General features: G+C 72.6%; 49 protein-coding genes (1 of these 49 running past the window's edge). 22 read left to right on the top strand and 27 right to left on the bottom strand.

Going from position 1 to position 56211, the window contains the following annotated elements; translation table 11 throughout:
* Nucleotides 1-109 precede the first annotated feature (109 nt).
* On the top strand, nucleotides 110-970 hold the full coding sequence (locus AAH991_RS21605) for a phenylalanine 4-monooxygenase (RefSeq protein WP_346227683.1): 861 nt from the start codon (nucleotides 110-112) through the stop codon (nucleotides 968-970).
* Between the two features lie 6 nt (nucleotides 971-976).
* Here AAH991_RS21605 and AAH991_RS21600 read toward each other — a convergent pair whose 3' ends face one another.
* From AAH991_RS21600 to AAH991_RS21585, 4 genes are all read right to left on the bottom strand, one after another.
* Nucleotides 977-2446 carry a phosphodiester glycosidase family protein gene (locus AAH991_RS21600; protein WP_346227682.1) on the bottom strand — a complete coding sequence of 490 codons (1470 nt, stop codon included), beginning with the start codon at nucleotides 2444-2446 and terminating at the stop codon, nucleotides 977-979.
* A gap of 148 nt (nucleotides 2447-2594) precedes the next feature.
* Nucleotides 2595-2798: a hypothetical protein gene (locus AAH991_RS21595; protein WP_169953641.1), complete on the bottom strand. Its 204-nt coding sequence runs from the start codon at nucleotides 2796-2798 to the stop codon at nucleotides 2595-2597.
* A gap of 200 nt (nucleotides 2799-2998) precedes the next feature.
* The gene (locus AAH991_RS21590) at nucleotides 2999-4609 is read right to left on the bottom strand and encodes a PucR family transcriptional regulator (protein WP_346227681.1); all 1611 of its coding nucleotides are present in this window, start codon (nucleotides 4607-4609) and stop codon (nucleotides 2999-3001) included.
* Between the two features lie 67 nt (nucleotides 4610-4676).
* Nucleotides 4677-5387, bottom strand: a complete 711-nt coding sequence (locus AAH991_RS21585) for a TetR/AcrR family transcriptional regulator C-terminal domain-containing protein (RefSeq protein WP_346227680.1) — start codon at nucleotides 5385-5387, stop codon at nucleotides 4677-4679.
* Nucleotides 5388-5470: 83 nt separating this feature from the next.
* On the opposite strand from AAH991_RS21585, the gene AAH991_RS21580 reads away from it, so the two are divergent.
* The 4 genes from AAH991_RS21580 to AAH991_RS21565 all read left to right on the top strand — a co-directional run bounded on the left by AAH991_RS21580 (nucleotide 5471) and on the right by AAH991_RS21565 (nucleotide 11192).
* Complete coding sequence (locus AAH991_RS21580; protein ID WP_346227679.1) at nucleotides 5471-6940, top strand: MFS transporter; 1470 nt, start codon at nucleotides 5471-5473, stop codon at nucleotides 6938-6940.
* A 70-nt stretch (nucleotides 6941-7010) separates the two neighbouring features.
* Nucleotides 7011-8306: an aspartate aminotransferase family protein gene (locus AAH991_RS21575; protein WP_346227678.1), complete on the top strand. Its 1296-nt coding sequence runs from the start codon at nucleotides 7011-7013 to the stop codon at nucleotides 8304-8306.
* Entirely contained in the window at nucleotides 8293-9786 is a 1494-nt protein-coding gene (locus AAH991_RS21570; RefSeq protein WP_346227677.1) for a CoA-acylating methylmalonate-semialdehyde dehydrogenase, read from the top strand. Before AAH991_RS21575 ends, AAH991_RS21570 begins: the two co-directional genes overlap by 14 nt.
* A 212-nt stretch (nucleotides 9787-9998) precedes the next feature.
* Nucleotides 9999-11192, top strand: a complete 1194-nt coding sequence (locus AAH991_RS21565) for an extracellular solute-binding protein (RefSeq protein ID WP_346227676.1) — start codon at nucleotides 9999-10001, stop codon at nucleotides 11190-11192.
* Here the strand turns inward: AAH991_RS21565 and AAH991_RS21560 are convergent.
* Nucleotides 11187-11777 (bottom strand): hypothetical protein, encoded by a 591-nt coding sequence (locus AAH991_RS21560; protein ID WP_346227675.1) that lies wholly within the window; start codon nucleotides 11775-11777, stop codon nucleotides 11187-11189. The two genes, AAH991_RS21565 and AAH991_RS21560, sit on opposite strands and share 6 nt — an antisense overlap.
* A gap of 87 nt (nucleotides 11778-11864) precedes the next feature.
* Between AAH991_RS21560 and AAH991_RS21555 the strand changes: the two genes are divergently transcribed.
* Nucleotides 11865-12455, top strand: a complete 591-nt coding sequence (locus AAH991_RS21555) for a TetR/AcrR family transcriptional regulator (protein WP_346227674.1) — start codon at nucleotides 11865-11867, stop codon at nucleotides 12453-12455.
* 132 nt (nucleotides 12456-12587) lie between these two features.
* On the opposite strand, the gene AAH991_RS21550 is transcribed toward AAH991_RS21555, so the two are convergent.
* Both AAH991_RS21550 and gabT read right to left on the bottom strand, forming a co-directional pair.
* Nucleotides 12588-12836: a hypothetical protein gene (locus tag AAH991_RS21550; RefSeq protein WP_139576006.1), complete on the bottom strand. Its 249-nt coding sequence runs from the start codon at nucleotides 12834-12836 to the stop codon at nucleotides 12588-12590.
* Nucleotides 12837-13006: 170 nt separating this feature from the next.
* A complete protein-coding gene (gene gabT / locus AAH991_RS21545; protein ID WP_346227673.1) occupies nucleotides 13007-14356 on the bottom strand; it encodes a 4-aminobutyrate--2-oxoglutarate transaminase in 1350 nt (449 codons plus the stop codon).
* Nucleotides 14357-14464: 108 nt separating this feature from the next.
* Between gabT and AAH991_RS21540 the strand changes: the two genes are divergently transcribed.
* On the top strand, nucleotides 14465-16222 hold the full coding sequence (locus AAH991_RS21540; protein ID WP_346227672.1) for a PucR family transcriptional regulator: 1758 nt from the start codon (nucleotides 14465-14467) through the stop codon (nucleotides 16220-16222).
* Nucleotides 16223-16234: 12 nt separating this feature from the next.
* Here the strand turns inward: AAH991_RS21540 and AAH991_RS21535 are convergent, their stop codons facing one another.
* Nucleotides 16235-16867, bottom strand: coding sequence for a TetR/AcrR family transcriptional regulator (locus AAH991_RS21535; RefSeq protein WP_346227671.1), 633 nt, complete (start codon nucleotides 16865-16867; stop codon nucleotides 16235-16237).
* A 218-nt stretch (nucleotides 16868-17085) separates the two neighbouring features.
* On the opposite strand from AAH991_RS21535, the gene AAH991_RS21530 reads away from it, so the two are divergent.
* Nucleotides 17086-18531 carry an aldehyde dehydrogenase family protein gene (locus AAH991_RS21530; protein WP_346227670.1) on the top strand — a complete coding sequence of 482 codons (1446 nt, stop codon included), beginning with the start codon at nucleotides 17086-17088 and terminating at the stop codon, nucleotides 18529-18531.
* An 84-nt stretch (nucleotides 18532-18615) separates the two neighbouring features.
* On the opposite strand, the gene AAH991_RS21525 is transcribed toward AAH991_RS21530, so the two are convergent.
* From AAH991_RS21525 to AAH991_RS21515, 3 genes are all read right to left on the bottom strand, one after another.
* Complete coding sequence (locus AAH991_RS21525) at nucleotides 18616-19080, bottom strand: DUF8820 family protein (RefSeq protein ID WP_346227669.1); 465 nt, start codon at nucleotides 19078-19080, stop codon at nucleotides 18616-18618.
* Nucleotides 19081-19090: 10 nt separating this feature from the next.
* Entirely contained in the window at nucleotides 19091-20167 is a 1077-nt protein-coding gene (locus AAH991_RS21520; RefSeq protein ID WP_346227668.1) for a DUF6745 domain-containing protein, read from the bottom strand.
* A 75-nt stretch (nucleotides 20168-20242) separates the two neighbouring features.
* On the bottom strand, nucleotides 20243-21613 hold the full coding sequence (locus AAH991_RS21515; protein WP_346227667.1) for a S41 family peptidase: 1371 nt from the start codon (nucleotides 21611-21613) through the stop codon (nucleotides 20243-20245).
* A gap of 88 nt (nucleotides 21614-21701) precedes the next feature.
* On the opposite strand from AAH991_RS21515, the gene AAH991_RS21510 reads away from it, so the two are divergent.
* The 3 genes from AAH991_RS21510 (at nucleotide 21702) to ppk2 (ending at nucleotide 24436) form a co-directional block, all read left to right on the top strand.
* Nucleotides 21702-22355 (top strand): response regulator transcription factor, encoded by a 654-nt coding sequence (locus AAH991_RS21510; protein ID WP_346227666.1) that lies wholly within the window; start codon nucleotides 21702-21704, stop codon nucleotides 22353-22355.
* The gene (locus AAH991_RS21505; RefSeq protein ID WP_346227665.1) at nucleotides 22352-23428 is read left to right on the top strand and encodes a sensor histidine kinase; all 1077 of its coding nucleotides are present in this window, start codon (nucleotides 22352-22354) and stop codon (nucleotides 23426-23428) included. The genes AAH991_RS21510 and AAH991_RS21505 overlap by 4 nt, the downstream gene beginning before the upstream one ends.
* Nucleotides 23429-23491: 63 nt before the next feature.
* Complete coding sequence (gene ppk2, locus AAH991_RS21500) at nucleotides 23492-24436, top strand: polyphosphate kinase 2 (RefSeq protein ID WP_346227664.1); 945 nt, start codon at nucleotides 23492-23494, stop codon at nucleotides 24434-24436.
* 4 nt (nucleotides 24437-24440) lie between these two features.
* Here ppk2 and AAH991_RS21495 read toward each other — a convergent pair whose 3' ends face one another.
* Both AAH991_RS21495 and AAH991_RS21490 read right to left on the bottom strand, forming a co-directional pair.
* Nucleotides 24441-25463 (bottom strand): trypsin-like serine peptidase, encoded by a 1023-nt coding sequence (locus AAH991_RS21495; RefSeq protein WP_346227663.1) that lies wholly within the window; start codon nucleotides 25461-25463, stop codon nucleotides 24441-24443.
* 51 nt (nucleotides 25464-25514) lie between these two features.
* A complete protein-coding gene (locus AAH991_RS21490) occupies nucleotides 25515-26606 on the bottom strand; it encodes a trypsin-like serine peptidase (RefSeq protein WP_346227662.1) in 1092 nt (363 codons plus the stop codon).
* A 211-nt stretch (nucleotides 26607-26817) separates the two neighbouring features.
* Here AAH991_RS21490 and dxr point away from each other — a divergent pair, with 211 nt between their 5' ends.
* Nucleotides 26818-28005 (top strand): 1-deoxy-D-xylulose-5-phosphate reductoisomerase, encoded by a 1188-nt coding sequence (gene dxr / locus AAH991_RS21485; protein WP_346227661.1) that lies wholly within the window; start codon nucleotides 26818-26820, stop codon nucleotides 28003-28005.
* 48 nt (nucleotides 28006-28053) lie between these two features.
* Here dxr and AAH991_RS21480 read toward each other — a convergent pair whose 3' ends face one another.
* Complete coding sequence (locus AAH991_RS21480; protein ID WP_346227660.1) at nucleotides 28054-29190, bottom strand: lytic polysaccharide monooxygenase auxiliary activity family 9 protein; 1137 nt, start codon at nucleotides 29188-29190, stop codon at nucleotides 28054-28056.
* Nucleotides 29191-29524: 334 nt separating this feature from the next.
* Between AAH991_RS21480 and ispG the strand changes: the two genes are divergently transcribed.
* From ispG to AAH991_RS21465, 3 genes are all read left to right on the top strand, one after another.
* Entirely contained in the window at nucleotides 29525-30691 is a 1167-nt protein-coding gene (gene ispG / locus AAH991_RS21475) for a flavodoxin-dependent (E)-4-hydroxy-3-methylbut-2-enyl-diphosphate synthase (RefSeq protein WP_346227659.1), read from the top strand.
* Between the two features lie 127 nt (nucleotides 30692-30818).
* Complete coding sequence (locus tag AAH991_RS21470; RefSeq protein WP_346227658.1) at nucleotides 30819-32459, top strand: alpha/beta hydrolase; 1641 nt, start codon at nucleotides 30819-30821, stop codon at nucleotides 32457-32459.
* Between the two features lie 56 nt (nucleotides 32460-32515).
* On the top strand, nucleotides 32516-33358 hold the full coding sequence (locus tag AAH991_RS21465) for a GNAT family N-acetyltransferase (protein WP_193203799.1): 843 nt from the start codon (nucleotides 32516-32518) through the stop codon (nucleotides 33356-33358).
* On the opposite strand, the gene AAH991_RS21460 is transcribed toward AAH991_RS21465, so the two are convergent.
* The 4 genes from AAH991_RS21460 to AAH991_RS21445 all read right to left on the bottom strand — a co-directional run bounded on the left by AAH991_RS21460 (nucleotide 33339) and on the right by AAH991_RS21445 (nucleotide 36913).
* Nucleotides 33339-33755 (bottom strand): DUF3037 domain-containing protein, encoded by a 417-nt coding sequence (locus AAH991_RS21460; RefSeq protein WP_346227657.1) that lies wholly within the window; start codon nucleotides 33753-33755, stop codon nucleotides 33339-33341. The genes AAH991_RS21465 and AAH991_RS21460 overlap by 20 nt on opposite strands.
* The gene (locus tag AAH991_RS21455; RefSeq protein WP_346227656.1) at nucleotides 33752-34600 is read right to left on the bottom strand and encodes a HipA family kinase; all 849 of its coding nucleotides are present in this window, start codon (nucleotides 34598-34600) and stop codon (nucleotides 33752-33754) included. Before AAH991_RS21455 ends, AAH991_RS21460 begins: the two co-directional genes overlap by 4 nt.
* A 75-nt stretch (nucleotides 34601-34675) precedes the next feature.
* Entirely contained in the window at nucleotides 34676-35998 is a 1323-nt protein-coding gene (locus tag AAH991_RS21450) for an alkyl sulfatase dimerization domain-containing protein (RefSeq protein ID WP_346227655.1), read from the bottom strand.
* 48 nt (nucleotides 35999-36046) lie between these two features.
* The gene (locus AAH991_RS21445; RefSeq protein WP_346227654.1) at nucleotides 36047-36913 is read right to left on the bottom strand and encodes a helix-turn-helix transcriptional regulator; all 867 of its coding nucleotides are present in this window, start codon (nucleotides 36911-36913) and stop codon (nucleotides 36047-36049) included.
* A 182-nt stretch (nucleotides 36914-37095) separates the two neighbouring features.
* Between AAH991_RS21445 and AAH991_RS21440 the strand changes: the two genes are divergently transcribed.
* Entirely contained in the window at nucleotides 37096-37956 is an 861-nt protein-coding gene (locus tag AAH991_RS21440) for an SDR family NAD(P)-dependent oxidoreductase (RefSeq protein ID WP_346227653.1), read from the top strand.
* 24 nt (nucleotides 37957-37980) lie between these two features.
* On the opposite strand, the gene AAH991_RS21435 is transcribed toward AAH991_RS21440, so the two are convergent.
* Together AAH991_RS21435 and AAH991_RS21430 are read right to left on the bottom strand one after the other, a co-directional pair.
* Nucleotides 37981-40587 carry an ATP-binding protein gene (locus AAH991_RS21435; RefSeq protein ID WP_346227652.1) on the bottom strand — a complete coding sequence of 869 codons (2607 nt, stop codon included), beginning with the start codon at nucleotides 40585-40587 and terminating at the stop codon, nucleotides 37981-37983.
* A 119-nt stretch (nucleotides 40588-40706) separates the two neighbouring features.
* Nucleotides 40707-41246, bottom strand: a complete 540-nt coding sequence (locus AAH991_RS21430) for a TetR/AcrR family transcriptional regulator (protein WP_346227651.1) — start codon at nucleotides 41244-41246, stop codon at nucleotides 40707-40709.
* Nucleotides 41247-41354: 108 nt separating this feature from the next.
* On the opposite strand from AAH991_RS21430, the gene AAH991_RS21425 reads away from it, so the two are divergent.
* Nucleotides 41355-43610, top strand: a complete 2256-nt coding sequence (locus AAH991_RS21425; protein ID WP_346227650.1) for an MMPL family transporter — start codon at nucleotides 41355-41357, stop codon at nucleotides 43608-43610.
* A 31-nt stretch (nucleotides 43611-43641) separates the two neighbouring features.
* Here the strand turns inward: AAH991_RS21425 and AAH991_RS21420 are convergent, their stop codons facing one another.
* From AAH991_RS21420 to AAH991_RS21410, 3 genes are all read right to left on the bottom strand, one after another.
* Nucleotides 43642-44976 carry a cellulose binding domain-containing protein gene (locus AAH991_RS21420; RefSeq protein ID WP_346227649.1) on the bottom strand — a complete coding sequence of 445 codons (1335 nt, stop codon included), beginning with the start codon at nucleotides 44974-44976 and terminating at the stop codon, nucleotides 43642-43644.
* Nucleotides 44977-45226: 250 nt separating this feature from the next.
* Nucleotides 45227-47467, bottom strand: coding sequence for a protein kinase domain-containing protein (locus AAH991_RS21415; RefSeq protein ID WP_346227648.1), 2241 nt, complete (start codon nucleotides 47465-47467; stop codon nucleotides 45227-45229).
* A gap of 71 nt (nucleotides 47468-47538) precedes the next feature.
* Entirely contained in the window at nucleotides 47539-48822 is a 1284-nt protein-coding gene (locus tag AAH991_RS21410) for an amidohydrolase family protein (RefSeq protein WP_346227647.1), read from the bottom strand.
* A 74-nt stretch (nucleotides 48823-48896) separates the two neighbouring features.
* Here AAH991_RS21410 and AAH991_RS21405 point away from each other — a divergent pair, with 74 nt between their 5' ends.
* Nucleotides 48897-49409: a MarR family winged helix-turn-helix transcriptional regulator gene (locus tag AAH991_RS21405; protein ID WP_346227646.1), complete on the top strand. Its 513-nt coding sequence runs from the start codon at nucleotides 48897-48899 to the stop codon at nucleotides 49407-49409.
* A 10-nt stretch (nucleotides 49410-49419) separates the two neighbouring features.
* On the top strand, nucleotides 49420-50076 hold the full coding sequence (locus AAH991_RS21400; RefSeq protein WP_346227645.1) for a ThuA domain-containing protein: 657 nt from the start codon (nucleotides 49420-49422) through the stop codon (nucleotides 50074-50076).
* 3 nt (nucleotides 50077-50079) lie between these two features.
* Here AAH991_RS21400 and AAH991_RS21395 read toward each other — a convergent pair whose 3' ends face one another.
* Together AAH991_RS21395 and AAH991_RS21390 are read right to left on the bottom strand one after the other, a co-directional pair.
* Entirely contained in the window at nucleotides 50080-50760 is a 681-nt protein-coding gene (locus AAH991_RS21395) for a DNA alkylation repair protein (RefSeq protein ID WP_346227644.1), read from the bottom strand.
* A complete protein-coding gene (locus tag AAH991_RS21390; RefSeq protein ID WP_428834004.1) occupies nucleotides 50757-51437 on the bottom strand; it encodes a TetR/AcrR family transcriptional regulator in 681 nt (226 codons plus the stop codon). The genes AAH991_RS21395 and AAH991_RS21390 overlap by 4 nt, the downstream gene beginning before the upstream one ends.
* An 86-nt stretch (nucleotides 51438-51523) precedes the next feature.
* On the opposite strand from AAH991_RS21390, the gene AAH991_RS21385 reads away from it, so the two are divergent.
* The 3 genes from AAH991_RS21385 to AAH991_RS21375 all read left to right on the top strand — a co-directional run bounded on the left by AAH991_RS21385 (nucleotide 51524) and on the right by AAH991_RS21375 (nucleotide 55359).
* Nucleotides 51524-52900, top strand: a complete 1377-nt coding sequence (locus tag AAH991_RS21385; protein WP_346227642.1) for an alkaline phosphatase D family protein — start codon at nucleotides 51524-51526, stop codon at nucleotides 52898-52900.
* A gap of 88 nt (nucleotides 52901-52988) precedes the next feature.
* Nucleotides 52989-54476 carry a glycoside hydrolase family 3 protein gene (locus AAH991_RS21380; protein ID WP_346227641.1) on the top strand — a complete coding sequence of 496 codons (1488 nt, stop codon included), beginning with the start codon at nucleotides 52989-52991 and terminating at the stop codon, nucleotides 54474-54476.
* Between the two features lie 46 nt (nucleotides 54477-54522).
* Entirely contained in the window at nucleotides 54523-55359 is an 837-nt protein-coding gene (locus tag AAH991_RS21375; RefSeq protein ID WP_346227640.1) for an ATP-grasp domain-containing protein, read from the top strand.
* On the opposite strand, the gene AAH991_RS21370 is transcribed toward AAH991_RS21375, so the two are convergent.
* Nucleotides 55349-55840, bottom strand: a complete 492-nt coding sequence (locus AAH991_RS21370) for a TIGR00725 family protein (RefSeq protein ID WP_346227639.1) — start codon at nucleotides 55838-55840, stop codon at nucleotides 55349-55351. The genes AAH991_RS21375 and AAH991_RS21370 overlap by 11 nt on opposite strands.
* A 9-nt stretch (nucleotides 55841-55849) precedes the next feature.
* Nucleotides 55850-56211, bottom strand: the end of a protein-coding gene (locus AAH991_RS21365) for an SDR family oxidoreductase (protein WP_346227638.1). The gene runs 400 nt beyond the window's last position; only the last 362 of its 762 coding nucleotides appear in the window; the start codon falls outside the window, past its right edge; the stop codon is at nucleotides 55850-55852.

Raw genomic sequence — 56211 nt, 5'->3', positions numbered from 1 at the left:
ACACGCCGATTTGAGCGTTTCGCACACCTCAACTGGTCACTCTTGCCAGTTAAGCGGTTACTTGCTGTCATATCGGAGTATGTTTGAAGAAGCGCAGTATTTCGCTCCGGTGGCGACGAAGGATGACGGATCCGTCGTCGTCGAGCTGGCCACGAGCCACCCCGGTTTCGCGGACGCGGTCTACCGTCAGCGCCGCAACGCGATCGCGGCGCTGGCGCTCGTGCACAAGCCGGGTGACCCCATTCCGACGGCCGAGTACACCGACGAGGAGCACCACGTGTGGGCGCTCGTCACCAAGGAACTGGCGATCAAGCATCACAAGTACGCGGTGCGCGAGTTCCTCGACGCGGCGGCGCGGCTCGGTCTGCCGGAGGATCGCATCCCGCAGCTTCAGGAGGTCGGCGACCTTCTGGAGCCGCTGACCGGTTTCCGCTACCTGCCCGCGGCCGGGCTGGTCCCGCTCCGCGAGTTCTACGGCGTCCTGGCCGACGGCCTGTTCCACTCCACCCAGTACATCCGGCACCATTCCGTGCCGTTCTACACCCCTGAACCGGACGTCATCCACGAGGTGATCGGGCACGCCAACACGCTGGCGTCACCCCGGTTCGCCGCGCTGTACCGGGCCGCCGGCCGGGCGGCGCGCCGGGTGGAGACCGACGAGGCGCTGGAGTTCGTGTCCAAGGTCTTCTGGTTCACCCTGGAGTTCGGCGTCATGCGGGAGGACGGCGAACTCAGGGCGTACGGCGCGGGGATCCTCAGCTCGTACGGCGAGATCGAGGAGTTCCGCGGGATGGACATCCGCCCGCTCGACCTCGCCGCGATGGGGACCACTCACTACGACATCACGAAATATCAGGAGGTCCTCTTCGAGGCGGCCTCGTTCGACCACCTCGAAGACACGGTCGGGACGTTCTGGGACACCTGCGACGACGACACGATCGCCCGGCTCCTCGCGGCCTCCTGCGCCTGAGCGGGCTCAGCGCGGGCCGAGGATCAACAGGGCGTCGCCGACTCCCCGCTCGGCGCCGTCGGACGGATGGTTGACCACCTTCTTGCCGAGGACCATGGTGCTCGACCCGCCGCCGTCCAGGTTGACCGCGTCGCGCGCGCCGAGCCAGCGCATGAGGGCGGCCGCCTCGAAGAACGACGCGCCGATCGTGCCGCCGGGACGGCGGCCGTCGACGACCGCGATGACGAGCTTGCCGTCGCGGGTGACGCCGGCGAGCGTACGCGGGTGGCGCCGCAGGATCATGTTGGTGTTGGCCATGCCGTCCCGCGACGCGGTGATCGAGGTCCTGCCGTTCCGGACCAGGCCGATCGCGCCGCCGATGATGTTGGTCTCCGGGGTCAGCGGGATGGCCTTGTTCGTCCGCAGGTCGGTGACCCGGGTCGTGACCGTGATGGTCGTGCCCTCGCCCGCGCGCTGCGACAGCCAGTCGGCGGCGGCTCCGACGGCGTGCAGCACGCGGGTCCCGGGCGCCACGGGACCGCCGGACGCGCGGACGGCGGTCACCCTGCCGGACGCGTCGAGGACCACCTCGATCCCGTCGTCCTGCGGGGTGTCCCGCCCGAGCTCCTCGGTGTACATGACCAGCTCGTCCGGCCTCGGCACCCGGTTGATGCCGGTCACCTCGGCCGTGGTCCCGTCGGCCGCCCGGGCGACCACCCTGGACGACAACTCGGTGACGCGCGCCGTACGGCCCCGCAGGACCAGGCCCACGCGGCCGGCGACGGCCTCGCTGAGCAGCCTGCCGCGGACGACGGAGATGCCGGTGGGGTCGCCGCGGAAGGCGGGCAGCGTGTGGATGTCGAAGAAGCCGCCGTTCACGGCGGCGAGGGCCTTGGCGGCGGAGGCCATGGCCGAGACCCTCTCGCGCTTGGCGACGCTCGTGCCCAGCGACGCCTCGTAGGAGCCGCGGAACTTCCGCGGGTCGACGACGATGACCCGCATGTCCCAGGGGCCGGTGGTGACGAAGCCGTCGTCGCCCTGGAAGTCGACCTTCGCGCTCACCCCGGCGTCCTTGAGCTGCTTGACGACCTCGGCCGCCGCGGCCTTCTGGTCGAGCGGCCAGCTGCCCACCCGCACCATGAAGTAGTCGCCGGCGGGGTGGTCGGCGACGGCGGGCCTGGTGAACTTGACGATGACGGGCTCGAGGCCCGCCGCCTGCACGGCCGCGGCCTGGGCCTGCGCCTTGGCCTCGGACATGAAGTCCTTGCCCGCCATGACGACGCTGACCGTGTACCCGTCCTGCGGCTTGCCGTGCTTGAGGGTGAAGTAACTGACGCCGGGGGCCAGGCTTTTGGCCGCCGACTTCGGGATCCCGGGCTCACCGAGGGGAAAGCTCGTCGTCGGCAGTCCGGCGACGGGCTCGGCGGTGGCCGGTGCCGAAGAGATGGTCGTCGTCAGGGCCAGCGCTGCGGCCCCGACGATCAGGCGGCGTTTCATTCGATTGCTCCCGCTCGGTGATCCTTGCGGGACCATCGTGGCGACCATTGCGTACGGAAGCGACGGAAACGCGCTAAAGCGCATGAAATTCCCAGACGACTTCGGCAACTCTCGGCCGTCGAATCGGACATTGATGCATATAAGTGCATTAAGGGGTATTAGCGTCGATTTCCCGCGCCCGCTGCACGAACTCCTGCGCGGATCGGGCCTCGATGTGGACGAGCAGTCCGTCGCGCCGCCGGGACATGCCCCAGTAGTGCGTGGTGGCCTCGCCCCACCAGATGGTCCATTTGGGGAAGCGTGCGGACAGGGCCCGGACCACGACCGTCGGGCTGATTCTGGGTTCGCTCATCGTGGGCACGTTTCGAGGTAAGCACGATTCACCCCGTGAGCGCGAGCATACGAAAAGTAGTCAGGGGCGGTAGACCTTACACCCGGGACGACATACCTACTTTCCGGGTGTCAGCATGTCCGCGAGGAGCCGCCCAGCGCACGCCTTACCGGGTCAAATCGTCCGCCCTGGTCATCGACTGGGCCGTGCAGAGAGCTCGCTCAGGTGGGCTCTCGGCGGAAGGTCTCCAGCGCCAGCAGCGCGACGTGCAGCGACAGGCACGACTCGACGTCGTCGAGGTCGGTGTCGAGGACGCGTTCGAGCCGCCGCAGGCGGTCGTAGAAGGCGGGACGGGACAGATGGGCCTTCTGTGCGGCCACCGCCTTATTGCGTCCCGCGTCGAGGTAGATGCGCAGGATCCTGGTCAGGTCGCCGTGCCGCTGGGCGTCGTAGGCCAGCAGGGCCCCCAGCTCGCGCTCGGCGAAGGTCTGCAACCGGGCGTCGTCGCGCAGCAGGTGCAGCAGCCCGCGCAGTCGCAGGTCGGGCAGCCGGTAGAACGGCCGGCCGTCGGGCTGGCGCACGGCCACCTCCGCCACCTGCTCGGCCTCCAGGAAGCTCCGCCGTACGTCCTTGATGGACTCGACGACCGAGCCGGCCGCCAGCACGAACGGCGTGGCGAAGTTCGCCCGCAGACGCTCGGCCAGCGCGTCGAGCGCCGTCTCCGCGGCCATGCGGGGCGGCAGCGGCAGCAGCACTCCGACGCGGCTCTGGTCCAGCGCCCCGACCAGCGCGGGCAGCTTGGCCTCGCGGCAGGCGGCGGCGCCGGCCTCGGCGAGCTCGCCCAGCCGGGCCTGCTCGCCCAGCGCGGTGCCGGCGGGCGCGGTCAGCCGGATGACGGCGCTCACGAGCCTGCGGCCGGTGAGCGGGACGCCGACGGCGCGGGCGCGGGCGGCGGCCTCGTCGGGATCGGCGTACGCGTGGGTGAGGATGCCGGTCAGTATGGTCCCGTGCGCCTGCCGCTCCAGGGACTCCTGGTGCCGCTCCAGCAGGCGGCTGAGCGCGAGCGTCGTCGCCGCGCGTTCGGCCAGCACGATGTCGCGGGGGCTGGGCGGGCCGTCGCACAGCAGGATGAGCCGTCCCCAGTCCTGGCCGCGGGCGCCGACCATGGTCACCAGCCACCCGGCGGCGGCGTCGTAGGCGGTCCGCTCTGCCGGCATCACGGCACGCGACCTGGTCTCCCAGTTGGCCAGCACGGTTCCGGTGTCGCCCCCGGCGGCGTCGCACGCCAGGACCTGGTGGGCGAGGTTCTCCAGCAGCGCCGGGCGGCCGGAGAACCGCGCGACCTGGTTGAGCACCTCCGCCGGGGAGGCGCCCTCGACCGACAGCTCGGTGAACACCTCGTGGAGTTGCTCGGAGGCCCGCAGCTCCTGGAGCTGGATGTCGATGATGCGCGCGTGGACCGACTCGGTGATCTGCACGAAGGGCGTCTCGCGGGCCAGCGTGATCAGGGGCAGCCCGTGCTCCTCCGCGGCCTTCACCACCGCCCTCGGCAGCTCGCGGACGAACCTGCGGCCGAGCTCCACGATCAGGCCCGAGGCGCCGACCGCGGCCAGCTCGCAGATGTAGTCGGCCAGCTTGTCGGGTTCGCTCGGCAGCGCCACACCGGTCGTGAGGACCAGCTCGCCGCCGCGTAACAGGTGGGCGATATCGTGCACCTCGCCCACGTGGACCCACCGGACCCTGGTGTCGAGCCGGTCGCCGCCCGCCACCACCCGGGGGCTGCCACGCCGGACGGTGTCCAGCGCGAGCACGTCGGCGACCGTGGGGAGCATGCTCAGAGGCTACCTGATCATTATGTAAGGATGACCCCCCAGTAGCTGACACACTGAGAGCCGGCTCTCAGTGCAGGCGGGTGCCGAGACCGTCCAGAAGGGCCATCAGCCCGAAGTCGAAGCTGAGCCGCCGCGCGATCGCGGGATCGAAGCTCTTGCCCACGTATGTCTGGTACCGCTCGCGCAGTCGCGGGCGCTCGGACGCCAGCTTCTCCAGCACGGGCGCGATGGCCTGCTGCATTTCCACGTGGTCGGCGCCGGCCTCGGCGGCCGCCCTCGACCAGGCCACCTCGGGCACGGTGGCTCCGAGCGTGAAGGCGACGACCGCGGCCACCGCGTAGTCCAGGTCCATGTCGCCGAACCCCGCCTCGGCGAAGGCGGCCATCAGGTTGTCGGCCGCGGCGAGGGCGTTGGGCCCCAGCGCGGGCAGCGCGCCGATGAGGCTCGCGCTCCACGGATGCTCCAGGATCGCGCCGCGCAGGCCGTACGCGAAGGCGGTGGCCGCCTGCCGCCACCCCGCGTCGTCCGGCACGGTGACCATGCCGTAGACCTCGTCCATGACGAGTTCGAGCAGCTCGTCCTTGTTCGCCACGTGCCAGTAGAGGCTGGTCGCCCCCGCGCCGAGCCGGGCGCCGAGCTTGCGCATGCTGAGCGCGTCGAGGCCCTCGGCGTCGAGCAGCTCCACGGCCGCGCGGACGATCTGGTCACGGCTGAGGCCCTGCTCGCGCGCACCCTTGCGCTCACGGGTCCAGACCGAGGAGAACGGCTTCGCTGACACGGCCTCACAATATTCGCTCGCACAGTGTTCGATTGAGTCGTACAGTGTCCGACAGTACTCGCACACTGTTCGAGGTGACTCTCATGTCTCATCCCCGACGCTGGTGGATCCTCGGCGTCCTCTGTCTGAGCCTGCTGACCCTGGTGGTGGACAACACCGTCCTCAACCTGGCGATCCCGTCGCTCATGCGTGACCTGGGCGCCACGCCGTCCGACGTGCAGTGGATCATCGACGCGTACGTGCTGGTGTTCGCGGGCCTGCTGCTCACGGCGGGCAGCCTGTCCGACCGGTACGGCAGGCGGCGGATGCTCGTGATCGGCCTGGCGTTCTTCGGCGGGGCGTCCCTCGTGGCCACGCTCGCCACCGAGCCCTGGCAGCTCATCGCCGCCCGCGCGCTGATGGGCGTCGGCGGCTCCTGCGTGATGCCGTCGACCCTGTCGATCCTGATCGCGGTGTTCGACGAGAGCGAGCGGCGCAAGGCCATCGCCGCCTGGAGCTCGGTCGCCATGGTCGGCGTCATCGCCGGTCCGACCATCGGCGGCTTCCTGCTCCAGCACTACTACTGGGGGTCGGTCTTCCTGATCAACGTGCCGATCGCGGTGCTGGCGATCGTCGCGGCCTTCGCGCTCATGCCCGAGACGTACGGCGAGGCGCGGCGGGCCGACCCGTTCGGCGTGATCCTGTCGACGGCGGGGATGGGCGGGCTGGTCTGGGCCGTCATCTCGGCGCCCGGCGGGCACTTCAACCCCCTGACCGTGGCACTGTCGGCGGCGGCGCTGCTCGCGTTCGTGCTGTGGGAGCGCCGCACCGCCCACCCCATGCTGCCGCTCGGCCTGTTCCGCGACCGCTCGTTCAGCGGCGCGTGCTTCTCCATCGTGCTGCTGTCGTTCGGCGCGGGCGCGCTGATGCTGGCCATCACGCAGTATCTGCAGTTCGTCCTCGGCTACGACCCGCTGAAGGCCGGTTTCGCGCTGCTGCCGTACGTGGCGGCCGCGATGGTGTTCAACGGCCTGGGCGCGGCGCTCGGCAAGAAGGTGAGCAACCGGACGCTCATCGTCACCGGCCTGGTCGTCATGGCCGCCGGGTTCGTGCTGCTGTCCACGCTCACCGGTGGGTACGGCACGCTGATCGCCGGCCTGATGGTCATGGGAGTGGGCGGCGGCCTGGCCGGTCCCGCGTCGTACGCCACGCTGATGGGGGCGGTGCCGCCCGAGCGCGCCGGGGTGGGCTCCGCGCTCAACGACACGGTGCAGCAGGTCGGCATGGCGCTCAGCGTGGCCGTGCTCGGCAGCGTGCTCGCCGGTGCGTACACCGCGGCCATGCCGGAGTCGGCGCCGCCGGCGGCGCGCGAGTCGATCGGCGTCGCGGTGAACCTCGGGGACGCCGCCGTGGCGGCCGCCGGACGCGAGGCGTTCGTGTCGGCGATGTCCGTAGGCTCGTGGGTGGGCGCGGGCTGCTCGCTCGCGGCGGCCCTGGTCGCGCTGCTGGTCCTGCGCCGGAAGGCCGCGGGAACGGCTCCCGCGCCGGAGACCGCGACGCCCACCACTGTGTAAGGCAAACTCGCGGTATCCCAGACAGGCTGACGGGTGAGCCGGTCACCCGTCAGCCGGGATACTTCTGAGCATGTCGGACCTTCTCGCACGCCATCGCGCGGTCATGCCGAACTGGATGGCCCTGTACTACAACGAGCCCATCGAGATCGTCGGCGGCAAGGGGAACCGCGTCGTCGACGCGAACGGGAAGAGTTATCTCGACTTCTTCGCCGGAATCCTGACCAACATGATCGGGTACGACGTGGCCGAGGTGCGGGAGGCCGTCGAGCGCCAGCTCGCCACCGGCGTCGTCCACACCTCGACGCTGTACCTCATCCGCGGCCAGGTCGAGCTGGCCGAGAAGATCGCCCGCCTGTCCGGCATCCCGGACGCGAAGGTCTTCTTCACCAACTCCGGCACCGAGGCCAACGAGACCGCCCTGCTGCTGGCCACCTACGCCCGCGGGTCCGACCAGGTGCTCGCCATGCGGCAGAGCTATCACGGCCGGTCCTTCGGCGCGGTCAGCGTGACCTCCAACCGGTCCTGGAAGAACAACTCGCTGTCGCCGCTCAACGTGCACTTCCTGCACGGCGCCGACAAGCACCTGGCGCAGTTCCGCGGCATGTCGGACGCCGACTACATCGCCGCCTGCGTGGACGACCTGCGCCACGTGCTCGCCACGGCCGTCACCAAGGACGTCGCCGCCCTCATCGCCGAGCCGATCCAGGGCGTCGGCGGGTTCACGATGGCCCCCGACGGGTTGTTCGCGGCGTACAAGGAGGTCCTCGACGAGGAGGGCATCCTGTTCATCTCCGACGAGGTGCAGACCGGCTGGGGCCGTACGGGCTCGGCGTTCTTCGGGATCCAGAACCACGGCGTGACGCCGGACATGATGACCTTCGCCAAGGGGCTCGGCAACGGCTTCGCGGTCGGCGGCGTCGTGGCGCGCGGCGACCTCATGGACGGCCCGCACGCCGCCGGTGTGGCCACCTTCGGCGGCAACCCCATCTCGATGGCGGCGGCCAACGCCACCCTCGACTACGTGCTCGACCACGACCTGCAGGCCAACGCCGCGAGGACCGGCGAGATCATCATCGGCGGGCTGCGCGAGGCGGCCCCCCGGCTGCCCGTCGTCGGCGACGTACGCGGCAAGGGGCTGATGTTCGCCGTCGAACTGGTCGACCCCGCCACCAAGGCGCCCGCCCCGGCGCTCGCCGCCCGCTTCCTGGAGGAGACCAGGAACCTCGGCCTGCTGGTCGGCAAGGGCGGGTTGTACGGCAACACGCTGCGGATGGCGCCGCCGCTCACCCTCACCGAGGACGAGGCCCGCGAGGGCCTGGGCATCCTCGTCACCGCTCTGGAGGCCGTCAACGATGAAGCGCGTTAACCACTGGATCGACGGCACGCTCGTCGAGGGCGCCGGCCGTACGGCGGAGGTGTTCGACCCCGCCACCGGCGAGGTGAGCGGGCAGGTGTCGCTCGCCTCGGCCGAGGAGGTCGACGCGGCCGTCGAGGCGGCCGCGCGGGCCTTCCCCGCGTGGCGGGATTCCTCGCTCACCAAGCGCACCCAGATCCTGTTCCGGTTCCGCGAGCTGCTCGACGCGCACCGCGACGAGGTGGCCGCGCTGATCACCGCCGAGCACGGCAAGGTGCACTCGGACGCGCTCGGCGAGGTGGCCCGCGGCCTGGAGGTCGTGGAGTTCGCCTGCGGCATCCCCCACCTGCTCAAGGGCGGCTACTCGGAGAACGTCTCGACCCGGGTCGACTCCTACTCGATCCGCCAGCCGCTCGGCGTGGTGGCGGGCATCACGCCGTTCAACTTCCCGGCGATGGTCCCGATGTGGATGTTCCCCGTGGCCATCGCCTGCGGGAACACCTTCGTGCTCAAGCCCTCCGAGCGCGACCCCTCCGCGTCCCTGCTGCTCGCGGAGCTGTGGCGGCAGGCGGGCCTGCCGGACGGCGTGTTCAACGTCGTCCAGGGGGACAAGGTGGCGGTGGACCGGCTGCTGGAGCACCCGGCCGTACGGGCCGTGTCGTTCGTCGGCTCCACCCCGATCGCGCGGTACGTGTACGAGACCGGCACGGCCCACGGCAAGCGGGTGCAGGCGCTCGGCGGGGCCAAGAACCACATGCTCGTGCTGCCCGACGCCGACCTCGATCTGGTCGCCGACTCGGCCGTCTCGGCGGGCTTCGGCTCGGCGGGGGAGCGGTGCATGGCGATCTCCGTGGTGCTCGCGGTCGACCCGGTCGGCGACGAGCTGGTCGAGAAGATCGTGTCGCGGGTGCGGGAGCTCGAGATCGGCCCCGGCAACGACCCCGAGTCGCAGATGGGCCCGCTCGTCACCGCCGCCCACCGGGACAAGGTGGCGTCCTACCTCGACCTCGGCGTCGAGGAGGGGGCCAAGCTCGTGGTCGACGGCCGGGAGACGCCGGTGCGCGGCGGCCGGGGGAACGGCTTCTGGCTCGGCCCGACCGTCCTCGACCACGTGCCGCCGAACTCCCGCGTCCACCGTGAGGAGATCTTCGGCCCCGTGCTGTCGATCGTGCGCGTCCGCTCGTACGAGGAGGGCCTGGAGCTCATCAACACCGGCGAGTACGGCAACGGCACGGCGATCTTCACCAACGACGGCGGCGCGGCCCGGCGCTTCCAGAACGAGGTCGAGGTCGGCATGATCGGCGTCAACGTGCCGATCCCGGTGCCGATGGCCTTCTACAGCTTCGGCGGCTGGAAGGCCTCGCTGTTCGGCGACACGCACGTGCACGGCACCGAGGGCGTCCACTTCTACACCAGGGGAAAGGTCGTCACCTCGCGGTGGCTCGATCCCTCCCACGGCGGCGTGAACCTGGGCTTCCCGACCAACGCCTGAACCCGCGTCCGCGACCGCGCCCGGCCGGTCCGGGCGCGGTCAGGTGCCGCCGGCCGCGTGACGGCGTCAACCGCACTTCGGCAGACGCCATGCCTTCCGCAGTCGCCACACCTTCAAGCCGGGCTTCATCGGCGGAGACCCGCAGGACACCGATGCTTCTTCCGTATGGCCGCTAGGCTCGGGGCGTCCGTCTTTCGTCATGGGGGTCGTGCGTGCGCCGTACACATCTGGCCGGGGCGGTCGCGGCGGCGGGCCTGCTCGCGGCCGCGTGCGGCGGCGGGCCCGCGCCCGAGAGGGGGGTGGCGACGCCGGGCACCTCGGCGGCCGCGGCGACCGCGTCCCGCAGCGCCGGCCCCGGTCCGTCCTCCGCCGGCCCCACGCCCACCCCCGCCGCGTCCCTCGGCCCGGGCGAGGGGACGCTCAGCGTGGTCGCGATCGACGGGTACGCCGAGTGGGGCGGCGTCGACCCCAAGGTCAAGTGGGTCGGCACGTTCGAGAAGGAGACGGGCTGCAAGGTCAGCCTGCGCTACTACGACCCCCGCCAGGAGGAGAAGCCGGGCGACTTCCCGCCGTCGTCGTTCGACGTGATCTCGGCGACGCCCGAGGTGGGCGGGCGGCTGATGAACGAGGGCAAGGCCGCCCCGCTCAACACCGCTCTGCTGCAGGGCTACGACAAGATCCCCAAGCGGCTGCGGACGCTGTCGTCGGTGACCCGGGACGGGCGGGTGTACGGGGTGCCGTACGTCTGGGCGACCAACGAGGTCCTCTACGACGCCGGCAAGGTCAGTCCCGACGGCCCGGAGTCGCTCTTCGAGGACAAGGGCCCGGTGCTGCTGCGGGACCGCCCGCTGTCGCTCGCCGACGCCGCGCTGGTGCTCAAGGCCCGGGGAGGGGACGCCGGCGCGGACATCAAGGACCCGTTCGACCTCACCGACGACCAGCTCGACGCAGCCGCCGAGCTGTTCACCTCCGGTGAGGACGGCCGCCGCGTCTTCTGGCGCGACCCCGTCGAGGTCGTCAAGGCCTTCGCGACCGGGTCCGTGCGGCTCGCGCAGGCCACGCCGTACCACCTGGACGTGCTCAGGCGGGGGCACAAGCCGGTCAGGGCCCTGCCGGACCGGCCGGTGACCGGGTGGGCCGACGCGTGGATGCTGTCGGCCCAGGCCGCGCATCCGTCGTGCGCGTACAAGTGGCTCGACTTCACGATGTCGGCGGACGTGCAGCGCAAGGTGTCCGTCTGGACGGGCCTCGCCCCGGCCAACCCCGGGGCGTGCACCGGCGCGGCCCGCCGGATCTGCCTGGGCTACCGCGTCGGCACCTCCCGCGCGTTCCGGGGCGTCTACTTCGCGGTGCGTCCCGAGGCGTACGACAAGTGGGTGGAGCGCTGGGCGCGCGTCGTGTCATGACGGGCGGCGGCCGGCCGGGCCGCTGAGGGAGTCGTGCGCGACGGCGTTCCGGGGCGCGCGTGTGGGGAAGACGGTGCAGGCGACCGGCCAGAACACCAGCCAGACCACCATGACGAACGTCAGGCGGCCGGCCCACTCCAGCAGCGCGGCCGAGCGGTCGAGGTCGCCGATGAGCGCGACGCCGGCCAGCAGCAGCCCGCAGGCGACGGCCCAGCCGATCATGCCCTTGCCCCAGGCACGCCATTCGTACCGGGCACGCTCCCTGCCGTAACGCTTGCGCCGGTCGGGCGGCGGCCCTCCGGCGAAGCGGTGGGCGAACCTGGCGTCGGCCCACCGCACCATGTCGTGCCCGAAGGCGACGCTGAACCCCAGGTAGGCCGCGGCCAGCCCGTGCGTGAGCTCCGCCCGGCCGCCGTTCCGGAGGTCGATGACGCCCGCCACGAGGAGGACCAGGTCGACGAGGGGGACGGCGAGCAGCAGCAGGCCGCCGAGCCGCTGCCGGCGCAGGAGGTAGCGGACGGCGAGGCCCGCGACCAGGAGTACCCAGAACGCGACCTCGCAGGCGACGATCAGACCGATCAGCATGCCGGCTCCTTATTTCGCACGGTGTGCTACGAAGCTTTCTCACACATTGTGCTATAAAAAATCGCGAGTCGCGTGGCTGGAGGATCTGTGCCGAAGATCGTGGATCGCCAGGTGCGGCGTGAGGAGATCGCCGAGGCGCTGTGGCGGGTCGTGCGCCGGGACGGCGTCGGCGCCGCCACCGTGCGCAGCATCGCCGCGGAGGCCGGCTGGTCCCCGAGCGCGCTGCGGCACTACTTCTCGACCCAGGCGGAGCTGCTCGCCTTCGCGATGGAGCACGTCATCGCGCGGGTGCGCACGCGCATCGCGAACACGGTGTTCGACGGACCCGTCCGTGTCGCCGTACGCCGCCTGCTCGAGGAGTTGCTGCCCATGGACGCGGAACGGCGCGCGGAGGCCGAGGTCTGGCTGCAGCTGACCGCGCGGGCCCAGGGCGACCCGGCGGCCGCCGCCTGGTTGCGCCACGCGGACGACGGTCTGGTCGAGGTGGCGACCTCGGCCATCGCCGCGCTCGCCGCGGAGGGGGAGCTCGCCGGGCATCGGGACGCCGAGTTCGAGGCGGCACGGCTGCGCGCCCTCATCGACGGCCTGACCGTGCACGTCCTGGCCAGGCCGGAGTCGATGCCGCCCGAGCGCGTCAGCGCGGTGCTGGCCGCCCACCTGGAGGATCTGGCGACCTGAGCGCGACGGGAGGCCCGGTGAAGATTCGCGACCGCGGCCCGGGCGCGCGCGTCGGAGCCGGTGGGGGCGCGCCGCGTGACCCGGGCAGTGGCGCGGTGTGCTCGGGGGTTCCGGAACGGGAGAGGGCCCGGGTCAGGACATGGCCGCCCGGGAGCGGCGGGGCAGCGGCACCTTGCCCTCCGGGGCGGGTAGCAAAGCCTCGGCGCAGTCGTCGCACGCGTGGACGGGGGCGTTGTCGGGCAGCATCCCGACCTTGACCCGGGGGCGGGGCCACTTCTTGTGGCAGACGACGCAGGCGTCGCCGTCGCGCTGCGTGGTGGTGAGGCCGGCAGGGTCGAACGTCAGCATGAGCCGCTCGGCGCCGTTCGGGTTCCAGCCCATCAAAGTCCCCCCTCGATCGCCTATCGGAACCGTTATAACGCGGTTACCCTTCGTGATCGGCGCGAGTCGGGCCAAGCGATGGTTAAATCGAGGCATAACGCAAGCCGTGCAACAACAAAAGGGACACCGTGGAACAGACCGGGTGCCCCTTTTGATGTTGTTTAAACGGTCTACTCCACGTTGAGTGCCTTCTCCAGAATGGAGAGGCCCTCCTCGAGCAGGTGGTCCGGGATGACGAGCGGCGGCAGGAAGCGCAGCACGTTGCCGTACGTCCCGGCGGTGAGCGCGAGCAGGCCCTGCTCGTGGCACCTGCGCGCGATCTCGGCGGCGGGGTAGGGCTCCTTGGTGCCGGGCACCACGAGCTCGACGGCGATCATCGCGCCGCGCCCGCGCACGTCCCCGATGATCGGGTTGCGCTCCTGGATGGCGCGCAGGCGGGGCAGCATGATCTCGCCGATGTGCCGGGCCCGCTCGACGAGCTTGTCCTGCTCGATGGTCTCGAGCACACCCAGGGCCGCCTCGCAGGCGAGCGGGTTGCCGCCGTAGGTGCCGCCGAGGCCGCCGCTGTGGACGTGGTCGAGCAGGTCGGCCCTGCCGGTCACCGCCGCCAGCGGAAGGCCGCCGGCGATGCCCTTGGCGGTGGTGATGATGTCCGGGACGATGCCCTCGTCCTCGCAGGCGAACATGTGGCCGGTGCGGGCGAAGCCCGTCTGCACCTCGTCGGCGATGAACACGATGCCGTTGGCGCGGCAGAACTCCACGATCTTCGGCAGGAAGCCGCGGGCCGGCTCGATGAAGCCGCCCTCGCCCGCGATCGGCTCGATGAGCACCGCCGCGACGTTCTCCGCGCCGATCTGCTTGTTGATCATGTCGATCGCCTGCGCCGCGGCCTCCTCGGCGCAGTTGTCCGGGCCGGTCGGCCAGCGGAACGGGTAGGCGAGCGGCACCCGGTACACCTCGGGCGCGAACGGCCCGAAGCCGTGCTTGTACGGCATGCTCTTGGCCGTCAGCGTCATCGTCAGCAGCGTGCGGCCGTGGTAGCCGTGGTCGAAGACGACGACCGCCTGCCGCCCGGTGGCGTGCCGGGCGACCTTGACCGCGTTCTCGACGGCCTCCGCGCCGCTGTTGACCAGGAACGTCCGCTTCTCGTGGTCGCCTGGCGTGAGCTCGTTGAGCTTCTCGCACACCTCGACGTACGACTCGTACGGGGCGACCATGAAACAGGTGTGGGTGAAGTCGGCGACCTGCTTCTGCACGCGCTCGACGACCCGGGGGGCGGCGTTGCCGACGTTGGTCACGGCGATGCCGGAGCCGAAGTCGATCAGCGAGTTGCCGTCCGCGTCGACGATCACACCGCCGCCCGCGTGGGTCACGAAGACGGGCAGCGTGGTGCCGATGCCCGGAGGCACGGCGGACTGCTTGCGCGCGAGCAGCTCGCGGGACCGCGGGCCGGGGATCTCGGTGACGAGGCGGCGCTCCTGAGGGAGCTGCGGGCCGCCGTGCGTGGTGGCAGTGCTCATACCTGAGACCGTACGACCGCCGCCGCCACCTGCCGATATGCCGCTATGTCAGAATGGAGACGTACTTTTGGCCGGACAGGACAAGCCGGCTGTTCGGGGGGAAGAGCAGTGGCACCCACGCTGCGCCGGATCACCGCGATCGTACCGCTCCACCTCGCGGTCCTCGCGGGGCGGAGCGGCCTCGACCGGCAGGTCCGCTGGGTCGCGGTGAGCGAGCTGGAGGATCCGACGCCGTTCCTCGAAGGCGGCGAACTGGTGCTCACGACCGGCATGCGCCTGTCCGCCGGCGACGCCGTGCCGTACGTCTCCCGGCTCGTGGCCCGGGGCGTCACCGGGCTGGGGTTCGGGGTGGGGCTGAGCCACGAGGCCGTGCCGCCCGGGTTCGCGGAGGCGGCCGAGGCCGCCGGGCTGCCGTTGGTCGAGGTGCCGAGGGACACCCCCTTCATCGCGATCGGCAAGGCCGTCAGCGACCTGCTCGCCGGGGAGCAGTACGAGGAGATCAGCCGCGCCTTCGCCGCTCAGGGCAGGCTCACCCGCGCCGCGCTGCAGCGCGAGGGGCCGGTGGCCGTGGTGGACCGGCTGGCGCGGGAGATCGGCGGCTGGGCGCTGCTGCTGGACCCCTCGGGCGCCGTACGGCACGCCGCCGACGCGACCGGCCGCCGCGCCGGTCCGGCCGGCCCGCGCGGCGCGGCGGCGGACTGGGCGGGGGAGACGGCCCGGTCGCTCGAGCCCGAGATCACCCGGCTGCGGAACGCGCCGTCGCTGTCGAGCCTCGCACTGGCCACCCCGGACGAGCATGTCGTCGTCCAGCCGCTGGGCCGCAGGGGATTCTTCGCGGTGGGCTCGCCGCGGCCGTTCGCGCCCATCGCGCACACGGTCGTCAACGCGGCCGGGTCCCTGCTGACGCTCGCGCTGGAACAGGGCAGGGAGCAGCGGTCGGCGGCGGCGCACGTGCGCTCGGCGGTGCTCCGGCTGCTGCTCGCCGGTGAGGCGCGGGCCGCCGCGGAGACCCTGTCGGCCCTGGGCATGCGGCTGCCCCGGGAGCCGGTCACGGTCCTCGCCTGCGACACCCCCGACCCCGAGGCGCTGACCGAGGCCCTGAGCGGCGCGGCGCCGCACTCCGCCGGCGGGCGCCGGCCGGCCGCGGCGAGTGCCCGTGAGGCGAAGGGCGGGCCGGCCGCCGGGACGACGTCGCGGGTGGTCCCCTCGTGCTTCACCGCGCACTGGGAGGGGCTGCTCGTCGTGCTGGCACCGGACTCCTGCGCCGACGAGGTCGTCGCGCTGGCCGCGCGGCACGGCCGGGTGGGCGTCAGCGCGCCCGGCGTGGAGATCGCGGCCGCCGCGCGGACCGACAACCGGGCGGAGTGCCGGGCGGAGAGCCGGATGGAGAGCCGGATGGAGAGCCGGACCGAGACCCCCGCGGAGATGCGCGCGGAGTCCTGGGAGGACCGTGCTCCGGACCGCGCCCTGCGCCACGCCTTGCACCATGCGATCAACCATGCCCCCGACCATTCCCTGGACCGTGCTCTCGACCAGGCGAGACGGGCGCTCGTCTCGGCCTCGCCGGTGGCGCGCTTCAGCGAACTGGCCGGGCGCGGGCTGCTGTCGCTGATCGACCCGGCCGCCGCCGCGTCGTTCGCCGCGGCGATCCTCGCGCCGCTCCGCGAGTACGGCTCGCGCGCCGATCTGGTCGAGTCGCTGCGGGCCTACCTGGCCAGCAACGGCCACTGGGACGCGGCGGCGCAACGTCTGGGCGTGCACCGGCACACCCTCCGGTACCGCATGAAGCGGGTGAGCGAACTGCTCGGCCGCGATCTGGACGATCCCGCCGTCCGGGCCGAGCTGTGGATCGCGCTGTGCCTCTAGCTCGGGCCGGGCTCAGGCGGAGGGACGGCGGGCGAGGAAAGAGCGGATAGTGGCGTTCGTGACGATCTCGTACGTCTTGCCATCGGGCAGATGTCCGGCACGTTCCAGGCCGAGCGCGCCCTGAGCCGCGGCCCACAGCGCATCGGCGATCTTCCGGGGCTGGGTGGGCACGAGGTGACCGGCGGAGATGCAGTCGGCGATCACCCGGTCGACGATGTTGAGCGCGGCCCTCGCCAGGGTGCGGGCGCGCTCGCTCGGCACGAAGCCGGGGATGGCCCGCTCGAACATCAGGCTGTAGTAACCGGGCTCGGCCAGCGCCGCCTCCCGGTACGCGGGGCCGAGCAGACTCAGGTGCTCCAGCGGGTCGTCGCGCTTCGGCACGGCCTCCAGCCTGCGCCGGAACCGCTCGAAGCCCTCCAGGTAGAGCGCCTCGGCCAGCCCCTCCTTGCTGCCGAACATCGTGTAGATGACCTGGGTCGAGCAGCCGGCCTCGGCGGCGATCCTGCGTACGGTCAGGCTTTCCGGCCCGGCTTTGGCGAGCAGCCCGTTGGCGACGTCGAGGAGACGGGTGCGCAACTCGTCGTAGTTGCTGCGATGGCCACGTGCGTAGGCACCCTGAAGACCGAGCGGCGCCGGCGTACCCATCAGCGACGAGCCCTTCTCATATTGGGGGTCCCGCGACAGACCCGGATGATGACTTAACCATGCCGCTCCGCCTTCAAACCGCGATGAAACAGAAAACATCATGAAATTGCCGCGCATCTGTGACATCTGAGAAGTTGTCCACGATGGCGCGACGGAGGGCGGCGATTGGCCCGTCCGGCGTAGGGACCGCCTCCCGCCAGGTGCCATAGCGTGAAGACATGGACGTAGGCCGCACTTCCGATCCCCGCCCCTTCTGGCTCGCCGGTCGCCCCGTCACCGGGGACGCCGAGCAGGCCGTGACCAACCCCCACGACGGCAGGGTCGTCGGCGTCCACTCGGTGCCGACCCCCGAGCAGGTCGAGCAGGCGGTGGCCGCCGCCGACGCCGTGCGCAAGCAGGCCGCCGCGCTGCCCATCCACGTACGCGCCGAGGCGCTGGCCCACGTGGCCCGGCGGCTGACCGAGCGCGCCGAGGAGATCGCCCAGCTCATCAGCGCCGAGAACGGCAAGCCGATCTTCTGGGCGCGCGGCGAGGTGGGCCGCGCGATCTCGACGTTCCGCTTCGGCGCCGAGGAGGCCCGCCGGTTCAGCGGCGAGGTGCAGCGGCTGGACACCGAGCCCGCGGCGCAGGGACGGCTCGCCTACGTCTCCCGCGTGCCGCACGGCCCGGTGCTGGCGATCACGCCGTTCAACTTCCCGCTCAACCTGGTGGCGCACAAGGTCGCCCCCGCCATCGCCGTCGGCGCGCCGATCGTGGTCAAGCCCGCCCCCGCGACTCCGCTCTCCGCGCTCGTGCTCGGCGAGATCCTGGCCGAGACCGATCTGCCCGAGGGCATGTTCTCCGTGCTGCCCGTGCCGAACGACAGGGCGGCCGCGCTGGTGGAGGACCCTCGGCTGCCGGTCATCTCCTTCACCGGCTCCGGCCCGGTCGGCTACTCGATCCTGGACAGCGTGCCGCGCAAGCACGTCACACTCGAACTCGGCGGCAACGCCGCGGCGGTCGTGCTGGCCGACGCCGACCTCGACTGGGCGGCGAGCCGCGTGGCGCTCTTCTCCAACTACCAGGCGGGCCAGAGCTGCATCGCGGTGCAGCGGGTGCTCGTGGAGGACGCGGTCGCCGACGCGTTCACCGGCAAGCTCGTCGCCGCCGTCGGCGCGCTCGTGACCGGCGACCCCGCGGACGACAAGACGCAGGTCGGCCCCCTCGTCAGCGAGGACGCCGCGATCCGCGTCGTGAGCTGGGTCGACGAGGCCGTCGCCGCCGGGGCGCGCCTGCTGGCGGGCGGCACCAGGGAGGGCGCGACCGTCGCCCCCACCGTGCTGGCCGACGTGCCCGCCGACGCCAAGGTGGCGTGCGAGGAGGTCTTCGGGCCCGTCATGATCGTGCAGCGGGTCGCCTCGGTCGACGAGGCGTTCGCCGCGGTCAACGACTCGCGGTACGGCCTGCAGGCCGGGGTGTTCACCCGCAGCCTGGACGTCGCCTTCCGGGCCAACCGCGAGCTCGAGGTCGGCGGCGTCATCATCGGCGACGTGCCGTCCTACCGGGCCGACCAGATGCCGTACGGCGGGGTCAAGGAGTCGGGCGTGGGCCGCGAGGGGCTGCGCTCGGCGATGGAGGACTTCACCTACGAGAAGGTCATGGTGCTCACGGGCCTCACGCTCTGAGCGGTCTGAGCGCTCTGCGGCGCTGAATCAGCGAGAGCCGGGCCCGGGGACCACGTCCCCGGGCCCGGTTTCTTCTGTGGGGCGTCAGTCCGCCACGAGCCGTGCCCCGAGGGCCGGCCCGCGGGACCACTGCTCGCGCTGCCGCCGTACGACGTAGGCGCCGGGGGCGCAGCCCGTCCCGCCGTGCTCGGGATGCAGCAGGTAGACGACGGCCGAGGCCTCGAAGATCCCGAGCGCCAAGCCCTCGGCGTCGGCGACGTCCGCCGTCCAGCGGCAGGTGCCCGGGTCGGCGACGAGCGTGTGCGGGTTGCCGCCGGCGGCGCCGCGCAGCAACTCGACGCCCTCGGGCGGCACCTCGGTCCACCGGGCCCGCGGCCGGGCCTCCACGGACGCGGCGATGAGCGGGAGCGGGACGACGATGAGGTCGCCCTGGGCGTGGAGCCCGTCGACGACGGGGATGCGCGCCGATCGCTCGAGATGGTCGAGCACGGCGAGTCCGGTCCGGTGGGACAGGGACGCCAGAGTCGCGGAAGCCAGAGTCACAGTCATGGGAGTCACCTCAGGTTCGGCGGACGAGAAGGGAGTACTGCTCGGCGGACAGCCCGTAGGTCCAACCGGCGGCCGCGACCGGGTCGCGGAAGTAGCCCGGCACGGTCAGCCCGTACCGGCGGCGGGTCCCGTCGCGTTCGAGGGAGCCGTTCACCGCGAGGAGCACCCGGGTCTCCCGGCGCAGGTCGTAGAGCCGCAGGAAGTGGCCGGGGTTGCCGGGGTCGGGGGCGGAGGCGACCGGGCGCAGCCCGGCCCGATCGATGTAGGCGTCCCAGCCGACGCGCTCGATCGCGCACCGTCTGACCTCGACGTTCTCCTCCCGCTCGATGCGTTCGACGGACGGATCGGTGATCACCCACGGAGGCACGAGCGTGCCGTGCCAGGCGTGCACCTCCCAGCCGTCGGCGTACCGCACGGCCGGGCCGTCCGCGCAGTGCGGCCGCACCTCGCCGTCGTCGCCCCACACCTCCGTACGGAGGACGGTGGGCCGTTCGGACACGACGCAGACGTCCTGGCGGGGCCACCAGGGGCCGCAGGAGGCGGCCGCGGTGGCCCACAGGTCGAGATGCCGCGACTGCCCGGCAGGGAAGACCACCCCCGCCCGCCGCAGGGCGTCGTAGTGGGCGACCCAGGAGGCGCCCTGGGTGCGGTACCAGTCGGGCCTGGGGCGCTGTGGTGCGTGCGCGGCCAGGACCGGCCGGACGAACGCGCCGTCGATCGAGCGCTCGAGCGGGACGCGAATGTCGCGGCGGATCCAGTCGTCCAGGCCCCGATGCGCGCGGCGGACCCGCGTTTCGAGGTCGAGGCGGAGCCCCATCGCCAGGGCGTCCAACCGGTGGATGAGGGGCCAGTCCGATAACCGGCCCGTGTCTTCCCCGGGCCGGGGACGCGCCCCGGGCGGGAGGGTGGTCAGGGCCGTGAGCGGTGAAGGGACCCAGTGGAACCGGGGCGGAGCGAGCCCGATCAGGCCGTAGAGCCCGGAGATGGCGGCCTCGGCGGCCGGACGGTCGGCGGGCCGCGTCGACAACACGCGGCCCAGCCATTCTTCACGCAGTGCCGCAGCTTCCCGCTGCGCGAGAACGCTCACCGGATGCGGGTGGCGTCGTCCTTTCCAACGATCATGTCTTCGATGGTGACAGACGGCCACGCGTCCTGTCCACGGTCAGAGAAGACCGAGCGCCCTGGCGAGGCCGGGGTCGCGGCCCTTGGCCAGGTCGAGCGCCGTCATGGGGGCGTAGTGGTCGGCGGGGACGCCGATGGTGTCGATGGTCTCCCGGGCGGGGCCGAGGTGCCGGACCTTGGGCAGCAGCAGCACGCTCCCGTCGTCGAGGAGGTACGGCTCGCCCGGGCCGGAGATCGCGCCCGCGGTGCGGGTCCCGACGAGAACGCCGAGGCCGTTGTCCTTCACCGCCGAGCTGAAGTGTTCGCAGGCCGAGGCGCACGCGCGGTCGGTGAGCACGACCAGGCGCAGGTTGACCAGCGGGACGGAGTCGTCGGTGCGGTTGGCCGTGCAGTCGCCGGTCAGCGGGCAGAAGTAGCCGGTGACCTTGCCGTGCGCGAACGCGCCGAGCAGCCGGTTCACCTCGCGCGGTGAACCGCCGCCGTTGCCGCGCAGGTCGACGATCGCGGCCTTCGTGGCGCCCTTCAGCCGGGCGATCACCTGGTCGGCCGCGCCCTCGAAGAACCCGGGCAGTTGGACGTAGGCGACGCCGCCGGGCAGCGTCTTCGACGTCACCGCCGGTTCCCGCTCCCCGACGGGCCCCGCCGTGAGCTTCACGGTCGTGACGCGTCCGGTCGTGGGCCGCTTGAGTGTGAGCCGCACGGGGTCGGAGGCGAACGCGTCGACGAGGCTCTGGTTCACCTTGTCCCCGAAGAACGCCGGCATGCCGTCGACCTTCTCGACGATGTCGCCGGGGCGGACGCCGGCCTTGTCCGCCGGGCTGCCGGGCAGGACGCGGGTGACGAACAAGGGCGGCCGGGCCGCCGGATCAAGTTGTGGCCCCTGCGCGGCCGACAGCCCCGCGATGCCCGTTCCGGTCGGCCCGCCCTCGGGCGGGGGCGTCGGCCTCATCACCCGGGCGTGGTTGTCATGCAGCCCGGCGACCATGCCGGTGATCGCGGCGCGCAGCGCGTCCGGGTGGCCGGCGCCGATCACGCCGGCGAACGCGGCCCAGTCGGCGTCGCGCTTGCCCGTCAGCGCGGGCAGCCGGAGATCGGCCGCGTCGGCGCCGCGCCGCATCAGCTCCTGCGTGTACGCGGCGAGAGCGTCCCGCAGCAGGACCTTCGGGTCCAGTGCGGGCCCGCTGTAGTAGTTGTCCAGCACGCACTCGTACGCCTGCCGGAGCGTGTCCACCGTCGTCGGCGTCGCGGACTCGGGCGGCGGCCCGGCCGGCCGGGCGCACATGCCGCCCGGAGACGCCGCGGCCGTCGCGGCGGTCGTGGTCGCGGCGGTCGTCGCCGCGGTGGGGGCGGAAACGGAGGCGGTCAGCGCACAGGCGGTCACCAGGAGGGCGGAGCAGACAGATCTGATCATGCCCGCCAGCGTGGCCGCCGCAGGATTGCGCGGCCGTGAACGACATCGTTAACGCCGCTGTTACCTCCGGTCGGTTAGGAACCCGGGTATGCGGGTTCTCGTGGCCGAAGACGAACGCGATCTGGCCGATCTCGTGGCGATGGGGCTGCGCCGTCACGCCATGGCGGTCGACGTGGTCTACGACGGGGCCGCCGCGGCCGAGCGGCTGACGGTGAGCGACTACGACGTCCTCGTGCTCGACCGCGATCTGCCCGAGCTGCACGGCGACCTGGTCTGCCGCGAGCTGGTGGCGCGCGGCAGCCGTACGCGGATCCTCATGATGACGGCGGCGGCGTCGGTGCCGGAGCGCGTCGCCGGGCTCGGCATGGGAGCCGACGACTACCTGCCCAAGCCCTTCGACTTCACCGAACTCGTCGCCCGGGTCCGGGCGCTGGGCCGGCGCAGCCGGGAACAGGTGCCCCCGGTGCTGGCCCGGCACGGGATCGTGCTCGACACGCACCGGCTCCAGGCGTCCAGGGACGGCCGTCACCTGCACCTGTCGCTCAAGGAGTTCGCCGTCCTGGAGGTGCTGCTGCGGGCGGGGGGCGCGGTGGTGAGCGCCGAGCGGCTCCTCGAGGAGGCCTGGGACGAGAACGCCGACCCCTTCACGACCGTGGTGCGGGTCGTGGTCAGCCGCCTGCGCGCGAAGCTGGGCGACCCGCCGTGCATCCGGACCGTCGCCGGCGCGGGTTACGTGCTGTGACGACGGTCCGGGTACGTCTCACGCTGATCTATTCGGGGATCTTCCTGCTCACCTCCGTCGTGCTGCTGGTCATCGTCAACACGCTGTTGCGGCAGGCGCTGCACTCGCGGGTCGCGCGGCTTCCCGCGCCGCTGGAGATAGAGGCTCCGCCCGCCCCGGCCGCCCCGGGGCCGGTGGACGAGCAGTCGCCGCTGTCCGCGCTGGTGCGGGACGTCATTCACTATCAGTGGGACGTGAGCGCGCTGGCGATCGGCGTCCTGACGGTGGTGTCGGTGGTCGTGGGCTGGGTGATCTCCGGGCGTGTCCTGCGGCCCCTCCACCGGATCACCGCCACCGCGCAGCGGCTGTCCCTGTCCACCCTGCACGAGCGGATCGCCCTGTCCGGTCCCCGGGACGAGCTGAAGGAGCTGGCCGACACCTTCGACGCCATGCTCGACCGGCTGGAGCGCTCGGTCGTGGGTCAGCGGCGGTTCATCGCGAACGCCTCCCACGAGCTGCGGACCCCGCTCGCCGTGCAGCGGACGGCGATCGAGGTCGGCCTGCCCGAGGACGTAGGAGACATTCGCGACACGCTGCTGCTCCACAACCACCGCATCGAGGGTCTCATCGACGCCCTGCTGGTCCTCTCCCAGGCCGAGCACGGGCTGGAGAGGCGGAGCCCGGTGGCGCTGGACGAGGTCGTACGGCTGGTCCTGGCCGAAGCGGACCGCGGCGGGGTGACGGTCACGGCGCGGTTGGAATGGTTCGTCGTCCCCGGCGACCCGGTCCTGCTGAACCGGCTCGTCACCAACCTCGTCGACAACGCCGTCCGGTACAACCACCCCGGCGGCGCCGTCGAGGTGACGCTCGCCGGGGGCGTGCTGACGGTCCGCAACACCGGTCCCGAGGTGCCGGCCGAGCGCTTGGGCGACCTCTTCGCGCCCTTCAGGCGGCTGCACACCAGCCGCCGTCAGGGGGCGGGGCTGGGGCTGTCGATCGTCGCGTCGATCGCGGCGGCGCACGGGGCCGCCGTACGGGCACGTCCCAACCCCGGCGGCGGTCTCGAGGTCGCCGTGACGTTCCCGGCCGGATGAATTCCCCGCGAACAGTGCGGCCGACGGGGATTGGGATCGCCCCACAGGTGCAGTAGGGGGGGCATGGAGATGCCGGAAGCGTCGCAGAGTGCGCGGGAGCACCCGGACGGCGTCGAGTTGCTGCGCCGTACGCCGGGGTTGAAGGTGCTGGACGACGATGACGACGACCCCGTCCTCGTACGCGCCGACGGAGGCCCGGTGGACACCTGGCGCGAGCACTACCCCTACGACCACCGCATCAGCCGGCAGGAGTACGACCGGCAGAAGCGGCTGCTGCAGATCGAGCTGCTGAAGCTGCAGTACTGGCTGAAGGACACCGGCGGGCGCCTGGTGATCCTGTTCGAGGGCCGGGACGCGGCGGGCAAGGGCGGCACCATCAAGCGCTTCATGGAGCACCTCAACCCCCGCGGCGCGACGGTGGTGGCGCTGGAGAAGCCCAGCGAACGTGAGCGCGGCCAGTGGTACTTCCAGCGGTACGTCGAGCACCTCCCGGCGGCGGGGGAGATCGTGCTGTTCGACCGGTCCTGGTACAACCGGGCCGGGGTCGAGCGGGTCATGGGCTTCTGCACTCCGGAGGAGTACATGGAGTTCATGTATCAGGCTCCGCTGTTCGAGCGGATGCTCGTGCGCGACGGCATCCGCCTGGTCAAGCTGTGGTTCTCGGTGTCGCGGGCCGAGCAGCGCACCCGGTTCGTCATCCGCCAGGTGGACCCCGTGCGGCAGTGGAAGCTGTCGCCCATGGACATCGCCTCGCTCGACCTGTGGGACGAGTACACCCGGGCCAAGGAGGACATGTTCCTCAACACCGACACCGAGGACGCCCCCTGGACGATCATCAAGAGCAACGACAAGAAGCGCGGCAGGCTGGAGGCGATGCGCTACGTCCTGTCCCTGTACGACTACGACGACAAGGACGTCTCGGTGGTGGGCGAGCCCGACCCCCTGATCGTCCGGTCCGCCGCCGACATCGTGGACGAGGACAACGCCGAGCCGCTGTCGCCGTTCTGAGCCCTCACGCCCGCCCGGCGGTGCGGTACAGGTCGCGTACGGCCTGGCCGAAGTAGGGGCCGTACATCGTGCGGTGGTCGTTGCTGTACTTGAAGCTGCTGACGGACGTCAGCGTGCCCCGGCCCGAGGCGGGGTCGAAGCCGCTGAGCCAGGGCCCGCCGCTGGCCCCCGCCGTGAGGTCGCAGCGCAGGCCCTGGTCGCGGGTCTGCCCCTGCGGGTCGCCGTGCGGGACGCCCGCGCAGTACAGCAGCCGCTCGCCGTCGTACGGAGGATCGGCGGGGAACCCGAAGCCGTAGGTCCGGCGGCCCCGCGGCGGGTCGAAGCCGATGGGCTGCCCGCCCACGGCGTCGGTCAGGTGCTGCCCGTCCAGGTCGTCCACCGCGACCATGCCCACGTCGTAGTCGTCGTCGCCGGAGCGCGACCATGGCCCGGCGACGAACATGCGCCGCGCGGGGAAGCCGCCGTACGGCTGCCGCCCCTCGTCGTATCCGGGCACGAAGGTCCAGTTCTCCGCCCAGGCCCCGGCGCCGTCCTTGACGCAGTGCCCGGCGGTGACGACCAGGTCCCTGTTCGCGCTGCGCACGGCACTGGCGGAGCAGGAGAAGTCCACGCCGTTCAGCGTCAGGAACACCCTGCCGGTGGTCCTCGTCACCGAACCGCCCGCCGCCCAGCGCGTGCCGCTGGTGGTGGCGGGGGGCATCGCCGCCGCCTGCCGTGTCCTGCCCGTCCGGGTGGCCCGGGTCGTCCCGGTCCTCGCGGCCGGCCGCGCCGCGTGGCCGGGTGCGAGAGCCGGCCCGGCGGCCGGCGTCAGGGCGGCCCCGACGACGGGCGGCAGGACCGGCCGGGTGCCGCCCAGCAGCCCGACCGGGACCGCCCGCGCCATCCGCTGCGGCGTCCAGTAGATCCCGGACGCGTGCCCGGCGACGTGCTCCACGACGTCTCCGAGGGGCGGGACCTCCGGGCTGGGGGTTCCCAGGAGTCCGGCGACGAGGGCGGTGACGGCAAGCAAGGGGAGGCTCGGAGTCATGGCTCCCGAGTGTGGACCACTATCGGTGTTCTCGCTGCTACTTTCCGTGAATCAGGTCAGGGCCGTCTTCTGGGCCGCGTTGTAGACCGCCTCGGCCTCGGGGCCGAAGTAGGGCCCGAACATCCAGTAGGACGCGAAGTTGTACTTGAAGCTGTTCACCGAGTTGAGCAGGCCGCTGCCGGTGCTCGGGTCGAACCGCACGAACCACGGGCCGCCGCTCGAGCCGCCGGTCATGCCGCAGCTAAGTCCCTGGTCCTGGGAGCTGAGGTAGTCGTCGAACGTGCGCCCGCCGCAGTAGACCAGCTTCGACCCGTCGTACGGCGCGCCCGCGGGGTAGCCGAAGGCGTACGTCTGCCGCCCGCGCGGCTGGTTGAACGCGACGCCCTGGCCGCCGACGACGTCGGTGAGGCTCTTGCCGCCCTGCGGCGCGACGACGGCGGCGGCGAGGTCGTAGTTCATGTTCTCGCCGGAGTTCCACTGCGAGGTGGTGAGCAGGGTGGTCGCCGGCCAGGTGCCGTCGGGCCGGTCGCCCTGGTCGTAGCCGGGGACGAAGACCCAGTTGGCGTGGAAGGCGCCGTTCAGCTTCACGCAGTGGCCCGCCGTGATGACCACGCTCTTGTTGGCGCTGGTGACGGCGGTGCCCGAGCAGGAGGCGTTCCGGCCGGCGTCCGACCCGGCGGTGACCGTGAAGAACACCCTGCCCGTCGTCTTCGCGACCGTCCCGCCCGCCGTCCAGGGCGAGCCCGAGGTCCGCGACGAGACGTACGCGGAGGTGTCGTTCGCGGCGGTGCCGGCCGTCATGGTCCTGGCCGTGGACAGCGTGGGGGAGATGGGCACGGTGGGGGAGACGACGACGGGGCGTGTCCCGGTGCCGTCGGCGGCGGCGGTGGCGGCCGCGGCGAAGTGCCGGTCGCCGGTGCGGGGCGCGTCCAGCGGTTCGGCGGCCTCCATCTTCGCGGCGGTCCAGAACTTCTTGACCGTGCGCTGCTCCGTCGTCGTGTCGGCGGCCTCGTGAACGGCGGGCCGGGGGCCGGCGGCCCGGGTCACGGTCGCCGCGGCGCCGTGTGCGGCGGGGAGCATCGCCCCCGCGGCCGCGAGGGCGGGGACGGCGAGAACCGCGAGACGTCGTGCGGTGGGGTGCATGCCTACCTCCGGGTCGGGATGTCCTGACGCGGGAAAGTAGCGACGCCTTCACCCGGATTTCCCACAATTCGTCTATACGGTTATGGGCAAATTCGGTCTTATATGTGCAGTTTTCTCCTGAGCATCGGCCGTCTCGTACCGGGCCCGCGTCAGGACGCTGCGGAGGCCGTGCTGATGCGAGCCCGCGGTGCGGCTTGGGGACAATGGGGGGATGAGCTCCGAATCACTGCCGCAGCCCCGGTCCGTCGTCGTGCTGGGGTCCACCGGATCCATCGGCACCCAGGCTCTCGACGTCGTCGCGGGCGCTCCCGGGCGGTTCCGCGTGACCGCGCTCGCCGCGGGCGGCGGCCGGGTCGACCTGCTGGCGAGGCAGGCGGCCGACTTCGGGGCCGAGGCGGTGGCGGTCGCCGACCCGGCGGCCGTGCCGGCGCTGCGCGAGGCCCTCGCGGCGGCCGGCGCGCGGCCGAGGGTGCTGGCGGGCCCGGAGGGGGTGGCGGAGGTCGCGGCGTCGCCCTGCGACGTCGTGCTCAACGGCATCACCGGGGCCCTGGGGCTGACCTCCACACTGGCGGCGCTGGAGGCGGGCCGGGTGCTCGCACTGGCCAACAAGGAGTCGCTGATCGTGGGCGGCCCGCTGGTCAAGCGCCTGGCAGGGCCGGGGCGGATGATCCCGGTGGACTCCGAGCACTCCGCGCTCGCCCAATGCCTGTGGGCGGCCGGGCCCGAGGGGGCCGACCCTGCGGCCGTACGGCGGCTGGTGGTGACGGCGAGCGGCGGCCCGTTCCGCGGCAGGAAGCGGGCCGAGCTGACGGACGTGACGCCGGAGATGGCGCTGAACCACCCGACCTGGAGCATGGGCCCGGTCATCACGGTGAACTCGGCGACGCTCGTCAACAAGGGCCTGGAGGTGATCGAGGCCCATCTGCTGTTCGACATCGGGTTCGACCGGATCGAGGTGGTGGTCCACCCGCAGTCGATCATCCACTCGATGGTGGAGTTCACCGACGGCTCGACGGTCGCGCAGGCGAGCCCGCCCGACATGCGGCTGCCGATCTCGCTCGCGCTGGCCTACCCCGAGCGGGTGCCCGGCGCGGCCCGGGCGGTCGACTGGACCACCGCCCACACCTGGACCTTCGAACCGCTCGACGACGAGGCGTTCCCGTCGGTCGCGCTGGCCCGTCACGTGGGCGCCCTGGGCGGCACGGCGCCGGCGGTCTACAACGCGGCGAACGAGGTGTGCGTGGAGGCGTTCCTGAAAGGCGCCCTGCCGTTGCTCGGCATCGTGGACACGGTGGAACGCGTGGTGGCCGCCCACACCCCCGGACCGGCGGCGTCCGTCGAGGAGGTCCTCGCGGCGGACGCCTGGGCGAGGGCGCGGGCGGCCGAGCTGACGCGCTGAGCCCCTGGCGCGACCCGGGTCAGGCGGGCCGCGCCACGGGCGGGCGGGTCAGGCCGCCGAGCAGGACAGCGTCGGGGTGCCGCTGCTCGATCCGTTGGCCAGGAAGCCGAACGTGGTCGAGGCGCCGGCGCCGAGGCTGCCGTTGTAGTTCACGTTCTTCACGCTGACGTTGCTGCCGGACTGGCTGAGCGTGCCGTTCCAGACCTGTGTGATGGTGCCGCCGCTCGGCTGGGTCCAGCTCACCGTCCAGCTGCCGATGGACGAGGAGCCGGCCTTCACCGTCACCTCACCCTGGAAGCCGCCGCCCCACGAGTTGGTGACCTTGTAGGTGGCGGAGCAGGCGCCGCCGTTGCCGCCGGAGGTCGGGCTCGCCGAGGGGCTGACCCTCGGGCTCGGCGAGGTGTTCGGCGAGGTGTTCGGGGACGGGGAGACCGGCGGGGTGGGGCTCGAGCTGGTGTTCGGGATGCCGACGCCGGTCACCTCGCCGTTGCCGCCGTCGAAGACGACGTCGGAGCAGCTGTAGAACGTCTCGTTGCTGTCCGAGCGCTGCCACACGGTGTAGATGATGTGGCGGCCGCTCTTACCGGAAGGCAGGCGGGCGTTCCAGTAGTAGTGGCCGTCCTCGGTGCCCACCGAGCCGAGGCTCGGCGGGTTGGTGACGCTGTCGAACGGGGTCGACTCCAGGTCGCTCCAGGCCAGCGGGCGGGTCGGGCTCCAGGAGTCCTTGGTGACGTACGACCGGAACGTGCCCGGGTGCGCGGCCCACATGTTGTACTTGAACTGGATGCTCGCCCCGGACGTCAGGTGGGTGACCGGCCAGTCGTTGCGGGCGAGGTCGAAACCGCTGAAGTCGTAGACGACCGCGCCGCCGCTGCACAGCTGCCCGTCGGGGATGAAGCCGGACATCCGGCCCGCCCCGTCCGAGCGGAGCACGGCGAACCAGTTGTACAGCGCGTTGGTCCCGCCCTTGGCGACCGCGGCCGCGCAGGCGGCGTTCTTCGGCTGGATGGCTCCGCTCGACGTCGTGCCGTCCTTCCAGCACAGGTAGGTGCGGCTGCCGGGCACCATCGGGGCGCCGTGCGCGGACGCCGGGGAGGCGAGCACGACGGCGGACACGAGGGCGGACAGTGCGGCGACGATCAGCCCGATCGTCGTCTTCGTTACTCTTCTTTGTGGTCTACCCACGGGCTACCCTTTCGCGTGGTCATGGCTGCCGCACTCGTGGTGCAGCACGGCACCGCCGACGGCGCGAGCACGTCGGCCCGGGGGACAGCCTTTGACACAAACCGGCCAGATGGTGCGAGAGCGCTCACGCTGTTCGGACTGTAGGTCGGCCCCCGCCGTCTGCCCACCCGGCCGCGGGCACGGCGTCGATAGGCGCAGGTAGTGCCGGTTTCTTCCGTGGCGGGTCATGAAACCTTCATTCCTCGTGAAAGGTTTCGGGCCGTCCGCCCTCACGGCACTCCTTAGACTGGGAGGGCCCCCCACCGGGCGTCGCCTATCACAACAAGGTGCAGAAATGTCTGTTGATCTCGGGATTCCCGCCGTACGGACCCAGCCGATCGCGAAGCGGCGGGTGTCGCGTCAGATCATGGTCGGCTCGGTCCCCGTCGGCGGGGACGCGCCGGTCTCGGTGCAATCCATGACCACCACGCTGACCGCCGACGTCAACGCCACCCTCCAGCAGATCGCCGAGCTCACCGCCACCGGCTGCCAGATCGTCCGGGTCGCGGTCCCGTCGCAGGACGACGCCGACGCGCTGCCGGCCATCGCGAGGAAATCCAAGATCCCCGTCATCGCGGACATCCATTTCCAGCCCAAATACGTGTTCGCGGCGATCGACGCCGGATGCGCCGCGGTCCGGGTGAACCCGGGGAACATCAAGAAGTTCGACGACAAGGTCGGCGAGATCGCCCGCGCCGCCTCCGACGCCGGCGTGCCGATCAGGATCGGCGTCAACGCCGGCTCCCTCGACCCGCGCCTGCTGCAGAAGTACGGCAAGGCCACCCCCGAGGCGCTGGTGGAGTCGGCGCTGTGGGAGTGCTCCCTGTTCGAGGAGCACGGCTTCCGCGACATCAAGATCTCGGTCAAGCACAACGACCCGGTCGTCATGATTCAGGCCTACCGGCTGCTCGCCCAGCGCTGCGACTACCCCCTGCACCTCGGCGTGACCGAGGCGGGACCGGCGTTCCAGGGCACGATCAAGTCCGCGGTGGCGTTCGGCGCGCTGCTGGCCGAGGGCATCGGCGACACCATCCGGGTGTCGCTGTCGGCGCCTCCGGTCGAGGAGGTCAAGGTCGGCACCCAGATCCTCGAGTCGCTGGGCCTGCGCGAGCGCGGCCTGGAGATCGTCTCCTGCCCCTCCTGCGGCCGTGCCCAGGTGGATGTGTACACCCTGGCCGAGCAGGTGCAGGCGGGGCTGACCGGGCTCAAGGTCCCGCTGCGCGTGGCCGTCATGGGCTGTGTCGTCAACGGCCCCGGGGAGGCCCGGGAGGCCGACCTCGGCGTCGCCTCCGGCAACGGCAAGGGCCAGATCTTCGTGAAGGGCGAGGTCATCAAGACGGTCCCCGAATCGCAGATCGTCGAGACCCTCATCGAGGAGGCCCTGCGCCTGGCCGAGGAGATGGGCGTCGACGTGGACCTCGACGAGGACGAGACCGCCGGCCCGGAGGTCGTCGTCCGCTGACCTCGGACGCGTTACACCAAGCAATGCTCTGACTACACAATGGCAATGATCGGGTAGTACGGCCCGTACTCCGCCGATCACGCCGCGAAGCTGTCCTCTGCCGTAAAGGGAGCAGAGGAGCGTGCCGGTGAAGCGGGTCGTTGGTGTGGTCGTGGGCGTGGCGGCGCTGGTCGCCGGGCTGGTCGGACCTGAAGCGGCGGCTGGATCCGACCATCCCGGGCACTGGGGGCCGCCGCAGCGTCCGCTGGAGTGGAAGCCGTGTCCGCCGGAGCCCGAGTCGGCCTCCGGCGGCGCCCTCGGCCCGGCCGGGTCCGCCCGCCGGGAACCCGCGCAGGAGTGCGCGGAGCTGCGTGTCCCGCTCGACTACCGCGAGCCGTACGGCCAGCAGATCTCGCTGGCGCTCAACCGGATCAAGGGCACCGCCTCGCGGGACGGCAACCACCTCGGCGCGCTGCTGGTGAACCCCGGCGGGCCGGGCGGCGAGGGGCTCAGCCTGGCCCGGTTCGTCGCGGCCCGGCTGCCCCGGGACGTCGCCGCGCGGTTCGACGTCATCGGCTTCGCGCCGCGCGGCGTCGCCCCCAGCAAGCCCGCGCTGTCGTGTGTCGACGTGGCCCGCTTCTACGCGCCGCCCCGGCCGGACAACGTGCCGAGGAACGACGCCGAGGAGCAGGTGCTGATCGGCCGGGCCAGGCAGTACGCCGAGGGCTGCGGCAACCGGGGGGCCTGGTTCCTGCCGTACCTGACCACGGAGAACAGCGCGCGGGACATGGACGCCGTACGCGCGGCGCTCGGCGAGGAGAAGATCAGCTACCTCGGCTACTCGTACGGCACCTACCTGGGGGCGGTCTACGCCACCCTGTTCCCGCAGCGGGTGCGCCGGCTCGTGCTCGACAGCGTGGTCGACCCCGACGGGGTCTGGTACGAGGCCAACATCGCCCAGGACCGCAGCTTCGACCGGCGGCACCGCGACTTCCTCGCCTGGGTGGCCGAGCACAGCGACGTCTACAAGCTGGGCGCGACGCAGGCGGCGGTGTCCTTCGCGTGGTACTCCATGCGCACACGGCTGCGCGACAGGCCCGCGGGCGGGATCGTGGGCCCGAGCGAATTGGACGACGTCTTCTCCAACGGCGCCTACAGCGACCGCCTCTGGCCGTACCTAGGCGCCGCCTTCTCGGCCTACGTCCGCGACGGCGACCCCTCGGTCCTGGTGAAACTGTTCCACCTGGATGCCGAGATCGACGCCAAGGAGGAGAACGCCTACGCGGTCTACCTGGGGGTGGAATGCCGGGACGCCGCCTGGCCCCGGTCGTGGGAGCGCTGGCGCGCCGACACGCGCCGGGCGCACGCCGAGGCGCCGTTCATGGCCTGGCCCAACGCCGTCTACAACGCGCCCTGCGCCTTCTGGCCGGAGAAGGGCGGCACGCCGGTCAAGGTGGGCACCTCGCACCTGCCGTCCATCCTGCTGATCCAGGCCGAGCGGGACGCCGCCACGCCGTACGAGGGCGCGCTGCGCATGCGCCGCCTGTTCCCGACCGCGCGCCTGCTGACCGCGGGCGGCGGCAACCACGGCGTGTCGCTCGCGGGGAACGCGTGCGTGGACCGGCAGCTGGCGGCCTACCTGCGCGACGCGGCGCTGCTGCCGCAGCGCAAGGGCAAGCGGGGCGCCGACGCGACCTGTCCGGCCGGGCCGGAGCCGCGGGCCGCGCTGATGAAGGTCGCGGAGGGCGCGCCGGCGACTCCCGCCCACGTCTCGGCCGTACGGTGGTGAGCACGGCCGGGCCGATACCTCCCAAACGGGAATCGTTCGCGTAGGCTGGCCCCGTGATGCTGCGAACATCGGCGTCGCGCGTGCTCGACGACAGCGATCGTGACGAGGTGCTGGCGCTCCTCGACACCGATCCGGTCGCCAATGTGTTCGTAGCGGCCCGGGTCAGGGCCGTCGGCCTCAGCCCTTCACGGCTCGGCGGTCAGATGTGGGGCTACGGCCCGCGCGGCGGGCTCGTGTCCCTGTGCTACGCGGGCGCCAACCTGGTGCCGGTGAACGCCACCCGCGAGGCGGTGCACGCCTTCGCCGACCGGGCGCGCAAGCAGGGCCGCCGCTGCTCGTCGATCGTCGGCCCGGCCGGCGCCGTGGAGCAGCTCTGGGAGCGGCTGGAGCCGCACTGGGGCGGCGCCCGCGCGATCCGGTGGGCCCAGCCGGTCATGGCGACGAGCTCCGCGCCCGCCGTCGAACCGGACCCGCTCGTACGCAGGGTCCGGCCCGAGGAGTTCGGCATCCTGCTGCCCGCCTGCGTGGCCATGTTCACCGAAGAGGTGGGCGTCTCTCCGGACAACGGCGACGGGGGAGCGCTCTACCGGTCCAGGGTCGCCGAACTCATCCGCATCGGGCGGTCGTACGCGCGCATCGACGACGGCCAGGTGGTCTTCAAGGCCGAGATCGGCGCGGTGACGCCGCAGGCGTGCCAGATCCAGGGCGTGTGGGTCCATCCCGACCTGCGCGGACGCGGCCACGCGGCGGCCGGGATGGCCGCCGTGGTCGAGCAGGCGCTGAAGTACTTCGCCCCGGTCGTCACCCTCTACGTGAACGACTTCAACCTCCCGGCCAGGGCGGTCTACCGCAAGGTGGGCTTCCAGGAGGTCGACACGTTCATGTCCGTGCTGTTCTGAGCCCCGGCGCGGCCGGCGTCGCACGGACCAGCCGGGTCAGCAGGTGGTCCAGCTCGGCCGCGGGGTCGCCGGTCAGCCCGGCGTGCACCGGCCCGGTCTGGACGACCGTGCTGCGCGGCGCGGTGAGCCAGCGGAACCGGGCGCCCAGCGGCTCCCCGCGGAGCGGCCCCGCCTCCTCGCCGCACGCCCGCTCGTACGCGGCCAGGGCCAGCCGTACGCCGGGCAGGTCCACGGGCGCGCCCAGCGCCAGCAGCCGGGCCTCGTCCAGCTCGACCCGGGCGCACAGGTAGCCGCGCGGCTGGCAGTAGAGGATGACCCCGGCGTTGACCAGCTCGCCCCGCTCGACGCTGGGCACCACGCGGATCACCGCGTACTCGTAGACGTCCAGGCCGCTCATCGGCCGCCCTCCCGGGTGGCGCGCCAGAAGCCGCCGATCGTCGCGCCCCGCTCGCCGCGGCGCTGCGAGGCGGTGCCGGTGGTGGGGGCGGTGCCGGCAGCGGGGTCCGGCAGCCAGTCGCGCGGCCCCGCGACCCGGGCGAGCAGATGCTCGGTGTAGGCCTGCCGTACGGCCCGCGCGTCCGCGAAGCCCGGCTCGTCCTCCAGCCATTCGTCCGGCACGAGCGCGGTCACCTCGTCGAGCAGCGGGCGGGTGACGAGCCCGGCCAGGTCCGCGTCGGCCTGCTCCAGCTTCGTCGCGAACGGCGCGAGCACGTGGTCGCGGCCGTCGAACCGGCGCCGCGGGTCGGCCGTCGGCCAGTTGTGGTGGAACCACAGAGCCGCGCCGTGGTCGATCAGCCACACCCCGCCGTGCCAGACGAGCAGGTTCGGGTTGCGCCAGCTCCGGTCGACGTTGTGGACGAGCGCGTCGAACCACAGCACCCGGGAGGCGAACTCGGCGTCGGGCTCCCAGGCGAGCGGGTCGAAGCCGAGCGCTCCGGGCAGGAAGTCGATCGCGAGGTTGTGCCCGGCGCTCGCCGTGAGCAGATCCTGGATCTCCTCGTCGGGCTCGCGGAGGCCGAGCTGCGGGTCGAGGTCGATGACCTTGAGATCCGGGGTGGCGAAACCGAGGCGTCTGGCGAGTTCGGCGCAGACGATCTCGGCGACGAGCACCCGCCTGCCCTGTCCCGCGCCGCGGAACTTCACGACGTACGTGCCGAGGTCGTCGGCTTCGACGACACCGGGCAGCGACCCGCCCTCGCGCAGGGGCGCGACGTACCGTGTCGCCGTGATCTGTTCGAGCACGGAAGGAAGGGTACCGTCAGGGCCGGCGGACGCTCCCCTCCTCGCGCCCGCCGGCCGTCGTGACGGACAAGCTCCTCAGTTGGCCTTGCTCGGCAGCCACCACATGCGGCCCTCGGCGACGTCGTGGTAGACGTCGAGCAGGTCCATGCCGGTGGTCTTGCTGCGTGACTCGGCCGCGGCCCACGCGTACACGCCCCGGGCGATCGCGCCGGGCTCCTGCTGGACCCGCATCGCGTAGACGAGGGCCCTGATCTCGTGCACCCTCCTGTCCTCCGGCTCGGCCTGCGCGGCGAGCTCGGCGAGCTGACAGGCCAGGCGCAGGTCGCCGTCTGCCGCCGCGGCGACGGCCCGGCCCGCGACCGACGCCGCTCCCGCGGACAGCTCGGCGACCGCGCGGGCGAACACGGCGTCCGGAGCAGGCTTGAGGTTGGCGGGGTTGCCGTCGTGCCAGCCGCCGTGCAACCGCCAGATGTTGCGCACGATGAACTCGGGCTCGTCGTGACGTTCTCGCAGGTAGGGCCGTCCGGCGAGCGCGGCGGGCGGCTTGACCGCGTGCAGGATCTCGTCCAGGCGGGCGCCCGCGTTCATCAGGTCGAGCGTCTGCTCCACCAGGCTGTCGAGATAGTCGGCGGTGTCGGTGAGCGCCCGGCGCACCCGGGCGGACCCGCGCACGGGCAGCCCGCGCCCGGGAAGCAGCAGGTCGGCGTCGAGCGCCGCCATGGTCCGCAGCGCCACCGCCCAGTCGTCCGGATAACGCTGCACCCGCTGCGGGTCGCCCGCCCCGGGAACCGACCAGGCGAACAGGTCGCCGGTCAGCAGCACGCCACGCTCGGGCAGGAACGCCCAGGTGGCGTCCTCGGTGTCACCGCGGGCGTGCATGAGCTCGAAGGTGACGTCTCCCAGCGACAGCGACAGCCGGTCGTGGTAGGTCAGGTCGGGCAGCCGCTGCGGCGGCGGCCAGACCAGGCGGGGGAAGCCCCGCTCGCGCAGGTCGACGACCGCGTTGTAGCCGGCCGTCCTGGCCTGCCGGGCGAGCCTGCGGGCCAGCCCCTCCTGCGCCACGACCAGCGGGCGGGCGCCCGGTTCGGCGTCGAACTCCTCGATGCCGGTCAGCCTCTCGGCACGGCTGCGCGAGAAGATCGCGTATTTGAGCGGCTCGACCGACCATTTCCTGATCGCGCGATAGGACTCGGGGGCCTCATGGGCGTCGCCGGTGTCGAAGAGGCCCAGCCCTTCCTCGCCGCGGACCACGTACACGTTGCCGCACGCCGGCCACATCGCCACGCCGTAGGCGATCTCCTGCACCCCGTCTCGGCGCAGCTCGTCATAGGGCACGTCCTCCGGGCGCACCGAACCACGCCAGACCTCGTCGGCGTACGAGAGGATCGGTGATTCCATGGTCAGAAGCCTGATCCTCAGGACGGACGATGCCCAGTAGGGAGATCCCTAATGTCCGCGCCGGCCCGCGGGGGACTCGGCGGTCCAGCTCGCGAGAAGCTCCAGAGCGCGTTTCGAGGACGAGCCGGCTTCGGCGGTGTAGACGAAGAGCGTCGTGTCCGGGTCTCCGGGCAGGGAGAGGGTCTCGTACTCGACGGTCAGCTCACCGACGAGAGGGTGCCGCAGACGCTTGGAGCCGTGGGTGCGCTGGTGGACGCGGTGCTGCTCCCACCAGTGGGCGAACTCGCGGCTGCGCTCGCGCAGGTCGGCGATGAGCGCGACGGTGGCCTGATCGTCCGGGTCGCGGCCCGCGTCGAGCCGCAGGCTCTCGACCGCGGCGCGCGCCTGGACGTCCCAGTCCGCGAACAGCGATCGGGCGTCGTCGTCGAGGAACATCCATCGCGCGTAGTTGCGCTGCCGGGGCGGCAGCCGGTCGAAGTCCGTGAACAGCGCCCTCGCCATCGTGTTGGCGGCGAGCACGTCGGTGCGGCGGCCGAGGACGAGGGCGGGCTCGCCGTCGAGGGCGTCGAGGAGCTGGTAGAGCCCGGGGCGCACGCGCTGGACGCCGCGGGTCCGGGGCCGGACGGGGGCCGTGGTCAGCCCGATGAGGTCGTGCAGATGCGCGCGTCCGGCGTCGTCGAGCCCGAGGGCGCGGCCGACGGCCTCGACGACGGCCGGCGAGGGGGTGATGCGCCGGCCCTGTTCGAGGCGTGCGTAGTAGTCGGTCGAGACTCCGGCCAGGAAGGCGACTTCCTCGCGGCGCAGGCCCGGGACCCGGCGCACGCGGCCGTCGGAGGGCAGGCCGGCCCGTGCCGGGTCGACCTGGCTGCGGGCACGTCTCAGGAAGTCGGCGAGTTCACGGTTGGTTCCGGCCACGGATCCAGTGTCTCGCCTGCCGGGTGTTCCCGGCTGGTCCTGTGCGTCCTAGGTTCCCCGGTGCGCGGTCGCACAGGGCGCGATATGGACGTCCGCAGCGGGTCGCGGTGGATGAAGCTGGTGCCGTGCCGGTCCCGGGGGCTTCCCGGCCGGCGCCACCCGCGACATCCGAGAGGATCACCATGAGCTTCCCAGCGGACCGACCGGCGACGTGGTTCGTGACCGGCACCTCCCGCGGTCTCGGCCTCGAACTGGTCAGGCGGCTACTGGAGCGCGGCGACCGGGTCGCCGCGACGACGCGGTCGCCGGAGCGGCTGCTCGCCGCACTCGGTGACGGGATCGAGGCGTCGCGCCTTCTCCCGCTCACCGTCGACCTGCGTGACGAGGCGGCGGTCGAGCGCGCGGTCCGGAAGACCACCGGGCACTTCGGCGGCCTGGACGTCGTCGTCAACAACGCGGGCTACGGCTTCCTGGCCGCGGTGGAGGAGACCGGCGACCGCGAGGTCCGCGACATGCTCGACGTCCAGGTCGTGGGCGTGTGGAACGTACTGCGCGCCGCCCTGCCGATCCTCCGCGAGCAACGCGGCGGCCACATCGTCAACGTGTCCTCGATCCTGGGCCTGACCGCTGTCCCGGGCTGGGCTCTCTACTGCGCCGGTAAGTTCGCGCTGGAGGGGTTGAGCGAGGCGCTCGCCGCCGAGGTGGCGGACTTCGGCGTCCGGGTCACCATCGTCGAACCCGGCTACTTCCGCACCGAGTTCCTCACCAGGGACTCCATCGCCCTGCCCGCCGAGACGACCCCCCACTACCCGGCCATCCGTGAGATGACCCTCGACCACCTCAAGCTCCAGGGCAGCCAGCTCGGCGATCCGGTCAGGGGCGCCCGCGCGATCATCGACCGGGTCCTGGCCGGGGATGGCCCGCTGCGGATGCTGCTCGGTTCGGACGCCCACTCCTACGCCGTGGCCAAGGTCGAGGCCCTGCGGGCGAACGTCGAGGCCGCCGCCCGCACCGCGCCCGCGACCGACTTCCCCGCCGCCTGACGCCCCCGCCGGACATGGGACGTGTCACAGCTCGCCGCGCTCGACGGCCAGGGCGAGTTCGACGCGCGACCGCAGGCCGGTCTTCGCGTACACCCGGGTTAGATAGACCTCCACGGTCTTGCGGCTGTAGTGCAGCTCCTCGGCGATCTGGGGGTTGCTCAGCCCGTCGGCGACCAGTTCGATGACACGGCGCTCCCCGGGGGTGAGGCGGCCCGCCGGTTCGGGGACCAGCCCCGCCTCGCGCAGACGGCGCTCCGAGAGGGCCGCCCAGGGGGCGGCGCCGAGCCGGGTGAAGATCGCATGTGCGCGGGGGAGCTGCGCGGTGTCGCCGAGCGCGCCGAGGACCAGCCGGGCCCGGGCCTCCTCGAACGGCAGGCCGTCCGCGCGGGACTGCTCCAGCGCCGCGCCGGCCCGTGCGCGGTCGCGGAACGCCCAGCCCACCGCCAGGTCGGCGGCGAGCCGGGCCCGGGGGGTGCCGTTCGCCGACCGCTCATCCAGCCGGGAGGCCGCCGCCCGGCAGCCCGCGTCGTCGCCCGCCCCTCCCGTCACCAGCACCTTGATCGCCAGTGCCCGGTGCACCACCTCGGGCACCTCGTACGCGAGGGCGTCGTCGAGTTCGCGCCGCGCGGCGGCGATGTCGCCGCGACCGGCCGCCAGGCGCGCGCGGAACACGCACCGCATGCCCTGCTGCAGGGCCGAGCCGGGCGGTGGCTCGGCGAGGACCCGGGCGGCCTCGTCCAGCCTGCCCTGGTCGAGCAGGATGTCCAGTTCCATGTTGCGCAGGAGGGCCAGGTTCTCCAGCAGGCCCGCCTCGGCCAGCGCCCGGGCCGCGACCGCGATCTCCTCCAGCGCGCGCGGCCATTCGCCGCTCATCCGCCGGATCACGGCCATGGTCCGTACGTGCTGCCCGGCGATGTCGTGCCAGCCGAGGCCGCGGTGGATCTGCTCGGCCTGGTCGAGCACCTCGACGGCGCGCGAGCGCAGCCCGGCGATCGCCAGCACGTGCGCCGCCGACTCCAGCGACGCGAGCCGGGCGCCCGGGGGCAGCGCAGCGGCGAAGGTGAGCAGGTCGCCGACCGCCCGCTGCGTCTCGGTCCAGTCACCCTGGATGAGCGCGTGGATGGCCAGATAGCCGACCGTGATCGCGCGGTCCTGCGGCGGGCAGTCGGCCAGCCCCTCCCAGGCCCGCCGGGCGGACTCGCGGCTGGGACGGCCCATCTCCGCGCTGACCAGCGCCTGCTGCGCGAGCAGCGCCGAGGGGTCGTCGGCCTTCGGGATCTGGCGGCGGGCCACGTCGAGGGCCACCTCGTACCAGCCCATCACGTGGGCCGCGCCGACCGCGGTGTACGCGGCACGGGTGTGGCGGCGGCCTGCGGGCAGCACGGCGAGCGCCCGCTGCGCGGAGTTCAGCGCCAGCGCGGGCCGCGACCCCTTCCAGTACGCGAGCGCCTGCCTGGCCAGCAGCTCACCGGGCTGCGGGGACAGCTCGGCGGCCTTGCCGTACCAGTGCGCGGCCGACAACGGCGCGGTCCAGCGGGTCAGTTCGGCCGCGCGCAGCACCGCGGGCAGGGCCTCGGCGGCCGGGCCCGCCTCGGCCATGTGGGTGGCCCACTCCAGGACCCGCCGGGTGCCGGTCAGCCCCTCCCGCTGGAGCATGTCGGCGATGCGGCGGTGGACCTCGCGCCGGCCGGAGGCGCCGAGGTCGTCGTAGAGCGCCTCGGCCACGAGCGGGTGGGCCAGCGCGTAGCCGTCGCCGTTCACGGTGACCACGCCATCCCTGACCAGCGCCTCGACGGCGCGTTCCGCCCGCGGCGGGTCGAGCCCGGCGAGTTCGGCGAGCGCCGTGAGGCCGGCCGTCTCCCGCGTCCGCGACAGCGCGGCCAGCACGCGAGCGAGGTCGCGTCCGCCCCGGTCGCGCTGGAACAGCCGGCTCAGGATCGCGCCACGCCGTGCCCCCGGATCCGCCGAGCGCACCGCGCCGCCCTGCACCAGAGCCAGCACGGCCTCCTGCACGAACCACGGATTGCCCCGGCTCGCGACGTGGATCCGCCGCAGGACGGTGTCGCTCGGCGTACGGCCCAGCAGCGTGCCGACCAGGTCCGCGATCTCGGCCATGGTCAGCGGCTGGAGCCGGACGGACAGGTCCACGTCGAGCGGGGGAGGGTGGCGGGCGGTGCCGAGGATGGCGACGGCGTCGTGGCGGCGCGGCAGAGCCCGCAACACGCTCAGCGTGTCGGCGTCGGCCAGGTGCACATCGTCGATGGCGAGGAGGGTCGGGCCGGGCAGCGACTCCAGCAGGCGGGAGGCCATCGCGCCGGGCGCCGCCGCGGGATGCCCGAGGGCGGCCTGGTCGATCGCGTCGAGCAGGTCGGACAGCGCGTCGGCCGCCTCACCGCGCAGCGCCCCGAGCGCCTCGACGAGGGGGGCGTAGGCGCGCCCGCCGTCCAGTTCGCGGGCCTGGCCGCGCAGCACGTGGTAGCCCTTGAGCCGCGCCGCGACCTCGTTCAGCAGGTGCGTCTTCCCGATGCCGGGCTCGCCGAGGACGAGGACGGTCCGCGGCGTCTTGGACAGGGCAGACACCACCTGACCGAGTGTGCCCGCGCGGCCCTCCCCGGCGGCCGATACGTCCACGGCTGGCCGTCACTCCCTTCGCATCCGTCCCGCTGGTGTCTCCTAGGACGCGGCGGAAAGGTTGAACGTTCACACGAAATGTGACGCGCTCCGCAACTGATCGCAAGGGGATCGATACATCAAGATTCGAACACGGCGACGGCGGCGGCGGTCAGCATCTCCTCGACCACCTCCGCGGGCACGTCCATGGTCTTCACCACCCCGGACTGCACCGCGCCGAGGGCGGCCCAGGCGCGTACGCGTGTGCCGGGGGAGGGGTCCGGCCCGGCCAGGCGGGCGAACAGCTCCCGGCCGAACTCCCTGATCGCCTCGCCGGGCGATCCCGGAGGGGCGCTGTCGGCGCCGCCGATGTCCTCGGTGAGCAACCGGATCACCGCGCGGTGCCGCACGGCGAACGCGGTGAACGCCCGCAGGAACTCCCGGTGCCCGGAGGACCGGGCGCCGAGCAGCGCGAGCAGGTCGTCGGCCGCCGGAGCGATGATCTCGGCCGCCAGCCGGTCCTTGGGATGGAAGTGGTAGGCGACCGCGGTCTTGGTCAGGCCGACCGCCGCCGCGATGTCGGCGAGCGACACGGCGGCGTACCCGCGCTCGGCGAACAGGTCGCGGGCCGCGGCCAGGATCCGGGACCGGGTCGCGTTCCCCTGGTCGAGTGTGGTCATCGTCTCATTTTCCGGCGGGCCCCTCGCCCGCCGACACGTTCCGTTTACCCTCGTTTTGTACGGCCGTACAGGACGGCCGTCAGGACATGCTAGCCGGGACGGACGACGATGAGCGGGCTTCTGGGGCGGCTCGGCGGATGGTGCGCGCGCCACGGCTGGCTGGTGCTGACGCTGTGGGTGCTGGCGGCGGGGCTGCTGACCGCGGGCACGCTGGTATGGGGCCGGCCGGTCAACAACGACGTCGCGATCCCCGGTACGGACGCGCAGCGGGCGCACGAACTCATGCGCGAGGGCTTCGGTCCGGGATTCGACGCGGGCGGGACGGTGCAGCTCGTCCTCTACACGGCGGACGGCACGCTGATCGACAAGTCCCGTAAGAAGGCCGTCGAGCAGTCGATGGACGCCCTGCGGCGCGCGCCGCACGTCGCCCAGGTGGAGACGCCGTACCGGATCGGCGGCATGTCGTCCAACCTGCGGATCGGCATGATCACCGTACGGTTGGTGGGGCAGGACACCACCAAGATCGCGCAGACCTCCGAGCAGCTCGTCGCCGCCGCCGCGCCGGCCGCGCGGGCGGGCATCGAGGTCGTCCCGTCCGACAGCTCCACGCCCGCCGACAAGCAGATCAAGACCGGCGCCAGCGAGGTCGCGGGCGTGGTCGTCGCGCTGCTGGTGCTGCTGTTCGCCTTCGGGACGCTGGTCGCCGCACTCATACCGGTCTTCACCGCGCTGATCAGCATCGGGGTGGGGCTCGGCGTGATCGCGCTGCTCGGGCACGTCGTGGACGTGCCCTCGACGGCGTCGATCCTGGCCACGATGATCGGCCTCGGCGTCGGCATCGACTACGCGTTGTTCCTGCTGTCGCGGCACCGGTCGCTGCTGGCCGCCGGCGTGCCGGTGCGGGAGGCGGTGCGGCGCACCGCGGCCTCCTCGGGCGGGGCCGTGCTGTTCGCCGGCGGCACGGTGGTGATCGCGCTGAGCGCGCTGATGTTCGCCGGGTTCCCGCTGCTGAGCACGCTCGGCTGGATCACCGGCGTCTCGGTCGTGTGCGCCGTGCTCACCTCGATCACGCTGGTGCCCGCGCTGCTCGGCATCCTCGGCCATCGGGTCAACGCGCTGCGGCTGCCCTTCTCCGGGCGCACCGCCGCACGCCCCGACGGCCCGGCGACCGGCTGGGCCCGGCTGGGCGCCTGGGTGGCGCGCCGTCCCTGGCGGGTGCTCGCCGTCACCGTGGTCGTGCTGGCGGCGCTCGCCGCCCCCGCCGTCACGATCAAGCTCGGCCCGCTCGACAACGGGTACGGCGACAAGGGCACCCCGGCTCGGCGGGCGTACGAGCTGATCGAGGCGGGCTTCGGCCCGGGGGCCAACGGCGGGCTCGTCGTCGTGGCCGAACTCGACCGGAAGATCGCCGACTCGACCCCGCCCGATCCGGTGGTGCAGGTGCTGCGGCAGCGGGTGGAGCACACCGAGGGCGTCGCCTTCGTCGCCCCGCCGAAGGTCAACGAGGACGGCCGGTCCGTGCTCATCCAGGCCGTCCCCGGCTACGCGCCGAGCGACCCGCGGGCCCTCGACGTGGTGAAGCGGGTGCGGGCCATCGAGGTGCCCGGGGCGCACGTCCACGTCGGCGGCGAGGTCGCCGGGCTGGCGGACGCGGGCGACCGCATCATGGGCAGGACGCCGCTGGTCGTCGGCATCGTCGTGCTGCTCAGCGCCCTGCTCCTGCTGCTGGCCTTCCGCGCGCCCCTGGTCGCGATCAAGGCGGCGGTGATGAACCTCGTCTCGCTCGGCGCCGCCTTCGGCGCCCTGGCCGTGGTGTTCTCCCACGGCCTGGGCAGCCGCCTGGTCGGCATGGACCCCCCGCCCTCGGCTGACGGGTCCTACCTCGCCACGCTGTTCTTCTCGGTGCCCATCGACACGTATGTGCCGCTCATCCTGTTCGCCGTGTTGTTCGGCCTGTCGATGGACTACGAGGTCTTCCTGCTCACCTCCGTACGGCAGGCCTACGCCCGCAGCGGGGACAACCGCGGCGCGGTGGCCGAGGGACTGGGGTCGACCGGCCGCGTCATCACCTCGGCCGCCCTGATCATGGTGGCGGTGTTCACCGCCTTCATCGCCTACCCCGACCCGTTGGTCAAGGTGTTCGGCGTCGGCCTGGCCGTGGCCATCGCCGTCGACGCGACCCTGATCCGGGGCTTCCTCGTGCCCGCCACGATGGTGCTGCTCGGCAGGCTCAACTGGTGGATCCCGCGATGGCTCGACCGGATCCTGCCGAACCTGTCCATCGAGGGCCATGAGGAGGACGGCGAGCCGGCCGGGCCGGCGGAGCCCGAACTCGTCGGCGCTGGCCGGCACGCTCGTCCCTGACGCGCTCATCGGTACGGCACCGGAATCCGGGTCAGAAGTTCTTGTTCCGGACCGTCCAGGGGGCTCTGGCCGCCAGACCCGAGGGACCGAGGATGTACGCGCGTGCCGTGGCGTTGCCGTTGAGGGTCATGTCCAGGAACTGGACCACCGCGGTCATGCCGTCGGTCATCTGGCTGCCGGTGATGAACCCGACGTGACCGGCCTGCGGATGCTCGGCCAGCACCGCCGGCACCTGGGTGAGGTCGTAGTTGGCCCGGGTGTTGTCGTAGGCGATGTCGGACGGCCCGCCGTCCAGGAACATCACCGGGGTGTGCAGCTTGGACAGTTCCGCGCGTGAGTATCCGAACGAACCGTCGGCGAACAGCCCGCTGTCCAGCGAGACGACGCTCTTGACCCGCCGGTCCTGCCCGGCGATCAGCGCCTCCAGCCCGCCGCAGGAGTGCCCGGCCGTGGCGACCCTGGACAGGTCGAGGCGCTGGTAGAGCGGCGAGCCGGTGCGGGCGTTCTCGCGCTCGGCCCAGCTGATCCCGTCGGTCAGCAGCGACGGGATCGGGGACCCGCTCTGCACGCCGTTCGGCGAGCCGTCGACCGACGCGGTGTCCACCACGACGAACCCGCGGGCGGCGATGAACGTCAGCGCCTGGACGACCTCGCTCCCGTTGGTGTGCGCGCAGGCCCCGTTGCCGAAGACCAGCACGGGCATGGGACGCCCCACGCCCGCGGGGTTCGACGGCCGGAACACCGTGTAGCGGTTGGTGCCGTACGCCCCCTCCCTGGTGACCGGGAAGTCGTTCTCGATGGCCGGCCTGCTCGGCGGGGTGGGACTGGCACTCGGCGAGACACTGGGACTGGCGCTGGGGGAGGCACTGGGACTCGGCGTGGGGCTGGGACTCGGCGTGAAACTGGGACTGGGACTGGGACTGGGACTGGGAGAGGTGACGCCGCCGGTGCAGGCCACGCCGTTCAGGGCGAAGCCGGACGGCACGGGGTTGGAGCCGTTCCAGCTGCCGTTGAACCCGAACTCCGTGCTGCCCCCGCTGGGGATGCCGCCGTTGTAGGAGGCGTTGGTCACCGTGACCTGGGAGCCGGACTGGGTGTGGGTGCCGTTCCAGAGCTGGGTGATGGTCTGCCCGGCGGGGAACGACCAGGTCAGCTTCCAGCCGTTGATCGGGTCATCGAGGTTGCGGACGCTGACGCTCGCGCCGAAGCCGCCCTGCCACTGGCTGGTGACCGTGTAGCTGACCTGACACCCGGCCGCGGCCGCCGACGCGGCGTGGGTCGCGGCCACCCCGGCGCCGGCCGCCAACAGCGCGACGGCGGCGGCCGACACCGTCAACCGCCGGCGAAAGGGGCTGTCATTTCGCACGGGCTTCTCCCGAATCTCCCGAGTATTCGCGTTAGCGCTAACAATCTAGGGCGCCGATGTACGGGGACATCGTTCTGTCGCTGTCGGGAGTCAAAACCGGCACACAAAGACGCGTCAACGGCACGAGGGTGTCCGCCATGGTCGCAGCACGAGGGGAAACCCCTGGTGAACAGGCGCTTCGAAAAGTATGCGAAAGAATGGCGGCCGGGACGGCGGTGAATCTTTCACGTCCCCGCACGTGGTGCGCGGGTCAGTCGATCACCGGAGGCGGCGGGGTCTCCTGCGGATCGGGACTCTGCGGCCCCGGCTCCCGCGGCCCGGGGTCCCCCGGCGCCGGACTTCGCGGCGGATCGGGAGTGGTGGGCGTATCGGGGCTCCTCGGCGGATCGGGTGTCTTGGGTGGATCGGGCGTCTTGGGCGGGTCGGGTGTCGCGGGCGGGGTGGGGCTCTCGTTCCCCCGGCCCGAGGGCGACTCCCGCGGCCGCGGGCACCGGGGGCCGCCGACCCCCACCTCTGCCTGGCGGGGCCCGCCGGGGTAGGCCGGATCGGTCGTGACGCGCACCCCGAACAGCGCCCTCTTCCCGCACTCCACGGGGCCGAGGCCGGCCGCCACCGTGAAGGAGTAGGACGTGCGGCCGGAAAGCGTACGGGTGTCGGCCGCCGCCGAGCGGCCGTCGCGCGTGAAGACGGTGGAGACCGTGACCGGGCCCCTGCCCGTGGTCCGCACGGTCACGGCCGCCGCCCTGCCGTCCCAGCGGTCGATCGCCACGTCCTCGACGCCGGGCGCCGGACAGGGCGCCCCGGTGAGTCTCCGCGTGCGTGTGCGGGCGCCTCCGCGGGCGGCCGGAGAGGTGGACACCTCGACCCGCCGGTAGACGGTGGTCCCGCAGGCGGGGGCGGGGAACGCCTGCTGCAGCCCGATGTGATAGGACCTCGCGCCCCGCAGCCCGACCGTCTGCGCGGGCGCGGCGGTGAGGGCGTCCGGCGACGGCCCGGACGCGAAACGCGTGGTGAGCAGGACCCGGGCCGTCGTGCTCGCCCGTACGTCGACCGTGACCGCCTGGCCGTCGAACGCCGCGATGCCGAGGTCCGTCACCCGCGCAGGCGCCGGCGACGCGGTCGCGCCCAGGTGCGAGGGGGTGGCGCTCGGTCCCGGAGAGCCCGGCGGTCCCGAAGAGCCCGGCGGCTTCGCGGGGCTCGGTGGCACGGAGGAGCCCGGCGGGACGGCCGGCCCGGTGGACACGGACGACACCGGCGTCTCGGACAGTTCGGGCGGCGGCGTGCCGGAGTTTTCGTCCGGCCCCGCGTCGCTCCCCGACGTGTCGCCCGCTGCCGTCTCGTCCGGTGCCGTCTCGCCGGGTGCCGTCCCAGGTACTACGGCCGGCGGGGCCGTCTCCGTGGAGTCCGTGGCCGGGAACAGCTCCGCCGGAGCGCTCCGCGGGGGCGGGGTGAGCAGGGTGTCCTGTGCCACCGGGGTCTGCCGGTTGGCCGCGACCACCGCCGCGATCACGGCGGCCGACAGCACGGCGGCGCCGATGGCGAAACGGGGCGCGAAGCGGGTGAGCCGCTCCGACAGCACGGTCTGGGCGAGCGAGGTGGACGCCTCGACCGGCTCGGCCGGGGCGGCCAGGGGGAACGTCAGCGCCAGCAGGGTCGCCAGCTCGGCCAGATGGCGGCGGCCGCGCTGCTCCCAGTCGGGCCCGTACGCGGCGGTCGCGGCGGTCTCCAGATCGACGATGAACGCCCGCGCGGTGGGCGGCCGGTCCGCCGGGTTCTTGGCCATGCCGCGCGCGACCAGGTCCCGCACCGAGCCCGGCACGTCCGCCGCCGGGATGGGAGCGCTGCGGTGCAGCATGCGCAGCGCCGTCAGATCGTTCGCCCGGAAGGGCCGGTGCCCGGTGAGGCACTCGTAGAACACGCAGGTGGCCGCGTACACGTCGGCGGCGGGGCCGGCGAGCCCGCCGTACCACTGCTCCGGTGCCATGTAGGGCGGCGTGCCCGCGGGCGCGTCCGGCGAGCCGCTCGGCGTCGCGATGCCGAAGTCCGACAACTTGCTGGTCCCGTCGGCCTGGATCAGCACGTTCTCCGGCTTGTAGTCACGGTGGACGATGCCCGCGGCGTGCGCGGCCGACAGGCCCGCGAGCGAGCCCTTCAGCACGACCAGCGCCGCCTCCGGGCTGGTCGAGCCGTGCGCGGCGAGGATCCTGCGCAGCGAGACCCCGTCGACGAGCTCCATCACGATCGCCGCGCCGTCGGGCGCCTCGACGTACTCGTACAGGCGCACGACGTTGGGATCGTTCAGCTCGACCATGACCCGGGCCTCGTGCCGGAACCCGGCGAGGAAGCGCTGATCCCGCCGCAGCTCCTCGCGCAGGTACTTGATCGCCACGTAGGCGCCGGTGGTCACGTAGGTCGCCAGCACGACCCGCCCGGCGCCGCCGGCGCCGAGTTCGCGCACCTCCCGGTAGCCCGGTACCGACCAGGCGTTCATGACGCCGCCCCCTCGGATAGCTTCGACTCAAGGTCTCACCCGAAAGGGCGGTTGTCACCGGAGCAAAAAAGTCACCTTGCGGATGTAGTCCTCGCGTGCGCGGTGACGCGCCGGGCCGCGCGTACGGCGAGGTCGCGGGCGCGGTCGACGTCCACACCCACGAGGCGGCCCCCGCGCTTGACGACGCGCCCGCCGACCAGGACCGTGTCCACGGCGGCGGTGTCGGCCGCCGTGACGACCGCGGCCACCGGGTCGTGCACGGGCGCGAGGCCGGGGGCTCCGGCGTCCAGGATCACGATGTCGGCCTGCTTGCCGGGACGCAGCGAGCCGATCCTGTGGTCCATGCCCAGCGCCGCCGCGCCTTCGGCCGTGGCCATGCGCAGCACGTCCGCCGCGGTGAGACCGGGCCCCACGGGGCGGGCGCGTCCGGCCGCGAACGCCGCGCGCATCACGGAGAACATGTCGCCGGGGACGTCGGTGACCGTGTCCACGCCGAGTCCGGTCGTGATGCCGAAGGACCGCAGTCTCCCGGTCTCGGGGTGGCCGTGTCCCATCAGCGACTCCACCGCCGGGGCCACCGAGGCCGTGCCGCCGCTGCCGGCGATCAGCTTCAGCGACTCGTCCGGGATGCCGTTGCAGTGCACGAACAGCACGTCCGGGCCGAGCAGGCCGGCGTCGTGCAGCCGCTCGACCGGGCCCTCGCCGGTGGCGTGCAGGCTGACCCGCAGACCGAGATCGCGCGCGAGCGCCCAGTCGGCCCGCGCGGCCTCCACCGAGCCGTAGACCGGGCCCCAGGCGGCGAGGGCGGGGGTGACGAGGCCGTCGTCGGAGGGCAGAAGCGCCGAGCGGACCCGCCGCACCTCCCGCTCGGCGCGGTCGGCGTCGCCCGTCCCCCGGTGCGCGTACCCGAACACCGCCCGTACGCCGGACTCGCGTAACGCCTCGACGGCCGCGTCCGTGTGGCCGGGAGTGAGCTGGATGTGCGACCAGTCGTAGACGGTGGTGACGCCGGCGTTGAGGGCCTCGGCCGCGCCCCAGAGGTTGGCGGCGTACACGTCCTCGGCGCGGAACGCCGGGGCGAGGGAGCCGAGGACCAGGTCGAGGTACGCGCCGAGCGTCGCGTCGGCCGCGATGCCGCGCAGCACGCTCTGCCACACGTGGCGATGCGTGTCCACGAAGCCCGGCAGCACGATGCCGCCGCCCGCGTCGACGATCTGGTCGTTCTCCGGTCCGTCGTCCGGGCGCGGCCCGACCGAGACGATGACGCCGTCCTCGATGACGACGGCCGCGTCCGGCACGACGTGCGGGTGCGGCTCGGTGTCGACGACGGTGCCGTTGACGATGATCGTTCTCATTGGAACCCCTATCCAAAATGCTTTCCTAAAAGCTTTTGCGAAAGCTATCAGAGCGAGGGACTAGGCTCAACTCCATGCGACAGCGGGACCGGGTCGACGAGATGATCGAAGGGTGGCGGGCCGAACTGCCGGAGGCGGCCACCGTCCAACTCGAGATCGTCAAGCGCCTCACCCGGCTCAAGGCCCGCGTCGAGGAGGTCACCCAGGCGGTGCTCGGCCGGCACGGCCTGACGTACGCGGAGTTCGACGTCCTCGCCACCCTCCGCCGGGCCGGCCGGCCCTACCGGCTCAAGCCGAGCAGGCTCGCCTCCCACCTGATGCTCACGACCGGAGGGACGAGCAACATCCTGCAGCGGCTGGTCGCCGCCGGGCTGGTGGAACGGGAGCCCGACCCGGCCGACGGGCGCAGCTCGTGGGTGCGGCTCACCCCGCTCGGCGTGACGAAAGCCGAGGAGCTGTCGCTGGCCACGACCGAGGCGCACCGGGAGCTGCTGGCGGACGTGCCGGAACCGGCCGCGCGCGCCCTGGCCGACCTGCTCAGGGACGTCCTGCTCGCCCTGGGCGACCGCGCCCAGCCCAGAACGTAAGGTGCTTGTCATGCCGCGCAACCTCATCCTGTCCGGGGGAGTGGCCCACGACTTCCCGGCCACCTCGGCCGCCCTCGCGGGCGTCCTCGCCGAGATCGGCATCGAGTCGGAGATCACCGAGGACATCGCCGGGGCACTGGCCGAGCCCCCGCCGGTCGGCCTGATCACCGTGAACGCGTTCCGCTGGAGGATCGACGGCGACGACTTCGCGGAGGAGCGCGACCGGTGGCGCTTCGAGACGCCGGACTCCGTCAGGCGCACGCTGCTCGCTCACCTCGCGAGGGGCGGCGGGCTGCTCGCCGTGCACACCGCCTCGCTCTGCTTCGACGACTGGCCGGAGTGGGCCGAGATCGTGGGCGGCGCCTGGAGATGGGGCAAGTCGTACCACCCGCCGATCGGCCCGGCGGAGGTCGGGCTCGCGGGCGGCCACCCGATCGTCGACGGCCTGACCGGCTTCGAGGTGACCGACGAGGTCTACACCGACCTCGACGTCCTGCCGGACGTGGAGCCGCTGGCGTACTCGGGGGACCAGCCCCTGCTGTGGGCGAGAACCGTGGCAGGCGGCAGGGTCGTGTACGACGCGCTCGGCCACGACACCCGCTCGTACGAGAACCCGGTGCGCCGCGCCCTGCTGCGGCGGGCGGCGCGGTGGCTCCTCGGGAACTGACCCCTACGCGCCGGGGAGGTTCCGCAGCGCCTCGCGGCGGCTCACCCCGCTGAGGCCCTGGTGCTTCACGTAGCGGAGCACCTCCTGCGGGTTGGTCTTCGCGTACTCCCGCAGCGCCCAGCCGATCGCCTTGCGGGCGAAGAAGTCGGTGTCCGACAGGCTCGGCTCGATGCAGGCGTAGAGCAGGTGGGCGTCGGTCCGCTCCTTGAAGGAGTTCTGGCACAGGATGGCCGTGCGCCGCTTCCACAGGTCGGGGTCGTGCGCCCACTCCAGCACCAGGCGGCGCATGCTCTCGGGATACAGCCGCAGCAGCGTGCCGATCCGGTGCACGGCGATGTCGTCGACCAGGTCCCACCACGCCCCGGTGACGATCATCTCCTCGTACATGGGGATGGTGTAGAGCGTCTGCCAGGGCCGGTAGAAGCGGTGCGCGGACAGCTCGATGGCGGCGTAGCGCTCCTCGCGGTACTCCGCCTCGCGCCACAGGGCCAGCACGGCCCTGCGCCACTCGGGGGCGCTGTCCAGCCGGTGCTCGGCGAAGACCTTGCGCAGCGCGGCCCGGCGGGGCACGGCCGTCACCCCGAGGAACGGCATCTCCGACTTCATGTACGACCGCATCGAGACGGCGCGCGCCGGGTCGGCGGCCTCGGTCAGCGCGAGCCGTACGGCCTTGAGGAGTGTCATGACGGGCGGCTCGCCCGTTCGCCGGTCGCCAGGCCGTCGAACAGCAGCTTGCCGAAGTGGTCGGCGAGCGCGTCGGTGTCGAGCCTGCCGTCCGGGCGGAACCAGCGCACGGTCACCCAGATCGTGTCGCGGATCATCCGGTAGGTCAGCTTGGGGTCGACGTCGGGGCGGAACTGCCCGGCGGCCTGGCCGCTCTTGATCTGCTCCACCCACAGGCGCTCGACCTCGTCCTCGGCCCGCACCAGGTAGTCGAACCGGTCGCCGGGCAGCGAGCGCAGGTAGTTCCAGTCGTTCTGCATGACCGTGATGGCCGCTCGGTGGTCCTCCAGAGTGCCGAAGCCGATCCTGACCATCTCCGCCAGGACCGAGCGCGGGTCGGTCCGGGTGTCCAGGGCCGCGCGGTAACGGGCGATCAGATCCTCGAGGAAGGTGCGCAGCACCTCGTCGACGATCGTCTCCTTGGAGTCGAAGTGGTGGTAGAGACTGCCGGAGAGGATGCCGGCCTCCAGTGCGATCTCCCGCACGGTGGTGGCCTGGAAGCCCTTGCGCGCGAACAACTCGGCGGCGAGCTTGACGAGGTGGTCGCGCCGTTCGGACGCCGAACCGGCCGCCCCCCGCTTCGCCCTGACCGGCGCGGCCGTGCCGCCGGAGTCCTTACGCTGGTTCACGGCTCCCATTATGGCCGCCGACCAAGAGCTTGTTCACACTCTCGCCTCGCCCGACCTCCCCGCACCGGCCGTGCCCGTAGGGCAGGATCGAACTCATGGCGAAAATGGGCTATCCGTTCACCCTGGGGGTGGCGTCAGGGGAGCCGTTACCCGACGGCGTGATCCTGTGGACCCGTCTGGCCCCCGAACCGCTGCATCCGACACAGCCCGGCGGCATGCCCAACCGGGCGATGACCGTACGGTGGGAGCTCGCCGAGGACGAGGCGTTCACGAGGATCGTGCAGTCCGGCACGGCGCCCGCGCAACCGGACTGGGCGCACAGCGTGCACGTGCGGGTGGCCGGGCTGCGGCCCGCCGCCGACTACTTCTACCGGTTCTTCGTGGAGGGCCACGTCAGCCCGGTGGGCCGCACCAGGACCGCGCCCGCCCCCGATTCGACCGCGCCCGTCCGGTTCTGCTTCGTCTCCTGCCAGCGCTACGAGCACGGCCACTTCACCGCGCTGGGTCACATGGCCGCGGAGCGCCCCGACCTCGTCCTCCACCTCGGCGACTACATCTACGAGTACGGCAAGCCGAAGAACCCCAAGCCGGGCCGGTGGGTGCGCCCGCTCGAGTCGGCGGCCGAGTGCACGACGCTCGGCGCCTACCGCAACCGCTACGCCCGCTACAAGATGGACAAGGACCTGCAGGCCGCCCACGCCGCCGCGCCGTGGGTCCCGATCCCCGACGACCACGAGGTGCGCGACAACTGGGCGGGCGCGCTGCCCGGCGACGGCGGCAGCCCCGCCGCCTTCCTCAAGCGCAGGGCCGCCGCGTTCAAGGCCTACTACGAGCACCAGCCGCTGCGCGTGCGCCCGTCCGGCTCCGCCCTGCAGAACCACCGCTGGCGCCCGTACGGCCGGGTGGCCGACTTCCTGCTGACCGACACGCGGCAGTACCGCGAGGGGCGCGACATGCTCGGCGCCGAGCAGGAGAAGTGGCTGACCGACCGGCTGCGCGGCTCGGCGGCCCGGTGGAAGGTGCTCGCGCAGGCGGTGTTCTTCTCCCAGCGGAAGTTCCCGCTCGAGCCGGTGAGCGCCGACGCCTGGGACGGCTACCCCGCCTCGCGGTCCCGCGTGCTCGCCGCCGCCCCCGACGGGCTGGTCGTGCTGAGCGGCGACGTGCACAGCGCCTACGCCTGCGACATCCGCGCCGACTGGGCGGACCCGGCCTCGCGCGCACTCGGGGTCGAGTTCGTCGGGCCGTCGGTGACGAGCATGCCCGGCACCACCGACGCGAGCGCGATCCTCGACGCCAACCCGCACATCGCGTTCTTCGACAGCCGCCACGGTTACGTGTCCTGCGCGGCGGACATGGAGGGCTTCCGCGCGGACTACCGGGCCGTCGCCTTCGTGGACCGTCCCGGCGCCCCGGCGACCACCGTCGCCGGCTTCGAGGTGAAGGAGAACCGGCTCCACCGTATCGATCTGTGAGCACATCCCCAGGCCTGCCCCCCTAGCAAATAGGAAACTTTCCTATTAGATTGCGGGGCATGCCTGAGCGATGCCTTGTGGGCGCAGCATGAAGCGAAGCCCTGACCTGCTCCGTCTGGCCGACACGGTCCTGTTGCCCGGCTTCACCGGGACCACCGCCCCCGACTGGGTGCGGCGGCGGCTCGCCGGCGGGCTCGCCGGTGTGGTGCTGTTCTCCCGGAACGTCGACACCCCGGCCCAGCTCGCCGCGCTGACCTCGGCTCTGCGCGCGGAGAACCCCGACATCCTGATCGGCATCGACGAGGAGGCCGGGGAGGTGACGAGGCTCGAGGCCCGCACGGGCAGCTCGCGGCCGGGCAACTACGCCCTGGGCGTCGTGGACGACGTGGAGCTGACCGAGCGGGTGGCCCGCGACATCGGCCGCGACCTGCGGGCCGCGGGGGTGAACATCGACTTCGCCCCGGCCGCCGACGTCAACTCCAACCCGGACAACCCGGTCATCGGCCTGCGGTCGTTCGGCGCCGACCCGCTGCTCGTCGCGCGGCACACGGCCGCCTGGATCCGCGGCCTGCAGGCCACCGGCGTGGCGGCCTGCGCCAAGCACTTCCCGGGGCACGGCGACACGTCGGTCGACTCCCACCACGGCGTGCCACGCGTCCCGGCCTCCCGGGAGGAGCTGGCCGAGGTCGAGCTGTGGCCGTTCCGGGTGGCCATCGCCGAGGGCGTGCGCTCGATCATGACCGGCCACCTGCTGGTCACGGCGTACGACGAGGAGCTGCCGGCCACGCTCAGCCCCCGCATCCTCACCGGCCTGCTGCGGGAGGAGCTGGGCTTCGAGGGCCTGATCGTGACCGACGGCATCGAGATGGCCGCCGTCTCCGGCAGGTACGGCCTGGGCGGCGCGAGCGCGATGGCCGTGGCGGCGGGCGCCGACGCGGTCTGCGTGGGCGGGGAGAACGCCGACGAGGCGACCCACGAGCACATCCGCGACGCGGTCGCGGACGCGGTGACCGAGGGCAGGCTGTCGGAGGAGCGGCTCGCCGACGCCGCCGCGCGGGTGCGCGCCCTGACCGCCTGGCAGGCGCAGGCCCCGGCGCCGGACGACCGTGAGGACGAGATCGGGCTCGTCGCCGCCCGCCGGGCCGTACGGGTGACCCTGCGCGGGGGGGACGGGGTGCTGCCGCTGGCCGGCGCCCCGCACGTGGTGGAGCTGGCGCCGGAGACCAACCTCGCGATCGACAAGGGCATGCCCTGGGGCGCGGGGGAGCCGCTCGGCAAGCTCCTGCCCGGCACCACGGTCGCCCGGCTGCGCCGGGGCGACGTCCACAACGGCGTCGCCGGCACGGTGCTGAGCCAGGCGGCCGACCGGCCCCTCGTCGTCGTCGTGCGGGACGCCCACCGCCACCTCTGGCAGACGGACCTGCTGGAGCGCCTGCTGGCCGCCCGGCCGGACGGCGTCGTGGTCGAGATGGGGCTGCCGGGCCGTACGGACCTGGGGGCGGTCCACATCGCCACGCACGGCGCCGCCAGGGTCTGCGGGCAGGCGGCGGCGGAGGTGCTGGCCGGGCTCACCTGACGTGCCCAATAGCATTGGTCACCGATGACATGCGGATGGGAGCGTCATGAAGGTCGCCTACGTCACCACTGACCACCCGGCGGCCGAGCTGGACGACGAGCGGGAGATCGCCCTCGCCGCCTGGCTCGGCGCCGGCATCGAGGGCTCGCCGGTGAACTGGCACGACCCCCGCGTCGACTGGTCGGACTTCGACGCGGCGGTGGTGCGGTCCCCATGGGACTACATCGACCGTCGTGACGAGTTCGTCGCGTGGGCCCACCGGGTGGAGTCGGTCACGCGGCTGTTCAACCCGGCACAGGTGATCGAGTGGAACACCGACAAGACCTATCTGCCTACGCTCGGCGTGCCCACCGTTCCCACCCACTGGCCCACCCGGGGCGGCGACCCCGGTGCGGACCTGCCCGGCTGGGACGAGTACGTGGTCAAGCCCGCCGTCTCGGCGGGGGCCCGCGACACCGTCCGCACCGCGGACCGGGACGCCGCCGCCGGTCACGCGGCGAAGCTGCTCGCCGAGGGCCGCACGGTCATGGTCCAGCCGTACGTCCCGTCCGTCGAGCAGGAGGGGGAGCTGTCGCTGCTGTACTTCGGCGGGCAGTTCAGCCACGCCGTACGGCGGCACCCCATGCTCGCGGGTGTGGCGGAGACCCGGGAGAACCGCGCCACCCTGCGCGACCCGGACGACGACCAGTTCGCCCTCGCCGAGCGGGTCCTGGCCGCGGTGCCGCCCAACCTGCTGTACGCCCGGGTGGACCTGGTGCGGATGCCGGACGGCGAGCCGGTCCTGATCGAGCTGGAGCTCACCGAGCCCTACCTGTTCCTGCGGGACGAGCTGGCCGCGCCGGACCTGTTCGCCGAGACCCTCGCCGAGATGCTCAAGGGCTGAGCGGGCCCGCCCGTCCCGCGGCGGCCAGCGCCAGCCGTACGGCCTCGGCCGGATCGGCGGCGGCCACCGGACCGGGCACCGGGCGGCCCCCGGCGTCGAGGACCCGCCAGCCGCCGAGGGTGATCACGGGCGTGCCGCCCCGCTGGGCGAGGGCCAGCTCGGACAGCGTGCCCCAGGAGCCGCCCACGACGACGACCGCGTCGGCGGCCCGCACGATCAGCGCGTTGCGGGCCTCGCCCAGGCCGGTGGGCAGGGCCACGGTGAGGTCCGGGCTCGCCCCGGACCGGTCCCGCCCGGACAGGACGCCGACCGCGACGCCGCCGGCCTCCCGGGCGCCCGCCGCGGCGGCGGCCATCACCCCGCCGTACCCGCCGCACAGCACGACCGCGCCGTGCTCGGCCAGCAGACGGCCCACGGCGCGGGCCGCCTCGGCCTCCTGCGAGGTGCACTCGCCCGGCCCGCACACCGCGACCTGCCACATGCCCGTCCCCTACCCGTGGGTGGAGATCCCGCCGTCCACCGGGATCACCGCACCGGTCAGGTACGACCCGGCGCGTGAGGCGAGGAAGATGGCCGCCCCCGCCATGTCGTCGGGCCTGCCGATCCGGCCGAGCGGAACGCCGCTCTCGATCGCGCCGCGCATCTGGGGGTCGTCGAGCGCGAAGGCCATCATCTTCGACTCGAACGGCCCGGGCGCGATCGCGTTGACCGTGATCGACTCCCGGGCGAGCTGGTGGGCCAGGTGCCGGGTGAGCATGTGGACGCCCGCCTTGGCCGCCGAGTACGCGTAGTTCTCCATGAACGGCACGCGGAGCCCGTCGATCGACCCGATGTTGATCACCCGTGCCGGGT

Source organism: Microbispora sp. ZYX-F-249 (assembly GCF_039649665.1).
GTDB classification, from domain to species: domain Bacteria; phylum Actinomycetota; class Actinomycetes; order Streptosporangiales; family Streptosporangiaceae; genus Microbispora; species Microbispora maris.
This window is presented reverse-complemented; position numbering and strand designations above follow the sequence as displayed.

What these genes read in the sequence shown, in the direction of transcription:
- AAH991_RS21600 (WP_346227682.1), bottom strand. Translation starts at nt 2,446, where the DNA reads ATGAAACGCCGCCTGATCGTCGGGGCCGCAGCGCTGGCCCTGACGACG.
- AAH991_RS21595 (WP_169953641.1), bottom strand. Translation starts at nt 2,798, where the DNA reads ATGAGCGAACCCAGAATCAGCCCGACGGTCGTGGTCCGGGCCCTGTCC.
- AAH991_RS21590 (WP_346227681.1), bottom strand. Translation starts at nt 4,609, where the DNA reads ATGCTCCCCACGGTCGCCGACGTGCTCGCGCTGGACACCGTCCGGCGT.
- AAH991_RS21580 (WP_346227679.1), top strand. Translation starts at nt 5,471, where the DNA reads ATGTCTCATCCCCGACGCTGGTGGATCCTCGGCGTCCTCTGTCTGAGC.
- AAH991_RS21575 (WP_346227678.1), top strand. Translation starts at nt 7,011, where the DNA reads ATGTCGGACCTTCTCGCACGCCATCGCGCGGTCATGCCGAACTGGATG.
- AAH991_RS21570 (WP_346227677.1), top strand. Translation starts at nt 8,293, where the DNA reads ATGAAGCGCGTTAACCACTGGATCGACGGCACGCTCGTCGAGGGCGCC.
- AAH991_RS21560 (WP_346227675.1), bottom strand. Translation starts at nt 11,777, where the DNA reads ATGCTGATCGGTCTGATCGTCGCCTGCGAGGTCGCGTTCTGGGTACTC.
- AAH991_RS21550 (WP_139576006.1), bottom strand. Translation starts at nt 12,836, where the DNA reads ATGGGCTGGAACCCGAACGGCGCCGAGCGGCTCATGCTGACGTTCGAC.
- gabT (WP_346227673.1), bottom strand. Translation starts at nt 14,356, where the DNA reads ATGAGCACTGCCACCACGCACGGCGGCCCGCAGCTCCCTCAGGAGCGC.
- AAH991_RS21535 (WP_346227671.1), bottom strand. Translation starts at nt 16,867, where the DNA reads ATGGGTACGCCGGCGCCGCTCGGTCTTCAGGGTGCCTACGCACGTGGC.
- AAH991_RS21530 (WP_346227670.1), top strand. Translation starts at nt 17,086, where the DNA reads ATGGACGTAGGCCGCACTTCCGATCCCCGCCCCTTCTGGCTCGCCGGT.
- AAH991_RS21525 (WP_346227669.1), bottom strand. Translation starts at nt 19,080, where the DNA reads ATGACTGTGACTCTGGCTTCCGCGACTCTGGCGTCCCTGTCCCACCGG.
- AAH991_RS21515 (WP_346227667.1), bottom strand. Translation starts at nt 21,613, where the DNA reads ATGATCAGATCTGTCTGCTCCGCCCTCCTGGTGACCGCCTGTGCGCTG.
- AAH991_RS21510 (WP_346227666.1), top strand. Translation starts at nt 21,702, where the DNA reads ATGCGGGTTCTCGTGGCCGAAGACGAACGCGATCTGGCCGATCTCGTG.
- ppk2 (WP_346227664.1), top strand. Translation starts at nt 23,492, where the DNA reads ATGGAGATGCCGGAAGCGTCGCAGAGTGCGCGGGAGCACCCGGACGGC.
- AAH991_RS21495 (WP_346227663.1), bottom strand. Translation starts at nt 25,463, where the DNA reads ATGACTCCGAGCCTCCCCTTGCTTGCCGTCACCGCCCTCGTCGCCGGA.
- AAH991_RS21490 (WP_346227662.1), bottom strand. Translation starts at nt 26,606, where the DNA reads ATGCACCCCACCGCACGACGTCTCGCGGTTCTCGCCGTCCCCGCCCTC.
- dxr (WP_346227661.1), top strand. Translation starts at nt 26,818, where the DNA reads ATGAGCTCCGAATCACTGCCGCAGCCCCGGTCCGTCGTCGTGCTGGGG.
- ispG (WP_346227659.1), top strand. Translation starts at nt 29,525, where the DNA reads ATGTCTGTTGATCTCGGGATTCCCGCCGTACGGACCCAGCCGATCGCG.
- AAH991_RS21465 (WP_193203799.1), top strand. Translation starts at nt 32,516, where the DNA reads ATGCTGCGAACATCGGCGTCGCGCGTGCTCGACGACAGCGATCGTGAC.
- AAH991_RS21460 (WP_346227657.1), bottom strand. Translation starts at nt 33,755, where the DNA reads ATGAGCGGCCTGGACGTCTACGAGTACGCGGTGATCCGCGTGGTGCCC.
- AAH991_RS21450 (WP_346227655.1), bottom strand. Translation starts at nt 35,998, where the DNA reads ATGGAATCACCGATCCTCTCGTACGCCGACGAGGTCTGGCGTGGTTCG.
- AAH991_RS21440 (WP_346227653.1), top strand. Translation starts at nt 37,096, where the DNA reads ATGAGCTTCCCAGCGGACCGACCGGCGACGTGGTTCGTGACCGGCACC.
- AAH991_RS21430 (WP_346227651.1), bottom strand. Translation starts at nt 41,246, where the DNA reads ATGACCACACTCGACCAGGGGAACGCGACCCGGTCCCGGATCCTGGCC.
- AAH991_RS21425 (WP_346227650.1), top strand. Translation starts at nt 41,355, where the DNA reads ATGAGCGGGCTTCTGGGGCGGCTCGGCGGATGGTGCGCGCGCCACGGC.
- AAH991_RS21415 (WP_346227648.1), bottom strand. Translation starts at nt 47,467, where the DNA reads ATGAACGCCTGGTCGGTACCGGGCTACCGGGAGGTGCGCGAACTCGGC.
- AAH991_RS21410 (WP_346227647.1), bottom strand. Translation starts at nt 48,822, where the DNA reads ATGAGAACGATCATCGTCAACGGCACCGTCGTCGACACCGAGCCGCAC.
- AAH991_RS21405 (WP_346227646.1), top strand. Translation starts at nt 48,897, where the DNA reads ATGCGACAGCGGGACCGGGTCGACGAGATGATCGAAGGGTGGCGGGCC.
- AAH991_RS21400 (WP_346227645.1), top strand. Translation starts at nt 49,420, where the DNA reads ATGCCGCGCAACCTCATCCTGTCCGGGGGAGTGGCCCACGACTTCCCG.
- AAH991_RS21395 (WP_346227644.1), bottom strand. Translation starts at nt 50,760, where the DNA reads ATGACACTCCTCAAGGCCGTACGGCTCGCGCTGACCGAGGCCGCCGAC.
- AAH991_RS21390 (WP_428834004.1), bottom strand. Translation starts at nt 51,437, where the DNA reads ATGGGAGCCGTGAACCAGCGTAAGGACTCCGGCGGCACGGCCGCGCCG.
- AAH991_RS21385 (WP_346227642.1), top strand. Translation starts at nt 51,524, where the DNA reads ATGGCGAAAATGGGCTATCCGTTCACCCTGGGGGTGGCGTCAGGGGAG.
- AAH991_RS21380 (WP_346227641.1), top strand. Translation starts at nt 52,989, where the DNA reads ATGAAGCGAAGCCCTGACCTGCTCCGTCTGGCCGACACGGTCCTGTTG.
- AAH991_RS21375 (WP_346227640.1), top strand. Translation starts at nt 54,523, where the DNA reads ATGAAGGTCGCCTACGTCACCACTGACCACCCGGCGGCCGAGCTGGAC.
- AAH991_RS21370 (WP_346227639.1), bottom strand. Translation starts at nt 55,840, where the DNA reads ATGTGGCAGGTCGCGGTGTGCGGGCCGGGCGAGTGCACCTCGCAGGAG.